The 56006-nt window shown below is 72.1% G+C and carries 56 protein-coding genes and 1 riboswitch (1 of these 57 running past the window's edge); of the genes, 37 read left to right on the top strand and 19 right to left on the bottom strand.

Going from position 1 to position 56006, the window contains the following annotated elements; translation table 11 throughout:
• Positions 1–140: 140 nt before the first annotated feature.
• Positions 141–1184, bottom strand: a complete 1044-nt coding sequence (locus tag AB0K14_RS36420) for a hypothetical protein (RefSeq protein ID WP_360462535.1) — start codon at positions 1182–1184, stop codon at positions 141–143.
• A gap of 183 nt (positions 1185–1367) precedes the next feature.
• Between AB0K14_RS36420 and AB0K14_RS36425 the strand changes: the two genes are divergently transcribed.
• From AB0K14_RS36425 to cobM, 3 genes are read left to right on the top strand one after another with little or no spacing between them, the layout of a single operon-like run.
• Complete coding sequence (locus tag AB0K14_RS36425) at positions 1368–1760, top strand: TIGR03618 family F420-dependent PPOX class oxidoreductase (protein WP_360462538.1); 393 nt, start codon at positions 1368–1370, stop codon at positions 1758–1760.
• Complete coding sequence (cbiE, locus tag AB0K14_RS36430) at positions 1757–2905, top strand: precorrin-6y C5,15-methyltransferase (decarboxylating) subunit CbiE (RefSeq protein ID WP_360462541.1); 1149 nt, start codon at positions 1757–1759, stop codon at positions 2903–2905. Before AB0K14_RS36425 ends, cbiE begins: the two co-directional genes overlap by 4 nt.
• Positions 2902–3645: a precorrin-4 C(11)-methyltransferase gene (gene cobM, locus AB0K14_RS36435; RefSeq protein WP_360462544.1), complete on the top strand. Its 744-nt coding sequence runs from the start codon at positions 2902–2904 to the stop codon at positions 3643–3645. Before cbiE ends, cobM begins: the two co-directional genes overlap by 4 nt.
• A gap of 5 nt (positions 3646–3650) precedes the next feature.
• On the opposite strand, the gene AB0K14_RS36440 is transcribed toward cobM, so the two are convergent.
• On the bottom strand, positions 3651–4709 hold the full coding sequence (locus AB0K14_RS36440; RefSeq protein ID WP_360462548.1) for a cobalt-precorrin-5B (C(1))-methyltransferase: 1059 nt from the start codon (positions 4707–4709) through the stop codon (positions 3651–3653).
• A 20-nt stretch (positions 4710–4729) separates the two neighbouring features.
• Between AB0K14_RS36440 and AB0K14_RS36445 the strand changes: the two genes are divergently transcribed.
• Complete coding sequence (locus tag AB0K14_RS36445; protein WP_360462551.1) at positions 4730–5437, top strand: cobalt-precorrin-6A reductase; 708 nt, start codon at positions 4730–4732, stop codon at positions 5435–5437.
• On the opposite strand, the gene cobJ is transcribed toward AB0K14_RS36445, so the two are convergent.
• The 3 genes from cobJ to AB0K14_RS36460 are packed head-to-tail and all read right to left on the bottom strand — an operon-like array spanning position 5412 to position 8541.
• On the bottom strand, positions 5412–6872 hold the full coding sequence (gene cobJ / locus AB0K14_RS36450) for a precorrin-3B C(17)-methyltransferase (protein ID WP_360462554.1): 1461 nt from the start codon (positions 6870–6872) through the stop codon (positions 5412–5414). The genes AB0K14_RS36445 and cobJ overlap by 26 nt on opposite strands.
• Entirely contained in the window at positions 6869–7495 is a 627-nt protein-coding gene (locus tag AB0K14_RS36455) for a precorrin-8X methylmutase (RefSeq protein WP_360462557.1), read from the bottom strand. Before AB0K14_RS36455 ends, cobJ begins: the two co-directional genes overlap by 4 nt.
• On the bottom strand, positions 7492–8541 hold the full coding sequence (locus tag AB0K14_RS36460) for a hypothetical protein (RefSeq protein WP_360462560.1): 1050 nt from the start codon (positions 8539–8541) through the stop codon (positions 7492–7494). The genes AB0K14_RS36455 and AB0K14_RS36460 overlap by 4 nt, the downstream gene beginning before the upstream one ends.
• A gap of 7 nt (positions 8542–8548) precedes the next feature.
• A riboswitch (cobalamin riboswitch) is annotated at positions 8549–8682 on the top strand.
• Positions 8683–8715: 33 nt separating this feature from the next.
• Here AB0K14_RS36460 and cobN point away from each other — a divergent pair.
• The 7 genes from cobN to AB0K14_RS36495 all read left to right on the top strand — a co-directional run bounded on the left by cobN (position 8716) and on the right by AB0K14_RS36495 (position 21462).
• On the top strand, positions 8716–12282 hold the full coding sequence (cobN, locus tag AB0K14_RS36465) for a cobaltochelatase subunit CobN (protein WP_360462564.1): 3567 nt from the start codon (positions 8716–8718) through the stop codon (positions 12280–12282).
• Between the two features lie 571 nt (positions 12283–12853).
• Entirely contained in the window at positions 12854–14092 is a 1239-nt protein-coding gene (locus AB0K14_RS36470) for an ABC transporter substrate-binding protein (protein ID WP_360462566.1), read from the top strand.
• Positions 14092–15096 (top strand): sugar ABC transporter permease, encoded by a 1005-nt coding sequence (locus tag AB0K14_RS36475; protein ID WP_360462568.1) that lies wholly within the window; start codon positions 14092–14094, stop codon positions 15094–15096. Before AB0K14_RS36470 ends, AB0K14_RS36475 begins: the two co-directional genes overlap by 1 nt.
• Complete coding sequence (locus tag AB0K14_RS36480) at positions 15096–15989, top strand: carbohydrate ABC transporter permease (RefSeq protein ID WP_360462571.1); 894 nt, start codon at positions 15096–15098, stop codon at positions 15987–15989. The genes AB0K14_RS36475 and AB0K14_RS36480 overlap by 1 nt, the downstream gene beginning before the upstream one ends.
• Positions 15990–16000: 11 nt before the next feature.
• On the top strand, positions 16001–17416 hold the full coding sequence (locus tag AB0K14_RS36485) for a GH1 family beta-glucosidase (RefSeq protein WP_360462649.1): 1416 nt from the start codon (positions 16001–16003) through the stop codon (positions 17414–17416).
• Positions 17413–18444 carry a LacI family DNA-binding transcriptional regulator gene (locus AB0K14_RS36490; protein ID WP_360462574.1) on the top strand — a complete coding sequence of 344 codons (1032 nt, stop codon included), beginning with the start codon at positions 17413–17415 and terminating at the stop codon, positions 18442–18444. The genes AB0K14_RS36485 and AB0K14_RS36490 overlap by 4 nt, the downstream gene beginning before the upstream one ends.
• A gap of 300 nt (positions 18445–18744) precedes the next feature.
• Positions 18745–21462 carry a cellulose binding domain-containing protein gene (locus AB0K14_RS36495; protein WP_360462577.1) on the top strand — a complete coding sequence of 906 codons (2718 nt, stop codon included), beginning with the start codon at positions 18745–18747 and terminating at the stop codon, positions 21460–21462.
• A 7-nt stretch (positions 21463–21469) separates the two neighbouring features.
• Here the strand turns inward: AB0K14_RS36495 and AB0K14_RS36500 are convergent, their stop codons facing one another.
• Both AB0K14_RS36500 and AB0K14_RS36505 read right to left on the bottom strand, forming a co-directional pair.
• Positions 21470–21886: a lipopolysaccharide assembly protein LapA domain-containing protein gene (locus AB0K14_RS36500; protein ID WP_360462580.1), complete on the bottom strand. Its 417-nt coding sequence runs from the start codon at positions 21884–21886 to the stop codon at positions 21470–21472.
• 103 nt (positions 21887–21989) lie between these two features.
• The gene (locus tag AB0K14_RS36505; protein ID WP_360462583.1) at positions 21990–24656 is read right to left on the bottom strand and encodes an XRE family transcriptional regulator; all 2667 of its coding nucleotides are present in this window, start codon (positions 24654–24656) and stop codon (positions 21990–21992) included.
• Between the two features lie 282 nt (positions 24657–24938).
• Between AB0K14_RS36505 and AB0K14_RS36510 the strand changes: the two genes are divergently transcribed.
• The gene (locus AB0K14_RS36510) at positions 24939–25475 is read left to right on the top strand and encodes an AAA family ATPase (RefSeq protein WP_360462586.1); all 537 of its coding nucleotides are present in this window, start codon (positions 24939–24941) and stop codon (positions 25473–25475) included.
• Between the two features lie 66 nt (positions 25476–25541).
• Here the strand turns inward: AB0K14_RS36510 and AB0K14_RS36515 are convergent, their stop codons facing one another.
• The gene (locus AB0K14_RS36515) at positions 25542–26714 is read right to left on the bottom strand and encodes an ROK family transcriptional regulator (RefSeq protein ID WP_360462589.1); all 1173 of its coding nucleotides are present in this window, start codon (positions 26712–26714) and stop codon (positions 25542–25544) included.
• 61 nt (positions 26715–26775) lie between these two features.
• On the opposite strand from AB0K14_RS36515, the gene xylA reads away from it, so the two are divergent.
• Positions 26776–27912 carry a xylose isomerase gene (xylA, locus tag AB0K14_RS36520; RefSeq protein ID WP_360462592.1) on the top strand — a complete coding sequence of 379 codons (1137 nt, stop codon included), beginning with the start codon at positions 26776–26778 and terminating at the stop codon, positions 27910–27912.
• Positions 27912–29291 (top strand): FGGY family carbohydrate kinase, encoded by a 1380-nt coding sequence (locus AB0K14_RS36525; protein ID WP_360462595.1) that lies wholly within the window; start codon positions 27912–27914, stop codon positions 29289–29291. The genes xylA and AB0K14_RS36525 overlap by 1 nt, the downstream gene beginning before the upstream one ends.
• Before the next feature lie 47 nt (positions 29292–29338).
• On the opposite strand, the gene AB0K14_RS36530 is transcribed toward AB0K14_RS36525, so the two are convergent.
• Positions 29339–30223: an aminoglycoside phosphotransferase family protein gene (locus AB0K14_RS36530; RefSeq protein WP_360462598.1), complete on the bottom strand. Its 885-nt coding sequence runs from the start codon at positions 30221–30223 to the stop codon at positions 29339–29341.
• A 98-nt stretch (positions 30224–30321) separates the two neighbouring features.
• Between AB0K14_RS36530 and AB0K14_RS36535 the strand changes: the two genes are divergently transcribed.
• Positions 30322–30933 (top strand): flavodoxin family protein, encoded by a 612-nt coding sequence (locus tag AB0K14_RS36535; protein ID WP_360462601.1) that lies wholly within the window; start codon positions 30322–30324, stop codon positions 30931–30933.
• Positions 30934–31011: 78 nt separating this feature from the next.
• On the opposite strand, the gene AB0K14_RS36540 is transcribed toward AB0K14_RS36535, so the two are convergent.
• Complete coding sequence (locus tag AB0K14_RS36540) at positions 31012–31752, bottom strand: ZIP family zinc transporter (RefSeq protein WP_360462604.1); 741 nt, start codon at positions 31750–31752, stop codon at positions 31012–31014.
• A gap of 47 nt (positions 31753–31799) precedes the next feature.
• Here AB0K14_RS36540 and AB0K14_RS36545 point away from each other — a divergent pair, with 47 nt between their 5' ends.
• A complete protein-coding gene (locus AB0K14_RS36545; protein WP_360462607.1) occupies positions 31800–32804 on the top strand; it encodes an NAD-dependent epimerase/dehydratase family protein in 1005 nt (334 codons plus the stop codon).
• Positions 32805–32831: 27 nt separating this feature from the next.
• On the opposite strand, the gene AB0K14_RS36550 is transcribed toward AB0K14_RS36545, so the two are convergent.
• Entirely contained in the window at positions 32832–33761 is a 930-nt protein-coding gene (locus AB0K14_RS36550; RefSeq protein WP_360462610.1) for an LLM class F420-dependent oxidoreductase, read from the bottom strand.
• A gap of 179 nt (positions 33762–33940) precedes the next feature.
• On the bottom strand, positions 33941–35491 hold the full coding sequence (locus tag AB0K14_RS36555; RefSeq protein WP_360462613.1) for a GMC oxidoreductase: 1551 nt from the start codon (positions 35489–35491) through the stop codon (positions 33941–33943).
• A 292-nt stretch (positions 35492–35783) separates the two neighbouring features.
• On the opposite strand from AB0K14_RS36555, the gene AB0K14_RS36560 reads away from it, so the two are divergent.
• The gene (locus AB0K14_RS36560) at positions 35784–36197 is read left to right on the top strand and encodes a hypothetical protein (RefSeq protein WP_360462615.1); all 414 of its coding nucleotides are present in this window, start codon (positions 35784–35786) and stop codon (positions 36195–36197) included.
• 1 nt (position 36198) lies between these two features.
• Positions 36199–36561 (top strand): VOC family protein, encoded by a 363-nt coding sequence (locus AB0K14_RS36565; protein ID WP_360462617.1) that lies wholly within the window; start codon positions 36199–36201, stop codon positions 36559–36561.
• Between the two features lie 34 nt (positions 36562–36595).
• Here AB0K14_RS36565 and AB0K14_RS36570 read toward each other — a convergent pair whose 3' ends face one another.
• Positions 36596–36832 carry a DUF6480 family protein gene (locus tag AB0K14_RS36570; protein ID WP_360462620.1) on the bottom strand — a complete coding sequence of 79 codons (237 nt, stop codon included), beginning with the start codon at positions 36830–36832 and terminating at the stop codon, positions 36596–36598.
• Positions 36833–36908: 76 nt separating this feature from the next.
• Between AB0K14_RS36570 and AB0K14_RS36575 the strand changes: the two genes are divergently transcribed.
• The 4 genes from AB0K14_RS36575 to AB0K14_RS36590 are packed head-to-tail and all read left to right on the top strand — an operon-like array spanning position 36909 to position 38986.
• Positions 36909–37478, top strand: a complete 570-nt coding sequence (locus tag AB0K14_RS36575) for a hypothetical protein (protein WP_360462623.1) — start codon at positions 36909–36911, stop codon at positions 37476–37478.
• A complete protein-coding gene (locus AB0K14_RS36580) occupies positions 37478–37726 on the top strand; it encodes a BON domain-containing protein (RefSeq protein WP_123742686.1) in 249 nt (82 codons plus the stop codon). The genes AB0K14_RS36575 and AB0K14_RS36580 overlap by 1 nt, the downstream gene beginning before the upstream one ends.
• The gene (locus tag AB0K14_RS36585; RefSeq protein WP_360462627.1) at positions 37723–38451 is read left to right on the top strand and encodes a metallophosphoesterase; all 729 of its coding nucleotides are present in this window, start codon (positions 37723–37725) and stop codon (positions 38449–38451) included. Before AB0K14_RS36580 ends, AB0K14_RS36585 begins: the two co-directional genes overlap by 4 nt.
• Positions 38452–38455: 4 nt before the next feature.
• Positions 38456–38986, top strand: coding sequence for a hypothetical protein (locus AB0K14_RS36590; protein WP_360462630.1), 531 nt, complete (start codon positions 38456–38458; stop codon positions 38984–38986).
• A gap of 346 nt (positions 38987–39332) precedes the next feature.
• On the opposite strand, the gene AB0K14_RS36595 is transcribed toward AB0K14_RS36590, so the two are convergent.
• Entirely contained in the window at positions 39333–39851 is a 519-nt protein-coding gene (locus AB0K14_RS36595) for an SRPBCC family protein (RefSeq protein ID WP_360462633.1), read from the bottom strand.
• Between the two features lie 148 nt (positions 39852–39999).
• On the opposite strand from AB0K14_RS36595, the gene AB0K14_RS36600 reads away from it, so the two are divergent.
• The 9 genes from AB0K14_RS36600 to AB0K14_RS36640 all read left to right on the top strand — a co-directional run bounded on the left by AB0K14_RS36600 (position 40000) and on the right by AB0K14_RS36640 (position 48052).
• Positions 40000–40515 carry an HAD-IIIA family hydrolase gene (locus AB0K14_RS36600; protein WP_360462636.1) on the top strand — a complete coding sequence of 172 codons (516 nt, stop codon included), beginning with the start codon at positions 40000–40002 and terminating at the stop codon, positions 40513–40515.
• Positions 40512–41504 carry a glycosyltransferase family 9 protein gene (locus AB0K14_RS36605; RefSeq protein WP_360462637.1) on the top strand — a complete coding sequence of 331 codons (993 nt, stop codon included), beginning with the start codon at positions 40512–40514 and terminating at the stop codon, positions 41502–41504. The genes AB0K14_RS36600 and AB0K14_RS36605 overlap by 4 nt, the downstream gene beginning before the upstream one ends.
• Positions 41501–42376 carry a glycosyltransferase gene (locus AB0K14_RS36610; RefSeq protein ID WP_360462640.1) on the top strand — a complete coding sequence of 292 codons (876 nt, stop codon included), beginning with the start codon at positions 41501–41503 and terminating at the stop codon, positions 42374–42376. Before AB0K14_RS36605 ends, AB0K14_RS36610 begins: the two co-directional genes overlap by 4 nt.
• Positions 42373–43578, top strand: coding sequence for a glycosyltransferase (locus tag AB0K14_RS36615; protein WP_360462643.1), 1206 nt, complete (start codon positions 42373–42375; stop codon positions 43576–43578). Before AB0K14_RS36610 ends, AB0K14_RS36615 begins: the two co-directional genes overlap by 4 nt.
• Positions 43575–44198 carry an SIS domain-containing protein gene (locus AB0K14_RS36620; protein ID WP_360462646.1) on the top strand — a complete coding sequence of 208 codons (624 nt, stop codon included), beginning with the start codon at positions 43575–43577 and terminating at the stop codon, positions 44196–44198. The genes AB0K14_RS36615 and AB0K14_RS36620 overlap by 4 nt, the downstream gene beginning before the upstream one ends.
• Before the next feature lie 175 nt (positions 44199–44373).
• The gene (rfaE2, locus tag AB0K14_RS36625) at positions 44374–45660 is read left to right on the top strand and encodes a D-glycero-beta-D-manno-heptose 1-phosphate adenylyltransferase (RefSeq protein ID WP_360466631.1); all 1287 of its coding nucleotides are present in this window, start codon (positions 44374–44376) and stop codon (positions 45658–45660) included.
• A complete protein-coding gene (locus tag AB0K14_RS36630; protein WP_360466628.1) occupies positions 45660–46340 on the top strand; it encodes an SDR family oxidoreductase in 681 nt (226 codons plus the stop codon). Before rfaE2 ends, AB0K14_RS36630 begins: the two co-directional genes overlap by 1 nt.
• Positions 46331–47506: a cytochrome P450 gene (locus AB0K14_RS36635; protein ID WP_360466625.1), complete on the top strand. Its 1176-nt coding sequence runs from the start codon at positions 46331–46333 to the stop codon at positions 47504–47506. Before AB0K14_RS36630 ends, AB0K14_RS36635 begins: the two co-directional genes overlap by 10 nt.
• A gap of 12 nt (positions 47507–47518) precedes the next feature.
• Positions 47519–48052 carry a DUF6328 family protein gene (locus AB0K14_RS36640; RefSeq protein ID WP_360466634.1) on the top strand — a complete coding sequence of 178 codons (534 nt, stop codon included), beginning with the start codon at positions 47519–47521 and terminating at the stop codon, positions 48050–48052.
• 79 nt (positions 48053–48131) lie between these two features.
• On the opposite strand, the gene AB0K14_RS36645 is transcribed toward AB0K14_RS36640, so the two are convergent.
• From AB0K14_RS36645 to AB0K14_RS36655, 3 genes are all read right to left on the bottom strand, one after another.
• Complete coding sequence (locus AB0K14_RS36645; RefSeq protein ID WP_360466623.1) at positions 48132–48806, bottom strand: DUF6766 family protein; 675 nt, start codon at positions 48804–48806, stop codon at positions 48132–48134.
• An 82-nt stretch (positions 48807–48888) separates the two neighbouring features.
• A complete protein-coding gene (locus tag AB0K14_RS36650; RefSeq protein WP_360466620.1) occupies positions 48889–49257 on the bottom strand; it encodes a hypothetical protein in 369 nt (122 codons plus the stop codon).
• A 17-nt stretch (positions 49258–49274) separates the two neighbouring features.
• Positions 49275–50447 (bottom strand): zinc-dependent alcohol dehydrogenase, encoded by a 1173-nt coding sequence (locus AB0K14_RS36655; protein WP_360466617.1) that lies wholly within the window; start codon positions 50445–50447, stop codon positions 49275–49277.
• Between the two features lie 337 nt (positions 50448–50784).
• Here AB0K14_RS36655 and AB0K14_RS36660 point away from each other — a divergent pair, with 337 nt between their 5' ends.
• Both AB0K14_RS36660 and AB0K14_RS36665 read left to right on the top strand, forming a co-directional pair.
• Positions 50785–51606, top strand: a complete 822-nt coding sequence (locus tag AB0K14_RS36660; RefSeq protein WP_360466794.1) for an SDR family oxidoreductase — start codon at positions 50785–50787, stop codon at positions 51604–51606.
• Positions 51607–51906 (top strand): hypothetical protein, encoded by a 300-nt coding sequence (locus tag AB0K14_RS36665; protein WP_364340127.1) that lies wholly within the window; start codon positions 51607–51609, stop codon positions 51904–51906.
• Between the two features lie 11 nt (positions 51907–51917).
• Here the strand turns inward: AB0K14_RS36665 and AB0K14_RS36670 are convergent, their stop codons facing one another.
• Positions 51918–52391 (bottom strand): anthrone oxygenase family protein, encoded by a 474-nt coding sequence (locus AB0K14_RS36670; RefSeq protein ID WP_360466788.1) that lies wholly within the window; start codon positions 52389–52391, stop codon positions 51918–51920.
• 145 nt (positions 52392–52536) lie between these two features.
• On the opposite strand from AB0K14_RS36670, the gene AB0K14_RS36675 reads away from it, so the two are divergent.
• From AB0K14_RS36675 to AB0K14_RS36685, 3 genes are all read left to right on the top strand, one after another.
• Positions 52537–53010, top strand: coding sequence for a hypothetical protein (locus AB0K14_RS36675; RefSeq protein ID WP_360466791.1), 474 nt, complete (start codon positions 52537–52539; stop codon positions 53008–53010).
• An 89-nt stretch (positions 53011–53099) separates the two neighbouring features.
• A complete protein-coding gene (locus AB0K14_RS36680; RefSeq protein WP_364340131.1) occupies positions 53100–53771 on the top strand; it encodes a response regulator transcription factor in 672 nt (223 codons plus the stop codon).
• Positions 53768–55117: a HAMP domain-containing sensor histidine kinase gene (locus AB0K14_RS36685; protein WP_360464422.1), complete on the top strand. Its 1350-nt coding sequence runs from the start codon at positions 53768–53770 to the stop codon at positions 55115–55117. Before AB0K14_RS36680 ends, AB0K14_RS36685 begins: the two co-directional genes overlap by 4 nt.
• 44 nt (positions 55118–55161) lie before the next feature.
• On the opposite strand, the gene AB0K14_RS36690 is transcribed toward AB0K14_RS36685, so the two are convergent.
• Positions 55162–55557, bottom strand: coding sequence for a ChaB family protein (locus AB0K14_RS36690; RefSeq protein ID WP_360464425.1), 396 nt, complete (start codon positions 55555–55557; stop codon positions 55162–55164).
• 61 nt (positions 55558–55618) lie between these two features.
• Here AB0K14_RS36690 and AB0K14_RS36695 point away from each other — a divergent pair, with 61 nt between their 5' ends.
• On the top strand, positions 55619–56006 hold the start of the coding sequence (locus AB0K14_RS36695; protein ID WP_360464428.1) for an aldehyde dehydrogenase family protein. Its footprint extends 1013 nt past the window's final position; 388 of the gene's 1401 nt are visible here — the first part of the coding sequence; it begins with the start codon at positions 55619–55621; its stop codon lies beyond the right edge, outside the window.

The following is a 56006-nucleotide window of genomic DNA, read 5'->3' on the forward strand; positions in this document are numbered from 1 at the left end:
GGGCAGGCACGGCGGGGAAAAGCGTCCCGCCCTGCCTGCCCGGCTTCGTCCAGCCTAAGGCACCCGAACCCATGTCAAATCGGGCCTCGGTGGGTCGGTGGCGGGTCCGTTGGGGGTGGGTTGGTGGTGGGTGATTGGGGTTAGTTGGTTGGTAGTAGAGGTTGGTTGCCCTCGTGCACGGCGGTGTAGGCGGTGTCGCGGGCGGTGTTGGCTTCTTGGTCGGTGAGGGTTCGGGTGGGGTGGCGGAGGATCAGGCGCAGGAGGACGTTCTTCTGGTGTGGGTGGGCGCCGAGGCGGGTGACGGCGGTTGGTGGTAGGTCGGAGATGGGGGTCTCGCTGAGGACGGCGACTTCCTCTGCGAGGTCGCCGATGGCGGCGCGGACTTGGTCGCCGATGGTTTCCGCGTCGGCGGTCGGGGCTACCGCTACGGAGATGTCGCGGGTGATCGGTGGGTGCTTGGACACCGGTCGGTAGGGCGTGAGGTCGAGCATCTGGGTGGCTACGCGGGGGTCGTCGGAGGACAGCAGGCGGATGTCGGGGATGCCCTTGTGGAGCATCAGCAGGCGGTCGAGGCCGAGGCCCAGGGCCAGACCGTGGACGTCGTCGGGCAGCCACGCCCGGCGCAGGACGTGGCGGGCGGCCAGGCCGCACTCGGCGACCTCCAGCCACTCGCCGTCGACCAGCACGTCCACCTGCCGTCCCTCAGTGGTGTACGGGTGGGTCGCGGGGGTCGTGCGGTACGGCAGGCCAGGTGCGGAGGCGGTGATCACGGCGTCGATCAGCTCGTCCAGATCGGCCCGGTGGTGGGAGATCCGCCACAGGTCGAGCTGGTGCGGCGTGCCCGAGTGCAGCCGGTCCACCGCGTCACGGCGGTACACCATCCCGACGCACGCGAGCACGACGTCGTCCCAGTCGTCCTGGGCGCCGAGCAGCCGCAACGCGGGCGGCACCATGGCGGTCGTGTGGCTGCGCAACATGCGATCACCGCTGGTGTAGCGCGTGTAACGGGCGTCGCGGGTGATGGCGTCCGGTGGGTAGCCCAACGCGGTGTAGTTGTCGTCCACCGACACCTCCGGGTGGTCGCGCAGCACGCGCGGCTCACCCGGGAGGGCGGCGAGGATCCGGTCCAGCAGCAGCTGCATGGCGTGCGGCCCGTACGTGGGGTCGCTGAGGTCGCGAGGCATCGCGGGTGGTCCCTTCGAACGGTGGTGGACGTCGGCTGGGGAGTCCCCCCAGCCGGTCCGCCACCGGGACCGCGTGAACTAGCGCACGCCGCAGGCCCCGGCGACCGGGTCTCCCGGCCGGGGGCGGCTAAATCGGCGCGTCACGTTTTCCACCCTAGCCGGTGCGTGCCGCATGATGCACGCATGTTGTCGAGCAAGGGCGAGGACTTCCGCGCGTTCTGGACCGAGCGCCACCTGTGCACGCTGACCACGATCCGCCCGGACGGCACGCCGCACGTCGTGCCGGTCGGCGTCACGCTGGACGTGGAGACGGCCACCGCCCGGGTGATCACGTCACGGGGTTCGCACAAGGTCCGCCAGATCCTCGCCGCGGGCGAGCAGGGCGCGCCCGCGGCCGTGTGCCAAGTGGACGGACGTCGCTGGTCGACGCTGGAGGGACGCGCCGTGGTCCGCCAGGAGCCGGAGGTGGTCGAGGACGCCGTGCGGCGCTACGCCGACCGCTACCGCACGCCCCGGCCCAACCCGGAACGCGTGGTGATCGAGATCGCCGTCACCCGCGTGCTGGGGACGGTGTGAACGTCACCGTCGTCGGCATCGGCGCCGACGGCTGGGACGGCCTGCCGCCCGCCTCCCGGCACGAGATCGCGGCGTGCGAGGTGCTGATGGGCAGCACCCGGCAGCTCGACCTGGTCCCGGGTGCCTTCGAACGGGTGCCGTGGCCGTCACCGCTGGTACCGGCCCTGCCCGGCCTGCTGGCGCGGTACGAGGGCCGCCGGGTCGGGGTGCTGGCCAGCGGCGACCCCCTGTTCCACGGCATCGGCACCACGTTGGTGAGGCTGCTGGGCGCCGAGCGGGTCCGGGTGGTGCCGCACCCGTCGTCGGCGTCCCTGGCGTGCGCGCGGTTGGGGTGGGCGTTGGACGACGTGGACGTGGTGAGCCTGGTCGGCAAGCCCGCGGCGCTCGTCGTGCCGCACCTGCACCCCGGCCGACGCCTGCTGGTGCTCGGCGGTGACGCCCGTGAGGTCGCCGTGCTGGCTCCGGACGCGCGGCTGACCGTGCTGGAGGAGCTCGGCGGGCCGGGGGAGCGGGTCCACCACTCGCCGCAGGACGCGGGCCCGTTGCACGTGCTCGCGGTCGAGTGCGGTGCGGGCGGCGCGTCGTTGACGCCCGGCCGGCCGGACGAGTCCTACGAGCACGACGGGCAGTTGACCAAGCGGGAGGTGCGCGCGGTGACGTTGGCGCTGCTCGCCCCGCGTCCCGGTGAGCTGCTGTGGGACGTCGGCGCGGGCGCGGGCAGCATCGCCGTCGAGTGGTGCCGCACCCACCCGCGCTGTCGGGCCATCGCCGTCGAGCGGCACCCGGAGCGCGCCGCGCGCATCTCGCGCAACGCGACGGCGCTGGGCGTGCCGGGCATCGAGGTCGTCGTCGGCTCGTCGCCCGGAGCGCTCGACCTGGAGGCGCCCGACGCGGTGTTCATCGGTGGCGGCCTCACCGTCGACGGCGTGGTCGAGCGCTGCTGGCAAGCCCTGAAGCCCGGCGGGCGGCTGGTGGCCAACGCCGTCACGCTGGAGTCGGAGGCCGTGCTGACGCGGTGGCGCGGCCTGCTGGGCGGCGACCTGAGCCGGATCGAGGTGAGCCGGGCGACCGCGATCGGCGGTTTCACCGGCTGGCGTCCGCAGCTGCCCGTGACCACCTGGGCCGTGACCAAGGAGAACGCGTGACCGTCCACTTCATCGGCGCCGGACCCGGCGCGGCCGACCTGCTGACCCTGCGGGCGGCGCGGCTCATCGCCGAGTCACCGGTCTGCCTGTACGCGGGCGCGCTGGTGCCGGTCGAAGTCCTCGAACACTGCCCGCCCGGTGTCCACCTGGTGGACACCGCGAACCTGGACCTGGACGAGATCACGACCGAGCTCGCCACCGCGCACGCGGCCGGCCGGCAGGTGGCGCGGCTGCACTCGGGTGACCCGTCGGTGTTCAGCGCGATGGCCGAGCAGATGCGCCGGCTGGACGCGCTGGGCATCTCGTACGACGTGACGCCGGGTGTGCCCGCCTTCGCCGCCGCGGCGGCCGCGTTGAACCGCGAGCTGACCGTCCCGGGGGTGGGGCAGACCGTCATCCTGACCCGCACGTCGGCCCGCGCGACGCCCATGCCGCCGGGCGAGGACCTGGTGACCCTGGGGCGCTCCGGGGCGACTCTGGTGCTGCACCTGGCCGTGCAGCGGATCGCGGAGGTGGTCGCGGACCTCCTGCCGGGCTACGGCGCGGACTGCCCGGTCGCGGTGGTCGCCCGTGCGAGCCGTGAGGACGAGTTGGTGCTGCGCGGCACGCTCGCCGACATCGCCGACCAGGTGCGGGCGGCGGGCGTGAAACGGACCGCCGTCATCGTCGTGGGCAAGGTGCTGGCGGCCGAGGGCTTCCAGGACAGCCACCTGTACTCGACCACCCGCTGCCGCTCGTGACGGTGTCAGGCCCGGCCGACGATGGTGCCCGCGCGGTCGATCACGATCACGTCCACGGTGACGGGAGCGCCGCGCAGCACGTCGTCGGCGGTCGCCTTGGCGCGGACGGCAACCAGGTCGCCCAGCGGCACGCCGGCCGCCTGGCACACCTGCAAGGCACCCAGCGCGGTGTTGGCCTCCGTGATCGCCGAGGCCGCGGCGGGGTCGTCCACCAGGGACGCCAGGAAACCCAGGTCGACCTGCGAACGCCCGGAGTGCAGGTCGAGGTGCCCGTCGGCCAGCTTGGACAGCTTCCCGATCCCGCCCGCGACGGTCAGCCGGGGCACGGGGTGACGGCGCAGGTACTTCAACACGGCCCCGGCGAAGTCGCCCATGTCCAGCAACGCGTCCTCGGGCAGCGCGTGCACCGCCGCCGCGACCTTCTCCGACGTGCTCCCCGTGCACCCGGCCACGTGCCGGTAGCCCTGGGCGCGCGCCACGTCGATACCGCGCCGGATGCTGTCGATCCACGCCGAGCACGAGTACGGCACCACGATCCCCGTCGTGCCGAGGATCGACAGCCCGCCCAGGATCCCCAACCGGGGGTTCCACGTCTTGCGGGCCAGCTCCTCACCGTGCTCGACCGAGATCGACACGACCACGTCGCCGCTGCCGCCGTGCTCAAGGGCCACCCGCGCGATGTGCTCGCGCATCATCTGCCGCGGCACGGGGTTGATCGCCGGTTCGCCCACCGGCAGCGGCAGACCGGGCTTGGTCACCGTGCCGACGCCGGGACCGGCCTCGAACACCACCCCGCTGCCCGGCGCACCGTGCCGGACGGTGGACCCGACCAGCGCGCCGTGCGTGACGTCCGGGTCGTCGCCCGCGTCCTTCACGATCGCGGCGAACGCCCGGTCGTCGGACAGCGCTTCGCGGGCCAGCGCGAACGACGGCGTCTGCCCCTTCGGCAGCACGATCCGCACCGGGTCGGGGAACTCGCCGGTGAGCAGCGCCGTGTACGCCGCCGTGGTCGCGGCGGTGGCGCAGGCGCCGGTCGTCCAGCCGAAGCGCAGGTTCGTGCTCACGACGACAGGATGCAACAGCCGTGAAGACCGTGCTGGTACTGGGTGGCACGGGTGAGGCGCGCGAACTGGCCGCCGCGCTCACCGACCTCCGGGTGATCTCGTCGCTGGCCGGCCGAGTGGCCGATCCGAAGCTGCCCGAGGGCGAGGTCCGCATCGGCGGGTTCGGCGGCGCCGAGGGGCTCGTGGCCTACCTCAGGGCCGAGCACGTCGACGCCGTCGTGGACGCCACGCACCCGTTCGCCGACCGCATCACCGCGAACGCCCTCGCCGCCACCACCGCGACCGGCACCCCGTTCCTCGTGCTGCGCCGCCCCGGCTGGCCACCCGAGGACAACTGGCGGTACGTGGACACGGTCGCCGAGGCCGCCGAGCTCGTGGCCGGGCGCCGGGCGTTCATCACCACCGGACGCCGGGAGCTGGCCGCGTTCACCGGCGGTGTCGCGCGCACGGTCGACCCGCCCGACCCGCCCAACCCCCGCCTGCACGTGGTGCTCGACCGCGGGCCGTACACAGTGGACGGCGAGCTCGCGCTGCTGCGCGAGCACCGGATCGAGGTGCTGGTCACCAAGGACAGCGGTGGGCCGATGACGGCGGCGAAGCTGGCCGCCGCACGTCACCTCGGCCTCCCGGTCGTGGTCGTGCGCCGACCGCCGCCGCCCGACGCGCCGCTGGTGGAGACGGTGGCCGAGGCGGTCGACTGGCTCACCCGGGGTAGCGGCGCGGGGTGAACACGGTGCCGCGCGCGCTGACGGTGGTCTGGGACGAGCCGACCAGCAGCAGGCACCGCATGTCCACCGTGGACGCGTCCAGGTCGACCAACCGCACCACCCGGACGGACTCCTCCGGCCCGCCGACGTCACGCCCGACGACGACCGGCGTGTCCGGGGAGCGGTGGCGCAGCAGCACGTCACGCGCCTTGTCCACCTGCCACGTGCGGCTGCGCGAGGCCGGGTTGTAGATCGCCAGCACCAGGTCGGCCCCGGCCGCCGCCGCCAGCCGCTCCTCGATCACCTCCCACGGCTTGAGCCGGTCCGACAGCGACACCACGCAGTAGTCGTGCCCCAGCGGCGCGCCGACCCGGCTGGCCACCGCGTGCGCGGCGGTCAACCCCGGCAGCACCCGCACCGGCACGTCCGAGAACTGCTCCTCGGTCGCCACCTCCAGCACCGCGCTGGCCATCGCGAACACGCCCGGGTCGCCGGACGACACCACCGCGACCCGCCGCCCGCGCTTGGCCAGGTCCAGCGCGAACGCGGCCCGTTCGGCCTCGACCTTGTTGTCGGAGGCGTGCCGCCGCTGCCGGGGGTTGACCGGCACCCGGTCCAGGTAGGTCACGTACCCCACCAGGTCGTCCGCCTCCGCCAAGGCGCGACGGGCCTGCGGCGTCAACCACTCCGGCCCGGCCGGACCGAGACCGACCACCACGACCCCGCCGTCGCCGTCCGAACGGGGAGGGGCGGGCCTGCTCGGCAGCAGCGCCAACGAGAAGTACGGCACGCCGTCGGCGTCCACTTCGGACAGCGGCGCGGTCCGCTGCGCCCCGGTCGTGGCCCGCTCCACGTACCAGGCCTCGTCCAACCGCCCCGCCCGCGCCAACGCCTCGCGCACCTGCGGGAACGTCCGGCCCAGCTTCATGATCGCCACCGGGTCGCCGCCGGCCAGGTGCTCCACCAGCGCGTCCGCGGACAACGTGCCCGGCAGCACGGTCAGCACCTCGTCGCGCTCCACCAGCGGCCGCCCGATCACCGCCGCGCCCGCGCTCACCGACGTCACCCCGGGCACGACCTCGGCCTCGTACCGGTGCGCCAACCGCTTGTGCAGGTGCATGTAGGAGCCGTAGAAGAACGGGTCGCCCGCCGCCAGCACCACGACCGTGCGGCCCGCGTCGAGGTGCGCGGCCAAGCGCGCCGCGCACTCCTCGTAGAACGCGTCGATCTCGCCCTGGTAGTCGTCGGAGTCCTCGGTCGTGACCGGGTAGACCAGCTGCTCCTCGACCTGACCGACGCGCAGGTACGGCGCGGCGATCCGGCGCGCCACGCTCCGCCCGTGCCGCGCGCTGTGGAACACGACCACGTCCGCCTCGCCGATCAGCCGCGCCGCCTTGACGGTCACCAGCTCCGGGTCGCCCGGCCCCACCCCGACCCCGTACAGCTTGCCCGTCATTCTTCCTCACTCGCGATCGCGTTGAGCGCCGCCGCGGTCATGGCGCTGCCGCCCCGACGACCGCGCACGACCAGGTACTCCAGTCCCAGAGCGTTGTCCGCCAACGCGTCCTTCGACTCGGCCGCGCCGATGAACCCGACGGGCACGCCGAGCACGGCCGCCGGCCGGGGCGCGCCGGCCGCGACCATGTCCAGCAGGTGGAACAACGCGGTCGGCGCGTTGCCGATGGCCACCACCGCGCCCTCCAGCCGGTCGCGCCACAGCTCCAACGCCGCCGCACTGCGCGTGTTGCCCAGCTCCGCCGCCAACCCCGGCACGCGCGGGTCGCCCAACGTGCACACGACCTCGTTGTCGGCGGGCAGCCGGCGGCGCGTGACGCCCGCCGCGACCATCTGCGCGTCGCAGAGGATCGGCGCACCCGCCAGCAGCGCGGCCCGCGCGTCGCGCACCACGTGTGGCGAGAAGTCGACGTCCGGGACCAGGTCGACCATCCCGCAGGCGTGGATCATGCGCACCACCACCCGGGACACGTCCGACGGGAACCGCGCCAGGTCGGCCTCGGCGCGGATGGTGGCGAAGGAACGGCGGTAGATCTCCGCGCCGTCCTTGACGTAGCTGGTCACCTGATCTCCTCGTACCCGTCGCCGGTCGCGACGAACTCCACCACGTCGCCGGCCGGCCGGCCGCACCGCCGGGCGCAACCGGACCAGTGCACGCGTCCCGGCGCGGTCCGGGTGTCGACCCACCGGGTGGCGTCGGCCCGCACGTCGGCCAGGGACTTCGCGCACCCCGGCCGCCCGGTGCACGCGCTCACCCCGTGCCACCGCGAGTCCGGCGACGTGAACAGGCCACTGGTATCGCTCCCGGCCGGCAGCACCACGCTGCGCCACGGCGTGAGCCGCACCGGCACGCCGGCGAGCAGCCGCGCGTCCCAGCGCCCCAACGGCACGCCGGCCACGACCACCGACCCGTGCACGCCCGGTGCGACGGGCATCACAGTCGGCTCGATCCGCGCGTCGCCCGGAACGCCCAGCGCGTCGGTGATCTTCCGCACACCGCCGTCCACTTCGGACAGCCGCCAGGCGTCGCCGCGGATCTCGCCGAACACGCGTGCGGCGGTCACCACGGCGTCCACTGGATCGGTCACGCGGAGCCCGGAATCCCGTCCTGCCAGGAACAACGCGTCGTCGACGAGCCCGACGTCACCCGACAGGCCGCTCACCGCGCCACCCACCGTGACCAGGAAACGCCCTGGCAGGGACGCCAGCCCGGGCACCGCGCGCAACGCCGCGTCGATCGCGTCGACCAACGCCTGGTTGTCCTCCAACGGCGCGGCGACGATGTTGCGCATCCGCTCGTGGGTCAGCGAGGGCAGCAGGCCGACGTCGCGCAACCGGGCGCCCAGCTCGTGCTCCGCGCCCGGCGCCAAGCCCCTGATCTGCACGTTCGCCCGCGAGGTGAGCTCCAGGAACCCGTCACCGAGTTCGAGGGCGGCGGTCCGCAGCACGTCGACCTGCGCCGCGCTCACCGTGCCGCCGGGTACCCGGACCCGGGCCAACCCGCCGTCGGCGGCCCGGTGCACGTCGACGGCACCGGGGCAGGCGTCCGGGTGGGTGCGGCCTGCCGACGTGGTCGCCTCCGCGGAGGGCGCATGGGGTGCCGTGGGCATGGACTGGATGCTAACTGCCGTTAGGGTGACCTCCGAACGGCGAAGCAGCAGGAGGAAGCCGGTGTGAATCCGGCGCGGTCCCGCCACTGTGACCGGGCGTGCCCCGGGAGTCAGGAACTCCGCTCGCCGTCCCCCACGACCGGGGCGAGGACCCCCGAGGGATGGAGCCCGCACGTGATCCTGCTGTTGTCGACCTCCGACACGGACCTGCTGTCCGCCCGTGCCAGTGGCGCGGACTACCGCCTGGCCAACCCCGCCCGCACCGCCGCGGACGACCTCCCGGCGCTGGTGGAGGGCGTCGACCTGGTGGTCGTGCGCATCCTCGGCGGTCGCCGGATGTGGGAGGAGGGCCTCGACCGGCTGCTCGCCTCGGGTCTGCCGGTGGTGGTGCTGGGCGGTGAGCAGAACCCCGACGCGCCGCTGATGGAGCTGTCGACCGTGCCGGGCGGTGTGTGCGCGGAGGCGCACGCGTACCTGGCGCACGGCGGCGCGGCGAACCTCGCCCAGCTGCACCACTTCCTGTCCGACACCGTGCTGCTCACCGGTCACGGCTTCGCGCCGCCCGAGCCGACGCCCACCTGGGGCCTGCTGGAGCGGGAGCAGGCCGGCGAGGGCCCGACCATCGCGGTCCTGTACTACCGGGCCCACCACGTGGCCGGCAACACGGCGTTCGTGCACGCGCTGTGCGACGCGATCGTGGCCAAGGGCGGCCGGCCGCTGCCGGTCTACTGCGCCTCCCTGCGCGCGGCCGACCCGGAACTGCTGGCCGAACTGGGCCGAGCGGACGCGCTGGTGGTCACCGTGTTGGCGGCGGGCGGCACCAAGCCCGCCGCCGCGGCCGCCGGTGGCGACGACGACGCGTGGGACGTGGGCGCGTTGGCGGCCCTGGACGTCCCGATCCTCCAGGCCCTGTGCTTGACCGGCAGCCGTGCCGCGTGGGACGAGAACGACGACGGACTGTCCCCTTTGGACACCGCGACCCAGGTGGCGATCCCCGAGTTCGACGGCCGGATCATCACCGTGCCGTTCTCGTTCAAGGAGGTCGACGAGGACGGCCTCACCGTCTACGTCGCCGACGAGGAGCGTGCGTCGCGGGTCGCGGGCATCGCCGTCCGCCACGGCAGGCTGCGGCACATCCCGCCGGCCGAACGACGGATCGCGGTCATGCTCTCGGCGTACCCGACCAAGCACTCCCGCATCGGCAACGCGGTCGGGCTGGACACCCCGGCCAGCGTGGTCCGGTTGCTCACCGCGATGAAGGACCACGGCTACGACATCGGCGACGAGCTGCCCGGCGTGGCGGACCTCGACGGCGACGCGTTGATCCACGCCCTCATCGCGGCCGGCGGCCAGGACGCCGACTGGTTGACCGAGGAGCAGCTCCAGGGCAACCCGGTCCGGCTTCCCGCCGCCCGCTACCGGGAGTGGTACACGACCCTTCCGGAGGACACCCGGCAGGAGATGGAGCAGCACTGGGGCGAAGCTCCCGGTGAGCTGTTCGTGGACCGGTCGAAGGACCCCGACGGCGAGATCGTCCTGGCCGCCCTGCGCTCGGGCAACGTCGTGGTCATGGTCCAGCCGCCCCGCGGCTTCGGCGAGAACCCGATCGCCATCTACCACGACCCCGACCTGCCGCCGAGCCACCACTACCTGGCCGCCTACCGCTGGCTGGAGGACGAGTTCGGCGCCGACGCCGTGGTGCACGTCGGCAAGCACGGCAACCTGGAGTGGCTGCCCGGCAAGACCGTCGGCATGTCGGCGGGCTGCGGCCCCGACGCCGCCCTGGGCGACCTGCCGCTGATCTACCCGTTCCTGGTCAACGACCCGGGCGAGGGCACCCAGGCCAAGCGGCGGGCGCACGCCACCCTGGTGGACCACCTCGTGCCGCCGATGGCCAGGGCCGACAGCTACGGCGACATCGCCCGGCTGGAGCAGCTGCTGGACGAGCACGGCAACATCGCCGCCATGGACCCGGCCAAGCTGCCGGCCATCCGGGCGCAGATCTGGACCCTCATCCAGGCCGCGAAGCTCGACCACGACCTCGGCCTGGACGACCGGCCGCACGACGCCGAGTTCGACGAGCTGATCCTGCACGTCGACGGCTGGCTGTGCGAGGTCAAGGACGTGCAGATCCGCGACGGCCTGCACGTCCTCGGCGCGGCGCCCACCGGCGGGACCAGGGTCAACCTCGTGCTGTCGATCCTCCAGGCCAAGCAGATGTGGGCGGGCCAGGTCGCGGCGCTGCCCGGCCTGCGCGAGGCGCTCGGCCTGGCCGAGAGCGCCAACGACCGGACCGCGACCGACCGGGTCGAACAACAGGCCCGCGCGCTCGTCCAAGCCATGGAAGACGCCAATTGGGATGTGAACGCGGCCCGCACCCTCACCGACGTCGAGGACGTCGCGCGGGTCCTGGAGTTCGCCGCGCTGGAGGTCGTGCCCCGGCTGGCGCGCACCACGGACGAGCTGACCAACGTCCTGCACGCCCTCGACGGCGGCTACGTACCGGCCGGTCCGAGCGGCTCGCCGCTGCGCGGCCTGGTCAACGTGCTGCCGACGGGCCGCAACTTCTACTCGGTCGACCCCAAGGCGGTGCCGTCCCGGCTGGCCTGGGAGACCGGCCAGGCCATGGCCGACTCGCTGCTGGAGCGCTACCGGTCCGAGACGGGGGAGTGGCCGCCGTCGGTCGGCCTGTCGGTCTGGGGCACCAGCGCCATGCGCACGGCCGGTGACGACGTCGCCGAGGTGCTCGCCCTGTTGGGCGTCCGGCCGCGGTGGGACGACCAGTCCCGGCGGGTGGTCGGTCTGGAAGTGATCCCGCTCGTCGAGCTGAACCGGCCCCGAATCGACGTCACGGTGCGCATCAGCGGCTTCTTCCGCGACGCATTCCCGCACGTAGTGGCACTGATCGATGACGCGGTGCGACTAGTGGCGAACCTGGACGAGTCGGCCGCGGACAACTACGTCCGGGCACACGCCCAAGCCGATCTCGCGCAGCACAACGACCCGCGAAGGTCGACAATGCGCATCTTCGGTAGCAAACCGGGCGCATACGGCGCCGGCCTGCTCCCGCTCATCGACAGCCGGAACTGGCGCGACGACGCCGATCTTGCCGAGGTGTACGCGGTGTGGGGCGGCTACGCCTACGGCCGCGAACTCGACGGAGTCGAAGCGCGGCCGGCCATGGAGAGCGCCTACAAGCGCATCGCGGTCGCGGCGAAGAACATCGACACCCGCGAACACGACATCGCCGATTCCGACGACTACTTCCAGTACCACGGCGGAATGATCGCCACCGTCCGCGCGCTGACCGGTAAAGCGCCCGCCGCTTATGTCGGCGACAGCACGCGGCCCGACGCGGTGCGGACCAGAACGCTGCACGAGGAGACGAACCGGATCTTCCGCGCCCGGGTGGTGAACCCGCGGTGGTTGGCCGCAATGCGCAAGCACGGTTATAAGGGGGCGTTCGAACTCGCCGCGACGGTGGACTACCTGTTCGGCTACGACGCCACCACCGGCGTGGTCGCGGACTGGATGTACGAGCAGCTCGCGGCCAGCTACGTGCTGGACCCGGTGAACCGCGAGTTCCTGGCGAAGTCGAACCCGTGGGCGCTGCACGGCATCTCCGAACGGCTCTTGGAGGCGGCGAACCGGGGTATGTGGGAGCACCCGGAGCCGGCGACGCTGGAAGCGCTCCAAGCGGCGTACCTGGAATCCGAAGGCGATCTCGAAGACGGCCGTTGAGCCGGGAATAAGGGGTACCCCTAAATTCCGGCGTCCCGTGTCGGCGGATCAGAGCGCCGCCGACAAAGGGTGGCACTTTCCGGTCCTGAATGGACGCCCGGTCGCGTGCCGGCGGGTCGACCGCGTGAGTCGACCCGCCCTCGCGCGCCACCCGGCGGGCCGACTCGCACCGCCCCGACCGCACGACTCGGCGTGCCCCGGCGCGCGACTCGCGCAGCAGTGGTGGGCGACTATCGCGCACATCCGGTGCAGACTGGTGGCGGGTGAGTGGGGGACACGACCGGTGAATTCTTCCGGGCCATCGGCTCGGGGATGAACCGAGCGTGTCCGACCGGTCTACGAACAGTGCCTGAACGGACCACTGAACACACCGCTAGCAGAATCGGTCCAGCAAGGCAAACGTCGCAACGTCGGTAACAGCGCGGACACGGGAGCTTGACACAACTCCGTGGCGCGAACCACACTCCCCCAAAACCTGGGAGCGCTCCCAGAACGTTCACCGCCGATCAACTGAGGAGTTCTCGTGCGCTACCGTCGAGCAGGCTTGGCCAAAGTCCTGGCCTGCACCGCAGTGCTTGCCACAGTCGCCACGGCCTGTGGCTCGGGAGGGTCGGGGACCTCGCCCGACGGCAAGGTCGAGCTGACCATCGCGACCTTCAACGAGTTCGGCTACGAGGAACTCCTCAAGGAGTACGAGGCCGCCAACCCGAACGTCAAGGTCACGCAGCGCAAGACCGGCCAGGGTGCCCCGCACCACCAGAACCTGTTCACCAAGCTGGGCGCCGGCTCCGGTCTGGCCGACGTCGAAGCCGTCGAAGAGGGCTTCCTGAGCCAGGTCATGGCCAAGTCGGGCCAGTTCGAGGACCTCAAGGAGATCGGCCCGAAGGACGTCCGCGAGGACCGCTGGCTGCAGTGGAAGGTCGACGCGGTCACCACCAAGGACAACAAGCTCATCGGCTACGGCACCGACATCGGCCCGCTGGCCATGTGCTACCGCAAGGACATGCTCGCGGCCGCGAACCTGCCGTCCGACGCCGAGGGCGTCAAGGCCCTGTTCGCGACCTGGGACTCGTACTTCGAGGCCGGTGACAAGTACGTCAAGGCGACCGGCAAGCCGTGGTTCGACTCGGCCGCGCAGATCTTCAACCCGATGCACAACCAGGCCGAGACCGGCTACTTCGACCGCGACGACAAGCTCGTGATCGAGACCAACGACGACAAGAAGATCTTCGACCAGGTCACCGCCGCGGTCGCGGGCGGCCAGTCGGCCAAGCTCGCCGCGTGGAGCCCCGAGTGGGAGACCGGCTTCAAGGAGTCGGCGTTCGCCACCAAGACCTGCCCGTCCTGGATGCTGGGTGTCATCGAGGGCAACGCCGGCCCCGACCACAAGGGCAAGTGGGCCGTCACCGCGGCGTTCCCCGGCGGCGGCGGCAACTGGGGCGGCTCGTACCTGACCGTCCCGAAGCAGGGCAAGAACAAGGCCGAGGCCGCCAAGCTGGCCGCGTGGCTGACCGCGCCGGAGCAGCAGATCAAGGCGTTCAAGGCCAAGGGCACGTTCCCGAGCCAGACCCAGGCCCTGATCTCGCCCGAGCTGCTGAACCAGACCAGCGAGTACTTCGGCGGCGAGAAGGTCGGCCTGCTGTTCGCCGAGCAGGCCAACAAGGTCGCGGCCGCCCAGTACAAGGGCCCGCAGGACGGTGAGATCCAGGACAACGTGGTCTCCCCGGCGCTGACCTCGGTCGAGCAGGGCACCTCGCCTGAGGACGCGTGGAAGCAGGTCATCGAGGGAGCCAAGAAGGCTGCCAAGTAATGACGACCGAGCTCACGGTCACGCGCGGGCGGGGCGCCGAGCCCCGCCCGCCGCGGCGCGACGACAACGATGACATCGGTCCGGGCAAGTTGAGCTGGCGTTACCGGCTCACCCGCCTGGACGTGAAGTTCTCGCCGTACGTGTACATCGCCCCGTTCTTCATCCTGTTCGCCGTGGTGGGCCTGTTCCCGCTGCTCTACACCGCCTACATCTCCCTGTTCGAGTGGGAGCTGGGCGCGGACGAGCAGCCGTTCGTCGGCATCGAGAACTACACCGCGCTGTTGGCCGACTCGCAGTTCTGGAACGCGATGGTCAACACGTTCAGCATCTTCGCGATCTCCACGATCCCGCAGCTCATCATCGCGGTGCTGTTGGCCGTGCTGCTCAACACCGCGCTGCGCGGGCGGACCGGCTGGCGGATGGGCGTGCTGCTGCCCTACGTGGCCAGCCTCGTCGCCCTGACCATCATCTTCGGCGACCTGTTCGGCGTGCAGTACGGCACCGTCAACAACATCCTGGAGCTGTTCGGCGTCGACCGGATCGACTGGCAGGCCGACCGCTGGTGGAGCCACGTCGCCATCGCCACCATGGTCAACTGGCGCTGGACGGGCTACAACGCCCTGATCGTGCTGGCCGCCATGCAGGCCATCCCGCGCGACGTCTACGAGGCGGCCTGGGTCGACGGCGCGAGCAAGGTGCGCCAGTTCACCAGCATCACGCTGCCGATGCTGCGCCCCACCCTGATCTTCGTGGTCGTCACCTCGACCATCGGCGGTCTGCAGATCTTCACCGAGCCGTTGCTGTTCTCGCCCTCGGCGGGTGCCAACGGCGGCGCGACCCACCAGTACCAGACGGTCGTGCTCTACATGTACCAAGCCGGCTTCCAGAGCCAGGACCTCGGCTACGCCTCGGCGATGGCCTGGATCCTGTTCATGGTCATCATCGTGATCGCCGGGATCAACTTCCTGCTCACCCGCAGGCTCGCATCCAGTGGGGAGGCGTGATGGCGACCATCACCGACCGGCCGACCGCCACCGGGCCCAAGCCCGCCAGGCGGCGCGGCTCGAAGAGGATCTCGCTCGCCGACCGGCGGCCCGGCTTCGTCGTCTACGGCATCCTGATCGCGTTCATCCTCGGCTCGGCGTTCCCGTTCTACTGGTCGTTCCTGGTGGCCAGCCACGACGACCAGAAGTTCACCGCCGACGCACCCCTGCTGCCCGGCGGGAACTTCTTCCACAACGCGGGCCGCGTGCTCGACACGATCCCGTTCTGGAAGGCGCTGGGCAACAGCATCCTGGTCTCCGGCACGGTCACCGTGTCGGTGGTGGTGCTGTCGACCCTGGCCGGGTTCGCCTTCGCCAAGCTGCGGTTCAAGGGCCGGGGACCGCTGATGGTCTTCGTGGTCGCCACGCTCGCCGTGCCCACGCAGCTCGGCATCATCCCGCTCTACATGGCGATGGCGGAGTACGGCTGGTCAGGCACCCTCGGCGCGGTCATCATCCCCAACCTGGTGACCGCGTTCGGCGTGTTCTGGATGCGCCAGTACATCGCCGACGCGGTGCCGGACGAGCTGATCGAGGCGGCCCGCATGGACGGGTGCAGCATGATCCGCACGTTCTGGCACGTGTGCCTGCCCGCGGTGCGCCCGGCCGCCGCCATGCTCGGCATCTTCACGTTCATGATGTCGTGGAACGACTTCCTCTGGCCGTTGATCGTGCTCAACGCCGACAACCCGACGATGCAGGTCGCCCTGGAGAAGTTGCAGAGCGGCTACTACGTCGACAACTCGCTCGTGCTCGCCGGGACCACCATGGCCACGGTCCCGATTTTGATCGTCTTCCTCGTACTCGGTCGGCAGATCGTCGCCGGGATCATGCAGGGTGCTGTGAAGGGGTAGCTGTGGAGTCGATTTCCTTTCCCGAGGGATTCGTGTGGGGCGCCGCGACAGCGGCGTTCCAGATCGAAGGCGCGACCACCGCGGACGGTCGCACCGCGTCCATCTGGGACACGTTCTGCAAGGTCCCCGGCGCGGTGGTGGGCGGCGACACGGGAGACCCCGCCGCCGACCACTACTACCGCGTCGACGAAGACGTCCAGCTCATGGTCGACCTCGGGCTGCAGGCCTACCGGTTCTCCACGGCGTGGCCGCGCATCCGCCCGGACGGTGGTCCGGTCAACCAGGCCGGCCTGGACTTCTACTCCCGGCTGGTCGACAAGCTGCTGGAGAACAACATCGCCCCGTGGCTGACCCTCTACCACTGGGACCTCCCGCAGACCCTGGAGGACGAGGGCGGCTGGGCCAACCGCGACACCGCGTACCGCTTCGCGGAGTACGCCGAGTCGGTCGTCGGCGCGCTCGGTGACCGGGTGGACAACTGGACCACGCTCAACGAGCCGTGGTGCTCGTCGCTGCTCAGCTACGCCGCCGGCGTGCACGCGCCCGGTCGCCAGGAGCCGGAGGCCGCCGTCGCGGCCGTGCACCACCTGCTGCTGGCCCACGGCCTGGCCACCGCCGCGATCCGGGAGCAGGCGCCGAACGCCAAGGTCGGCATCACGCTCAACATGTACCCGATCATCCCGGCGAACCCGGAGGACCCGGCCGACGTCGACGCCGCCCGCCGGCTCGACGGCCTGCAGAACCGGATCTTCCTGGACCCGCTGTTCAAGGGCGAGTACCCGGCGGACATCGTGGAGGACCTGGAGCCCTACGGCTTCTCGAAGCACATCCGCGAGAACGACCTGGAGATCATCTCCGCGCCGCTGGACCAGCTGGGCGTCAACTACTACGCCGAGCATTTCGTCAGCGGCACGCCGGACCCCGCCGCGGCCGAGGCTGCCGAGCAGGTCCAGACCAACGGGCGTCGCCCGACCGGGTCACCGTGGGTCGGCGCGGAGCACGTCTCGTTCCCCAGCCGCGGGCTGCCCCGCACCGACATGGACTGGGAGGTGCAGCCGGACGGCCTGTACAAGGTGCTCATGCGCGTGCACCAGGACTACCCCAGCATCCCGATGTACGTCACCGAGAACGGCGCGGCCTACCGCGACTCGGTCAGCGACGACGGCTCGATCAACGACCCGGAGCGGCTCGGTTACATCGAGTCGCACCTCCGGGCGGCGCATGAGGCGATCGGGGCTGGTGTGGACCTGCGCGGTTACTTCGCGTGGTCGCTCATGGACAACTTCGAATGGGCCGAGGGTTACGCCAAGCGGTTCGGGATCGTGCATGTCGACTACGAGACCCAGGTGCGGACGCCTAAGATGAGCGCCATGTGGTACTCGCAGGTTGCCCGTGGCAACGCTCTCGCGGCGACGGTCGCTCCGTGACAGATGCCGTTGACCCGCCCAAGGCGCGACGACCCAACACCCGGCTCGAGGAGGTCGCTCGTGCAGCCGGAGTGTCGAAGTCGACCGTCTCCCGGGTGATCAACGGCGAGCCGTACGTCAGTTCGAGGGCCCGCGAGGCCGTGCACCAGGCCATCGGGAAGCTCGGGTACAGCCCCAACCAGGCGGCTCGGACCCTCGCGGGCAGCCGGGCCAACTGCATCGCGATGGTCGTGTCCGAGCAGGGCAGCCGGGTGCTGAACGACCCGTTCTTCGCGGGTGTGCTGCGCGGCGTGCACGCCGAACTCGCGGGCAAGCGGGTCCAGCTCGTGCTCATGATGAGCAAGGAGGGTGACGAGCAGGACCTCGTCAACTACCTCTGCGGCGGCCACGTGGACGGCGTGCTGGTGATCAGCCTGCACGGCCAGGACCCGCTGCCCCGCACGCTCGCCGACGCGGGCCTGCCGACCGTGGTCTGCGGCAGGCCGCTCGGCGCGGGCGGAGTGCCCTATGTGGACTCGGACAACTTCAACGGCGCCATGGAGGCGGCGCGCTACCTGGTCTCGCAGGGCCACAAGCGCATCGCCACGATCGCCGGTCCCCGGGACATGGCGGTCGGCATGGACCGCCTCTCGGGCTGGAAGCGCGGGCTCAGCCAGGCCCGGGCCGACACCGACCTGGTCGCGTACGGGGACTTCACCCCGGAGAGCGGCGCCGCGGCCATGGCCGACCTGCTCAAGCGGGCACCGGACCTGGACGCGGTGTTCGTCGGCGCGGACATCATGGCACTGGGCGCGTTGCAGACCCTGCACGCGCACGGCAAGCGGGTGCCCGAGGACGTGGCCGTGGTCGGGTTCGACGACCTGATGATCGCCTCCACGGCGGTGCCGCCGCTGACCACGATCCGGCAGGACGTGGAGCAGCTGGGGCGCACGATGACGTGGCGGTTGATGGCGGAGCTGGCCGGCGAGGAGAACCTGCCGCCGTTCCTGCTCCTGCCGACCTCGATGGTCACCCGTTCGAGCGCCTGACGCCGAACGTCGGAACACCTGTCGCGACCCGGGCCCAGGCCCGGGTCGCGGCGTTTTCGAATCGATTCGACGTCGACTTCGACCGGTTCGACGCCTGTCGTTGATCACCCAGCGCACTTCACTCGGATGGCCTAAGCGCGCACCCTTGCCGTCGACCGATCCAGCTGGCTACGGTCCAATCCTGCCTATCTGGGAGCGCTCCCAGAATCGGTGCTCCCCCCAGAACCAGGGGGGAGGCGGATCCCTCTCGCCCACCGCCTCCTCCCACCCCACCGCCCCACCGCGCAAAGGAGCGCAGCCATGAGACGGCTACTGGCGTCGACCGCCGCAGCGGTCGCCGCACTGGGTGTGCTGCTGGTGTCGAACGCCGCCAGCCCGGCCGCGCAGCCCTCGGCCGCCGCGGTGCCCCAGCTGACGTACTCCTGGCGCAACGTGCCGATCGAAGGCGGCGGGTTCGTGCCGGGCATCGTGTTCAGCCCGGCCGAGAAGGACCTGATCTACGCGCGCACCGACATCGGCGGCGCGTACCGGTGGAACCAGGACGGCGGCCGCTGGATCCCGCTGCTGGACTGGGCCGGCTGGGACGAGTGGGGCTACAACGGCGTGGCGAGCATCGCGCCGGACCCGACGGACGCCGACAAGGTCTACGCGGCGGTCGGCATGTACACCAACAGCTGGGATCCCCACAACGGCGCGATCCTGCGCTCAGCGGACCGCGGCAAGACGTGGCAGCGCACCGAGTTGCCGTTCAAGCTCGGCGGCAACATGCCCGGCCGCGGCATGGGCGAGCGGTTGTCGGTCGACCCGAACGACGGCCGGGTGCTGTACTTCGGCGCGCCCAGCGGCAAGGGCCTGTGGCGCAGCACCGACAGCGGCGCCACGTGGGCGCAGGTGGCGAGCTTCCCCAACCCGGGCAACTACATCGCCGACCCCAACGACACCAGCGGCTACTCCAGCGACATCCAGGGCGTGGTCTGGGTGACCTACGACCCGCGGTCCTCGACGGCGGGCAGCGCCACCAAGACCATCTACGTCGGCGTCGCCGACAAGGAGAACACCGTCTACCGCAGCACGGACGCGGGCGCGACGTGGACCCGGCTGGCTGGCCAGCCGACCGGCTACATCGCGCACAAGGGCGTGCTGGACACCGCGGGTGGCTTCCTCTACCTGGCCACCAGCGACACCGGCGGCCCGTACGACGGCGGCAAGGGCGACGTGTGGAAGTTCAACACCGCCACCGGCGCGTGGACGCGGATCAGCCCGGTGCCGTCGAGCAGCTCGGACGACTACTTCGGCTACAGCGGTCTGACCATCGACCGGCAGCACCCGAACACGTTGATGGTGGCCACCCAGATCTCCTGGTGGCCGGACATCATCATCTTCCGCAGCACCGACGGCGGCGCGACGTGGACCCGGGCGTGGGACTACACCAGCTACCCCAACCGCAGCTTCCGCTACACCATGGACATCCGGAACTCGCCGTGGCTGAGCTGGGGCGGGAACCCGCAGCCGCCGGAGGTCACGCCCAAGCTGGGGTGGATGGTGGAGTCGCTGGAGATCGACCCGTTCGACTCCAACCGGATGATGTACGGCACCGGCGCGACCGTCTACGGCACCACGGACCTGCTCAAGTGGGACAACGGCGGTCAGATCACGATCCAGCCGACCGCGAAGGGCCTGGAGGAGACCGCGGTGCTGGACCTGATCAGCCCGCCCGCGGGCGTGCCGCTGATCAGCGCGCTCGGTGACATCGGCGGGTTCCGGCACGCGAGCCTGTCGACGGTGCCGTCGATGATGTTCCAGCAACCGAACTTCACCTCGACCACCAGCCTCGACTACGCCGAGGGGAACCCGTCGGTCGTCGTGCGCTCCGGCAACGTCGACGGCGCGGCGCACGTGGCGTTCTCCACCGACGGCGGCGGGAACTGGTTCGCGGGCAGCGAGCCCGGCGGGGTGACCGGCGGCGGCACGGTCGCGGCGGCGGCCGACGGCAGCCGGTTCGTGTGGAGCCCGGCCGGTGCGGCGGTGCACTACTCGGTGGGCTTCGGCAGCTCGTGGGCGCCGTCGGCCGGCATCCCGGTGGGCGCCGTGGTCGAGTCCGACCGGGTCGACCCGAAGAAGTTCTACGGCCTGGCCAACGACACCGTCTACACCAGCACCGACGGCGGCGCGACGTTCACCGCCGGCGCGACCGCCGACGTGAGCAAGCTGCACGCGGTGCCCTCGCGCGGCGGCCACCTCTGGCTGGTCGGTGAGGGCGGGCTGTTCCGCTCGACCGACTCCGGCCGGACGGTGACCGCCGTCGGCGGGGTGACCTCGGGGGTCAACATCGGCTTCGGCAAGCCCGCGCCGAACAAGACCTACCCCGCGCTCTACGCCGTGCTGACCATCGACGGGAAGACCGGCGTCTACCGGTCCGACGACGAGCTCGGCGCGGGTTGGGTGCGCATCAACGACGACGCGCACCAGTACGGGAACATGGGCGAGGCCATCACCGGCGACCCGAACGTCTACGGCCGGGTCTACCTGGGCACCAACGGCCGGGGCATCCTCGTCGCCGACCCGAGCGGCGACTCGACCAACACCACCCACCCCACGGACTCGTGGTCCAGCACCACGACGACGACCACCACCACGACCACCACCACGACTACCACTGGGACGACCACGAGGACCACCGTCACCGACGAGCCGCCACCCGGCTGCTCGGTGCGGTACCAGGTCGTCAGCCAGTGGGGAGGTGGCTTCACCGGCTCGGTGAGGATCACCAACACGGGTACCAGCCCGCTCAACGGCTGGAACCTGCGCTGGTCGTTCGCGAACGGCCAGCGGATCACCAACAGTTGGAACGGCAAGGCGTCGCAGAGCGGCGCCGCCGTCTCGGTGACCAACGAGGGCTGGAACGGGACCATCGCGGCGCGTGGCTCGGTGGAATTCGGATTCCAGGCGAGCTGGCAGGGCAGCAACGTCGCACCCACCGGCTTCACGCTGAACGGTAGGTCCTGTTCCTCGGTCTGAGGACGATTTATCGCAGCCCTCGTTTGGCCTGGCGGCGCAGCTGCATTATCCGGGCTGCGCCGACCAGGGCCACCAGGATCGCGCCGGCGATCGCGGCGAACAGCAGCGCCACGCCCAGCGGCAGCGTGCCCGCCACGCCGAGGAAGTGGATCGTGGCGTCGGTCAGGTTCTGCAGGATGAACACCAGCAGCACGATCAGCACGACGATCGATGCCAGCACGGCGACCCACGTGCCGCTGATCCTGGTCGGACGCAGCTTCGCCGGCTGCCCGGTGGTGCGGTCCCGCGTGCCGGGTGGTGCGACCGGAGGCGCCGGCTCGACGGTGCCGGGCCCGTTCCCGCGCCCACCCACCGCCGGCGGGTCGTCCGGGATCGGGCTCGTGGGTAGAGCTTCCGTGCGGTCGTCGTCCCGCGGCGTCGTCACGGCGTGATTATCGGCCCGCCGGCGCCCGCCCGCCAATCAACTGCGCCAATCGGCCGCGCCGCCAACCGGGCCTGATCACCTGTGCCCGATCACCTGCGCCTGATCAACCGCACGGGCGGTTGTACTCCAGCGCGCCGACGTACTGCTGCCACTCCTCGCGGGTGATGTGGGTCTCGACGTCGTCGCACATCTCGCGCACCGCCCTGTCGAAGTCGAACTCCCAGGACCGCGTCGTGCCGTTCGACCTGGTCGTGACCACCTCGGTCGGGTTGTCGCCGAACCCCACCGCGTAGACGCCCTCGGTGAGCCCGTTGATCCGGCCGCGCTCGACCGGCTGCCGCAGGTCGGACACGTCCCACAGCGCCACCTTGTCCTGGACGCCGACGCTGGCCAGCGCGGTGCGGTCGCGGTGGAAGCCCAGCGCCTGGACCGCTCCCCGGTGCGCCTTCGTGGACGAGAGCTCGGCCGGCGCCGACGGGTCGGTCAGGTCGTACAGCCGCACCTCGCCCTTCGCGGTGCCCAGCGCCAGCAGGCGCTCGTCCTGCGACAGGGCGACGGCGGTGACGTCCAACGCGGTGTCCAACGCGGTGATCCGCTCCGGGCGCTCCGGGTCGGACACGTCCCACAGCCGGACCACGCCCAGCACGTCGTAGGTCGCGACGAGCTGCCCGTCCGGGCTGTAGACGATCCCGACGAGCGGCCGCGAGTGGCCGGGCAGGATCGAGGCCTGGACCGGGTTGGCCGGGTTCGACCAGTTCCAGACCGCGACCGCCTCGGAGTCGGACGCGGTGACCAGGGTGCGGGCTCGGGCCGGGTCGAACGCCAGCCGCGCCACCGGGAAGTCGAAGGTGTGCACGACCTCGGCGGTCACGTCCGTGACGTCCCAGACCTTGCCCAGCCTCTCGACCACCGTGGTGGCGAACGCCTGGCCGGCACCGTTCACCGCGACCGATGTCACGGTCTCGACCGCCGGTCCGATCACCCGGGTGTTCGTCGGCGGCACGCCGTCCGGGCTGCGGGCCTGGGAGGACGCGAACGCCGCCCGGACGGCCGTGTCCCGCTCGTCCGACGCGTTCGCGCTGAGCACGCCGTTGCGCGTCTCGTCGTTCGGGTTGAGCTCGTGGACGACGATGGCGAGCTGGTCGGCGAGCCGCGGGTCGCTGCTGCGCAGGCCTTGCGACTGGTTGGCCACGTACCAGGCCGCGGATGACTTCCACCCCGCCGCGGCCTCCTTCTCCGCGTTGATCGCGAGCACCACGGCGGTGCCGGCGAGCACCAGCAGCACGGCCAGCAGCGCCACGAGTTGGCGCAACCTGCGGGTGCGCCGGTGCGCGAGCAGCCGTTCCCGGTCGCGGGACTGGAGGCTCTCGGCCAGGAAGTCTCGCTCCTGGGCGCTGGTGCGCACGCCGTCGCGCTGCGTCCACTCGACCGCGGTGTCCAGCCGCGTCCCCCGGTACAGCGCGTCGGGGTCGCGGCCGAGCGAGTTCCAGGTCGCCGCGGCCTCGGTGAGCTGCCGCATGGTGCGCAACCCGTCGCGGTCCTCGGCGAGCCAGCCGCGCAGCCGCGGCCAGGAGCGGATCAGCGCCTCGTGCGCGATCTCCACGCTGTCGCGGTCCAGGGTGAGCAGCCGGGCGTGCGCCAGCCGGTCGAGCACCACGTCCACGTCCACGTCGTGGTCGAGCTCGGCGCGCGGCAGCCGTCGCTTGGTGTCCTCGGTGCCGTCACCGAGCGCGGTCAGCCGCAGGAACACCTGCCGCGCCAACACCCGCTGGTGCCGTTCCAGCGACGTGTAGGTGCGTTCGGCGGTCTGCGCGATGGCGTGCTGGATGCCGCCCGCGGCCTCGTAGCCGGCCAGCGTCAACGTGGTGCCGCGCCGCCGCCGCCAGGTCTCCAGCAGCGCGTGCGACACCAGTGGCAGCACACCCGGCTGACCGGTGGCGTCCGCGACGAGCCGGGACACCAGCGCCGTCTCGACCGTGCACGACGCCTTCACCGCGGGCTGCATGATCACTTGGCGCAGCTCCTCGGGACCCATCGGCCCGAGCAGCAGCTGCCCGTCGGTGAGCGCCTCCACCAGTGCCGGGTGCTGCGCGCAGTGCCCGTAGAAGTCGGCACGCACACCGATCACGACCCGGCAGCGGGCGGTCAGCAGCGCGTCGACGTAGGCCGTGCGCTGGTCGACGTCCTGCCAGAGCGTGAAGACCTCTTCGAACTGGTCGACGATCAGCAGGTCCGCGTCCAGGTCCGGCTCGGCGGTCTCGCTGGGCGAGGTGACCACGGCCCGCCCGGTCACCCGCGGCACCAGGCCCGCGCGCAGCAGCGACGACTTGCCCGCGCCGGACGCGCCGAACACCGCGACGAACCGGCGGTGCGCGATGCGCTGCTCCAGGTCGTCCAGCAGGTGGTCACGGCCGAAGAACCACTCGGCGTCCTCGGTGCCGTAGGCGGCCAGGCCCGCGTACGGCGGGTGGCGGCCCTCGTCGGAGTCGGGGTCGGGGCTGGGCAGCACCTCGGCGGCGACCTGCCGCCACCGGTCCTCCCACTCGGCCACGTCGCCCTCGCAGGCGCGCACGTAGGCCAGCGTCACCGCGAGCGTGGGCAGCTTGCGCCCGCCCGCCGCGTCGGACAACGTCGTCGCCGAGTAGTGGGCGCGCGCGCCCAACTGCCGGTAGCTGTAGCCGCCCGCTCTGTCCCGCAACGACCGCAGGTCGGCGGCGAACTTGAGCAGCAGGCTGTCACCGACGTCCAACGGGCGCTCTCCACGCGGCACCGGTTCACCCCCTGGCAGGTCTCTCGACGATTGTCCGCAGTGACAAACGTGCCGTCCAGGCTGTCAGACGAGGGCTCGCGGCGTGCCCGCTTCCGGCGCGTGCATTCGGGTGAACAGGGTCTGGTGCACTTCGCCAGTGTGTTCGCGCGTGCGCCGGTTCGAGGTGGCCGGGCAGGTGGGGCGTGTGCGCTCCGCCTGCCGGGTGCCTTGTGCTCCGGTGCAGGTCGAGGGCTCGATGGCGGTGACCAGGGGGCGCCGTCGCCCGCCGCTAGGCTGGGCGGGGTGCCACAGCTGATCGCGTTGAACGGCCCTCCCGGGTGCGGCAAGTCGACCATCGCGCGCCGGTACGCGGAGGACCACCCGCCGACGTTGGCGCTGGACGTCGACCGCGTGCGCGACCTGATCGCCGGTGACCTCGGTGAGGCCGGCCGCCTGGCGCGTGACATCGCCATCGCCGCCGCCCGCGTGCACCTGACCTCGGGTCACGACGTGGTCGTGCCCCAGTTCCTCGGCCGCCCGGAGTTCCTGGACCGCCTGTCCGACCTGGCCGCCGAACTGGGTGCGACCTACCACGAGGTCGTGCTGATCGACTCGAGGGAGAACGCGATCCGCCGCTTCACCGAGCGCGACACCATCCAGGCCACCCCGGCGGAGCTCTCGACCATGTACGACAACCTGCAAACGATCATCGCCACCCGTTCGCCCCACCTGGTCACCTCGGTGGAGGGTGACCCGGCTCACACCTACCGCGCCCTCCTGGCCGTCCTGAACGGAGAACTCGGGGGTCCTGAACGTACGACTCGCGGGACCTGGACGTAGGACTCGCGCGCGTGTCCTACGTTCGGAACGCGCGTGTCCTACGTTCACGACCCCCGAGCTGAACGTTCAGGTCAGGGCGGTGGTCACGTACGGGTCGGGGTCGGCGAGGATCGCGCGGACGGCGGTGGTCGCGGCGCCACGGACGGCGGCCTCGGCCCCCAGCGACGACGCCACCACTCGAACGGGCGACCACTCGGCGCTGACCACGCGGCGGTCCAACTCGGCGTGCAGGGGCTCCTGGAGCCACGGTTCCAGGCGTGCGTAGGTGCCGCCGAGGACGACCGTCGGCAGGTCCAGCAGGTTGACCGCGCCGGACAGCGCGACGCCCAGCCACCGGGCCGCCGAACGCACCGCCGCGGTGGCCGTGCGGTCGCCCGCGGCCAGCCCGGCCAGCAGCTCGTCCACTCCCGAGACCCCCGCCGCGCGCACGATCTCGTCCTGCCCGGCCAACCGCTCCAGGCACCCCCGCGACCCGCAGGCGCACTGCGGCCCGCGCGGGTCGACCGACAGGTGGCCGATCTCGCCGCCGAACCCGGACACGCCCTCGAACAGCGCGCCACCGACCACGATGCCCGCGCCGATGCCGATCTCACCGGAGATGTGCAGGAAGTCCGCCGCCACGTCCCCGTGCCACAGCTCGGCCAACGCGGCCAGGTTCGCCTCGTTGCCCACCAGCACCGGCACGTCCAACGTCATCCGCCGGGTCAGCTCGCCCCGCACGTCCACCTCGCGCCAGCCCAGGTTCGGCGCGACCCGCAGCGACCCGCCCGCCACCTCCACCAGGCCCGGCACGGCCACGCCGACCCCGCCGATCGGCACGTCCTGCTTCGCCGCCGTCCGCACCGCCGTCGCGACCTTGGCCAGCACGCGGGCGGGGGAGGAGGATCGGTTGTCGCTGGGCCGCAGCCACCGCGCCCGCACCCGACCGGTGAGGTCGACCAGGCACGTGGCCAGGTAGTCGACCCCGATCTCCACGCCGAGCCCGTGCGGCCCGGTCGGTGACAGGTGCAGCGCCGTGCCCCGCCGCCCTGGTCCGGACCGGGCCTGCGCCTCGCCCTCGGCGACGAGGTCGGCGCCGATCATCCGGTCGACCAGGCTGGACACGGTCGCCTTGGTCAGCCCCGTGCGCGCGGCCACGGCGGCCCGGGACGAACCCGGGGCCTCGGCGATGGCGTCGAGCACCAGGGCGGAGTTGTGCCGTCGCACGGTGTGCTGGCTCGCGGGCTGCGGTCTGGACACCACTGGATCCTAGCGGCTGAGTGCGATAAGTTCAGGCATCAAACTTATTGGAGGTGCCCTCGTGGACAATTTCAGCTTCGGCCTGTGGACGGTCGGCTGGCCGGGACGCGACCCGTTCGGCGACGCGACCCGTCCCGCGCTGGACGCGCCGCTGGCGGTGCGCAAGCTCTCCGAGCTCGGTGCCTGGGGCATCACGTTCCACGACGACGACCTGTTCCCCTTCGGCGCGAGCACCGCCGAGGTCGACAAGCGGGTCGCCGCGTTCCGCGCGGCGCTGGACGAGACCGGCATGGTCGTGCCGATGGTGACCACCAACCTGTTCACCCACCCGGTGTTCAAGGACGGCGGCTTCACCAGCAACGACCGCTCGGTGCGCCGGTTCGCCCTGCGGAAGGTGCTGCGCAACCTGGAGCTCGCGGCCGAGCTCGGCGCGGAGACCATCGTGATGTGGGGTGGCCGCGAAGGCTCCGAGGTCGACGCGGGCAAGCCCGTGCACGCCGCCCTGGACCGCTACCGCGAGGCCGTCGACACGGTCGCGCAGTACTCGATCGACCAGGGCTACGGCTTCCGCTTCGCCCTGGAGCCCAAGCCGAACGAGCCGCGCGGCGACATCCTGCTGCCCACCATCGGCCACGCCCTGGCGTTCATCTCGACCCTTGAGCACCACGAGCTGGTCGGCGTGAACCCCGAGGTCGGCCACGAGCAGATGGCGGGCCTCAACTTCGTGCACGGCATCGGCCAGGCGCTGTGGCAGGGCAAGCTCTTCCACATCGACCTCAACGGCCAGAAGGGTCCGCGCTACGACCAGGACTTCGTGTTCGGCCAGGGCGACCTGCTGTCCGCGTTCTTCCTGGTCGACCTGCTGGAGCACGGCGGCTACGAGGGCCCGCGGCACTTCGACTACAAGCCGTTGCGCACCGAGGACCTCGACGGCGTGTGGGAGAGCGCGGCGGCCAACATGCGCACCTACAAGCTGCTGCGCGAGCGGGCGGCGGCGTTCCGCGCCGACCCCGAGGTGCAGGAGGCGATGAAGTACAGCGGCGTGTACGAGCTGGCCGAGCCGACGCTGGCCGAGGGCGAGTCGATCGCGGACTTCCTGAAGGGCGAGGACTTCGACCCGTCCACGGCCGCCGAGCGCGGCTTCGGGTTCGTGCGCCTGGCGCAGCTGGCGACCGAGCACCTGTTGGGCGCGCGCTGATGGCGCTCGTCGCGGGCGTCGACTCGTCCACCCAGTCCTGCAAGGTGGTGGTGCGCGACGCGGACACCGGCGCCCTTGTGCGGCAAGGGCGTGCGGCGCACCCGACGGGCACCGAGGTGCATCCCGCCGCGTGGTGGGACGCCCTCCAGACGGCCATCGCGGACGCGGGCGGCCTGGACGACGTGGCCGCCGTGTCGGTGGCCGCGCAGCAGCACGGCATGGTGACGCTGGACTCCGCCGGCGAGGTGGTGCGGCCGGCGCTGCTGTGGAACGACACCCGTTCCGCGGCCGCGGCGGCCGACCTCACCACGGAGTTCGGCGGTCCGGACCGGTGGGCCGAAGCGATCGGCAGCGTCCCGGTCGCCTCGCTCACCGTGACCAAGCTGCGGTGGCTGGCGGCCAACGAGCCGGAGTCGGCGGCTCGCACGGCGGCCGTGTGCCTGCCGCACGACTGGCTGACGTGGAAGCTGTCGGGCAGCACGTCGTTGGACGCGCTGACCACCGACCGCAGCGACGCCAGCGGCACGGGCTACTGGTCGCCGTCCACCGAGGACTACCGGCCGGACCTGCTGGAACTGGCGCTGGGCAAGGTCGTCGCGGTGCCGCGGGTGCTCGGTCCGGCGGAACTGGCCGCGGGCCGGTTCGGCGCGGGCGCGGGCGACAACGCGGCGGCGGCGCTGGGCGTGCAGGCGCAGCCCGGTGACGTGGTCGTGTCCATCGGCACGTCCGGCACGGCGTTCGCGCGGTGGCCGAACCCGGTCGCCGACGGCACCGGCATCGTCAACGGCTTCGCCGACGCGGAGGGCGGCCACCTGCCGCTCGTGTGCACCCTCAACGCGTCACGGGTGCTCAGCTCGACGTCGTCCGTGCTCGGGGTCGACCTGGCCGACCTGTCGGACCTGGCCCTGACCGCTCCCGCGGGCGCCGACGGGCTGGTGTTCGTGCCGTACCTGGAGGGCGAGCGCACGCCGAACAAGCCCGACTCCACCGGCGCGCTGCACGGCCTGCGGCTGGACACCATGACCCCGGCGCACCTGGCGCGCGCCGCGGTCGAGGGCCTGCTGTGCAGCCTGGCCGACGCGATCGACGCGTTGGCCGCGCTGGGCATGCCGGTGTCGCGGGTGCTGCTGATCGGCGGCGGGGCGCGGATGCCCGCCGTGCAGCGGCTCGCCCCCGCGGTGTTCGGCTGCCCGGTGGTCGTGCCGTCGCCGAGCGAGTACGTGGCCGACGGCGCCGCCAGGCAGGCGGCGTGGGCGGTCGGCGGTGCGGACGCGCCGCCGCACTGGTCGGAGCTGGCGTCGACCTCGGTCGACGCCGACCCGACCCCGTGGGTCCGTGAGCGCTACGCCTCCGCGCGTGAGCTGACGGTCAACCGCTAGCGAAGACCGAAAGGGGGTGCCTCCGGCCGCGGGGGCACCCCCTTTCGCTACGCCGCGTCTCCGAGCACTTCGTCGATCACGTGCCGTGCCCCGTCGTTGCCATCGGCGAGCACGATCAGGGCCTTCCACAGCGCCCACCCGCGCGCCCGCGTCCACGTGGCCTCGTCCAGCTCGACCGCCTCGCGGAAAGCCCGCCTGCTCGCACCGGAGAACATCGTCCACGCGATCACGAGGTCGCACGCCGGGTCGCCGACCCCGGACGTGCCGAAGTCGATCACCGCGGTCAACTTCCCGCCGTCGACCAGCAGGTTCCCGTGCGCGATGTCACCGTGGAACCACACCGGCGGCCCGGACCAGCCCGGTGCGCGCAGCGCGTCCTCCCACACGGCCGCCGCTCGACCGGTGTCGACGCGCCCTTCCAACGCGGCGAGCGCGCGCCGCGTCCCGTCGTCGTAGTGGCCCGGTGACGCGCCCCGGTAGAAGCTGTGCGCACCTGCCCGCGGTCCGTCCGACGCGTCGACGCGGTGCAGCGCGCGGATGAACTCGGCGATCGACACCGCGAACGCCGCCATGTCCTCGATGCGGTCCGGTGACGCGGTACTGCCGTCCAGCCAGCGCCGGACCGACCAGTGGAACGGGTAGCCCTCGCCCGGCACGCCCAGGGCCAGCGGCACGGGCACCGGGACCGGCAACGACCGCGCCAGCACCGGCAGCCACCGGTGCTCCTTGGTGACGGCGGGCGCGTAGCCCTCGGCGGTCGGCAGCCGCACCGTCAGGTCGTCACCGAGGCGGTACGTGCGGTTGTCCCACCCGTCGACCTCGACCGGCGTCACCGGCAGGTCGGCCCAGCGCGGGAACTGGCTCGCGAGCAGCCGCCTCACCAACCCGGCGTCGATGCCGGCGCGACCGTCGCGGTGCGGGATGTCGACCATGACCCGAGCCTGGCGACCTCCCCACGCCGGCGGCAACGCATTTTCGCCCGGGCCCGAGGTACCCCGGCGGTTGGCGACCGGATGCGGAGGTGCCCGCGATGAGGGCCGTGGTGCTCAACTGCACGTTGAAGAAGTCGCCCGACCCGTCCAACACGCAGATGTTGGCCGACGTCGTCGCGCGGGCGCTGGAGGAGCGCGACGTGGAGGTGCGGACGTTCCGGGTGGTGGACCACGACGTGCCGCCGGGTGTCGTCACCGACCTCGGCGAGGGCGACGAGTGGCCCATGATCCACGACGAGCTGCTGGACGCCGAGATCCTCGTGATCGCCACGCCGACGTGGGTGGGGCACCCGTCGTCCATCGCGCAGCGGGTGATCGAGCGGATGGACGCGATGATCTCCGAGCAGGACGATGAGGGTCGTCCGGTCGCGTACAACCGCGTGGCGGGCGTCGTGGTGACCGGCAACGAGGACGGCGCGCACCACGTGATCAGCGAGGTGGCCGGCGGGCTGGGGGACATCGGCTACACGATCCCCGGCCAGGCGTGGACCTACTGGAACATGGGCCCCGGCCCCGGCCCGGACTACCCGGACACCACCCACGGCCACGACTGGTCGAAGAGCACGGGCGAGGCGATGGCCGCCAACCTGCACGCGGTCGCCCTGGCCCTGGCGAAGTCCCCGATCCCGGCGCCGCCGTCGAGCGGCTGAGCCGTCCGGGCACCACGTCGCAGCCAGCCCGGTGGCGCGATCGGCCGCGTGGGCGCTGCGACGTGGTCCGGCCGCGGCTCAGGCGTGCGACAGCGCGAACGCGCTCAGGAAACCCGCCACCGTCACCAGGCCCACCAGCAGGTGGGCGTCGTCGAACGCCTCGGGGATCATGGTGTCGGCCACCATCGACAGGATCGCGCCACCGGCGAACGCGGTGATCGCGGCCAACCACTGGGGTGGCGCGTCGGCCAGCAGGCCGTACCCGGCCATCGCCGCCAGGCCGCTGATCGCCGCGATCCCGGTCCACAGGCCGAACACGTACCGCCGCGACCGGCCGGCCCGGCGCATCCCGGCGGCCGACGACAGGCCCTCCGGCACGTTGCTGACGAACACCGCCGCGACGGTCACCGCGCTCACTCCGCCACCGCCGAGCAGGCTCGCCCCGATCACCACCGACTCGGGGATGCCGTCCAGCAGGGCGCCGACCGCGATCGCCGAGCCCGACCCGCTCTGCTCGGACTCCGACGGCTGCAACCCGCCCGACCGCTTGCGGTGCCGCGCGCCGCGCTTGGCCAACGCCACGTTCGCCGCCGTGTAGACCACCGCGCCGAGCGCGGCACCGACCGCCGTCGGCAGCAGGCCGCCCGACTCGTGCGCCTCCTCGATCAGGTCGAACGACACCGCCGACATCAGCACGCCGCTGCCGAACCCCATCACCGCGGCCACCACACCGCGCGGCACCCGCGCCAGGTAACCGGCGAGCGCGCCCACCAGCAGCGCTGACCCGGCCAGCAGGCCCCACCCGGCCGCTTGCCACACATCGACCTCCCCGTGTCGCACCCGGCCCGCGCGGGTACCCGACCGCCATGAGGATCGTCGTCACCGGCGCCACCGGCAATCTGGGCACCGCATTGCTGCGCCGTCTCGCCGACGAGCCCGGCATGACCGCGCACGGCGTCTCGCGCCGCCCGCCCCGGGCCGAACCGCCCTACGACATCCCGTGGAGCACGGTCGACCTCAGCCGCGAGGGCGCGGAGGAACCGCTCACCGAGGTCTTCCGGGACGCGGACGCGGTCGTGCACCTGGCGTGGCGCATCCAGCCGGGCCACGACGAGCGCGTCCTCTACCGGACCAACGTCGGCGGCAGCGACCGGGTGTTCACGGCCGCGGTCGCCGCCGGTGTCCCGCACCTGGTGCACATGTCGTCGGTCGGCGCGTACTCGCCGGCGGCGAAGGACCACACCGTGGACGAGAGCTGGCCCACCGACGGCCTGTCCACCTCGTACTACAGCCGGCACAAGGCGGCCGTCGAGCACCTGCTGGACCAGGTCGAACGCGATCACCCGAGCCTCGCGGTCACCCGCGTGCGCCCCGGCCTGGTCCTGCAGCCGGACGCCGCCGCCGAGATCAAGCGGTACTTCCTCGGCCCGCTGGTGCCGCACGCGTTGTTCAAGGTGAAGCTGCCGGTCCTGCCGCTGCCGCGCACGATGGTGCTGCAGTTCGTGCACGCCGACGACGTGGCCGACGCCCTGGCGAAGATCCTCACCACCAGGGCCGAGGGCCCGTTCAACCTGGTCTCGGACCCCGTCGTGACGCCGCAGGTGCTGGCCGAGGTGATGGGCGCGCGGCACGTGCCGATCCCGCCGGCGGCCCTGCGCACCGCCGCCCGGATCAGCTGGCACCTGCGCCTGCAACCCACCTCGCACGGCTGGGTCGACCTGGCCCTCACCGCGCCGCTGCTGGACGCGACGAAGGCGTTCACGCGGCTGGGCTGGGCGCCGCGGCACAACGCCCGCGACACCCTGAAGCTGCTCTTGGACGGGCTCGGCCGCAAGGAGGGCCTCCAGCCGAGCCCGCCGCTCAAACCCTGACGCCGGTCGAGGTGGGCGACCGCGTGGTCAGTCGAGCAGCCCGGCGGCCCGGACCGCCTCGTACAGCTCCTCGGCCCGGTCGGTGAACGCGGTCGCGCCCTCCGGGCCCCGGTCCAGCGAGAGGGTCACCTCGTGGGCGCCCGCCTTCGCGGCCTGCGCCAGGTCGTCCAGCACCTGGTCGAGGCTGCCCTGGAAGGGCATCCGGTCCGGTCCGGCCGGGGTGGGGGAGAGGTAGACGATCGCGGCCAGGACGAGGCGGAGTTCGGCCGGGTCGCGGCCCTCGGCCTCGGTCAGCTCGGTGACGCGGCGCCACCCGGCGGCGAGCACCTCCCCGGTGACGCCCACCGGGATCCAGCCGTCACCCTTGCGGGCCACCCGGCGGAAGGCGGCCTCCGAGGCGCCGCCGAACATGACCGGGATCCGGTCGACGGGCTTCGGGTTCACCGCGGCGTCGGTGATCGTGATGGTGCTGTTCTGGTAGTTGACCGGGTTCGGCCCCCACAGGGCGCGCAGCGAGTCGGTCAGCTCGTCCAGGGTCCGACCCCGGGTGGTGAAGTCGACGCCGGCGGCCCGGTACTCGTCGCTCGACCAGCCGGCGCCGAGACCGGCCACCACCCGTCCGCCGCCGGTGGCGACGTCGAGCGTGGCCAGCGCGCGGGCCAGGTGCAGCCCGCCGCGCAGCGGTCCGACCAGCAGACCCGTGCCCAGGCTGACGCGGTCGGTGTGCGCGGCGGCCAGGGTCAGCACGGTCAACGGATCCGCGCAGTACTCGTAGTAGGGATCCCACGGCAGGCCCGGCAGGCCGTACATGCCGTCGGCGGGCTCCTGCGGGAACAGCACGCGCTCGTAGGCCCACAGGCTGTGGTAACCGATCTCCTCGGCACGTCGTGCCTGTGCGGCGACGTCGCGGGCGTGCCCGGTGTCGGCCCGCTGGGTGAGTTGCAACCCGAGTTTCATGAGGCTCCGTGTTCGTCGCGCGGTCTGGGGGAAGGAGCGATGCCGCACGGCGCCCGGCCGCGATGACCCGCGGCCCTGGCGCCCGGTTCGGATGGCCCTGCGGCCCCACTGTGGTGGTGGCCGGTCGGTGGCGCTTCTTCCGGATTGCCGTGCGACCCCGCTCCGGGTCGACGCCTGCGTCAGGCGTGGCGGAGGAGGTCGGCCGCCCGCTCGCCGATCATGATCGAGGTCAGGTTCGTGTTCGCCCGCACGTGCGACGGCATGATCGACGCGTCGGCCACGTACAGCCCGTCGACCCCGTGCACCGCGCCGTACTGGTCCACGACGGTGGTCGGGTCGGTGCTCGGCCCCATCTTGGCGGTGCCCACCGGGTGGTACGTGCTGTCCACGGTCTGCCGCGCGTACTCGCGCAACGAGTCCTCCGAGTCCAGGGTGGAGTCGTCGATCAGCACGAACTTGTCGCCGAGCGCGCGGATCGCGGGCGAGTTCGCCAGCTCCCACGCCGTGCGCACGCCGTCGACGAACGTGCGGTAGTCGCGTTCGTCGGACAGGTAGTTGAGGTCGATCAGCGGCGCCTCGTGCGGGTCGACCGAGGTCAGGGTCAGCCTGCCCCGCGCGTGCGGTCGCTGGTCGACCACCATCACGCCGAAGATGCGGTCGCCGCCCGCGATCTGCCGCAGGTCGGGGAACTGCTGGGTGAGGTCGAAGCCGTTGACCATGTAGTAGTGCATGTCGTTGGGCTCGTCGGAGCCCTTGGCGGTGGCGCGCAGCACGGTCTGCCCCACGGGCTCGCCGAAGTTCTCCGCGCCCGGCTTCGGCGTCATGAACACGCCCGTGCGCGGGTGGTCGTTGAGGCCCGCACCGACGCCGGGCAGGTCCGACACCACCGGCAGGCCGAGCCGCCGCAGGTCTTCGGCCGGTCCGATGCCCGAGCGCAGCAGCACGGTGGGCGTGCCGATGGTGCCGGCGGCGAGGATGACGCGGCGCCCGGTCACCTGGCGGCTGGTCCCGTCCTCCACCAGTTCCACGCCGTACGTCAGGCCGTCGCGGATGAGCACCCGCTTGACCAGCGTGGTCGGGATGATCGTCAGGTTGTCCCGGCCCCGCGTGGCGGGCAGGTAGCCCATCGTCGTGGAGACCCGGACCGTCGGGTCGCGCCGGTTGGACGGCATCGCGCCCACACCCGTGGCGTTCGGGTGATTCTGGTCGTCCACCCAGGGGAATCCGTGTTCCAGGCAGGCGTCGATGAAATAGCGCTGTGCCGGTGTCATCTCGTCGATCGGGAAGCGCCTGATCGGGATCGGGCCGCCCTTGCCGTGGAACTCGTCGGTGAAGTCCAGATCATCTTCCATGATGCGGTAAAAGGGCAGGACTTTCTCCCAGGACCACTCCGGGTTGCCGAGTTCGGCCCACTCGTCGAAATCGGCTGGAATACCGCGCAACGCCACCGTGCCGCCCACCGCGGACGACCCGCCGACCACGCGCCCGCGGGGGAACCGGATGTCCCTCCCGTCGACGGCCCGCGCGGAGAACTGCCAGTCGTGCCTGGACATCGACATGAAGTTGCCGGCCAGCAGGTCGGCGGGCATGTCGGACACGGTGGGGTAGTAGGGACCCGCCTCGATGAGCGCCACCCGTCGGGCCGGGTCCTCGGTGAGCCGGGCGGCGAGCGGCACACCTGCCGCGCCGGCCCCGACGATGATGTCATCGAAATCTAACAATCGGGACATCGGAGAATCGCCTCCAAATGAGATGGAATCTTGGCGTGGCGGCCTGGCGGAAACGGTCTTCGTGGCCGCTCACGGATTCTTGCCCGGGCAACCGAAAGCTAACGCGAGCGATGGTCACGTCGTTTCTTTTGGATTGCCCTATTTGTCAACACGAACTATTCGCGGCGATAAGAGAATAGTCGTGGTGAGGGGGAATGGTCAGGCGGGTGATCTTGCCCTAGGCTGCCGGTTGCATGGTGCAATCCAGTAGGGTCGGCGGCACGGTGCCGGGCGGCGGAACCGGGGGTGGGTGGTGGTCGGTGTCGGCGAACTGCTGACCGAGGAGCGCGGCCGGACGGTGAGCCGTCGGGTGGTGTCCATCGAGGGTGGCGCGGTGAAGGTGGAGGTCACCTTCGAGGCGCGCGGCGTCTATGGCGGCATCGCGTACGCCAACATCGGCACGTACTGGTCGGTTGCCCAGCCCGGCGGCGCGCTCTACAGCGAGTGGCTCGGCGGCATGAAGACCGACCGCGGTGCGGGCCTGGCGACGTGGCGCGGCTTCGGCGCGGGCCGGCTCGGCGAGCAGGACGCGCGTGCCTACCGCGGTTCCTCCATCACCGAGAACGCCACCGGTGAGCTGGCCGGCCTCGCCGGTGTACTGGCAGTTTTCGAATTCTCCATCGATGACAACGGCGACGTGGTGCGCCGAACTTGGGAGTTGAGCTGACGTGGAATTGTCGAGCGGAGCAGGGCTGAGCGGTCTGGTGCTGGGCAGCACCGACCCGAAGCGACTGGGCGCGTGGTACCAGGCCGCTTTCGCCCCTGAGGCGGACCTCGCCGACTCGGTGCTGTGGCTGGAGCAGGGTGTCCTGGTCTTCGAGGAGCGCGACGACGTCGCCGAGCGATCCGCCGAACCGGGCCGGGTGATCATCAACATCCAGGTGTCCGACCTGGCCGCCCTGGTGACGCACCTGAACGGCCTGGGCGACGTGACCTGGATCCGTCCGGTCGAGGAGATCCAGATCGGCCTCATCGCCACGGTCAAGGACGTCGACGGCAACTTCGTGAACGTCTGGCAGCCCAAGGGCTAGCCCGGCGGCCGGCTCGGCGTGGGCGAGCGCCGGGCTAGAAGAGGTTCGTCCACCCCATCACCTGCGCCACGACGAACGCCAGGGTCAGCAGGGTGATGATCAGCACCGCCACCAGCGTGATGATCGGGCCGCGCCGCGACGGCATGGGCTGCGGGTGGGACAGGCCGGAGGTCTGGCCGGAGTCGGGCGGCGTCTCGCCGGGCGCGACGCCGCCACCTGGCTCCAGACCGGGCGTGCGGTCCGGGTCCGGGTCGGGCGGTGTGGCAGTCATGCCGACAGGACTACCCCGTGCCGACGACGCTATCCGCGTCCGTGTGAACACCCAGCCGTACGGGTAGTCACCACGCATGAGCGGTGTCCAAGACGACTTGCTGCGCACGTTGACCAAGGTGGCCAAGGCCCTGCGCGCGCAGGACATCCCGTTCGCTCTCGCGGGCGGGTGCGCGGTGTACGCCAGAGGTGGGCCCGCGACCGAACACGACGTGGACATCCTGGTGCGTGAGGAGGACGCGGGCGCCGCGGTGAGCGCGCTCGTCGCGGCCGGCATGCGCGCCGCCACACCACCCGAGGACTGGCTGCTGAAGGTCTACGACGGCGATTCGCTGGTCGACCTGCTGTTCCGGCCCAACGAGGTCCCGGTGACCGACGAGACGCTGGCGCGCGCCGAGGAGTTGCAGGTCGGCTCCGTGGTGCTGCCGGTGATGCCCGCGACCGAGGTGATGATCGGCAAGCTGCTGGTGTTGGACGGGCACCGTTGCGACTTCAGCGAGCTGCTGCCGTTCGCCCGCGCGCTGCGCGAGCAGATCCACTGGGACAAGGTGAGGGAAGCCACCAAGCAGTCGCCGTACGCCGAGGCGTTCCTGGTGCTCGTCGAACGCCTCGACCTCCTGCCCACCCCACTGACCAGGAGCGTGTGATGACCGCAGAGCAATACCTCTCCGCCCGGCTGCGCCAGGCGTTGGCCGAGGACCCGCGGACCACCGAACTGGGCGTCCGGGTCACCGTGCGCGGTGACCACGTGCTCCTGTCCGGTGACGTGGCCAGTCCCGAGCGCCGCGCCGAGCTGGAAGCGGTGATCCACGACGTGGCGCCGGAGTTGACCGTGCTCGACGACGTGAAGGTGGTGCCGTCCGACGCCCCGGTCGGCCGAGAGGAGATTCGATGATCCGCATCGCCGCGGTAGGTGACGTGCACCTGGGCGAGGACGCGCGCGGGCGGATGCGGCCCGCGTTGGACCAGCTCGGGGACTGCGCCGACGTGTTGCTCCTGGCGGGCGACCTGACCCGCCACGGCACGGTGTCCGAGGCGCGGGTGGTGGCCGACGAGTTCGGCGGGCTGCCCGTGCCGGTGATCGTCGTGCTGGGCAACCACGACCACCACGACGACAAACCGGACGAGGTCACCGCCGTGCTGCGCGACGCGGGCCTCACCGTGCTGGAGGGCGAGGCCACCACGATCGACGTGAACGGCCACACGTTGGGCGTCGCGGGCGTGAAGGGCTTCGGCGGCGGGTTCGCGGGCAAGTGCGGCAGCGCGTTCGGTGAACCGGAGATGAAGGCGTTCATCCGGCACACCACGGTGATCGCCGACTCCCTCGGCGCCGCCCTGGGCAGCCTGGACACCGACGTGAAGGTGGCGTTGACGCACTACGCGCCGGTGCCGGACACGTTGCGCGGCGAGCCGCCGGAGATCTACCCGTTCCTGGGCTCCTACCTGCTCGGCGAGGCCATCGACGCCAACCGCACGACCCTGGCCGTGCACGGGCACGCGCACTTCGGCAACGAGCACGGCATGACACCCGGTGGGGTACGGGTGCGCAACGTCGCACAACCGGTCATCCGATCGGCATACACCGTCTACTGCGTGGAACCCGCCGTAGTGGAGGTGTAGCGGCATGGAGGAACCCAGGACCGGAGGCCCGTCCGTGGTGTGGGCGGGGCCGCCCGACGCGCCGGCCGTCGTGGTGCTCGACCCGGCCGGTGTCGGCAGGCACGGCGACCTGCCCGGCACGTGGCGCCCGTTGACCGAGTACCTGCAGGTCATGTGGTGCCGGTTGCCGGCCGCGGACGAGCCGTGGCACGAGGTCGACGAGGTGCTGTCCGAGTTCGCCGACCGGGCCGTGCCGGTGCACCTGGTGGCGGGCGCGGCGGCCGGGGCGGAGGTGGGCGAGCTGATCCGGCGGCACCAGGACCTGATCAACTCGGCTCAGACCTTCGCCGCGCCCGTGCCGCTCGGGCACCCGGAGGTGGTGCTGGAGGTGTTGCGCGAGCTGCTGGACCGGGACGTCGACCCGCGGACCGACCCGGCTGGCGCCGAACCCGCGAACGGCGGGGGCGAGGCCGGTTCGCTGCTCGGCGACGGCGACGCCGCCTCGGCGCTGCGGCAGTCGGTGAACCGGTTGTTCGACCGTTTGAAGGACGGCTAGCGGCGGGAAGAACGAGCGAGAGGCCCGTGGACCACTCGGTCCACGGGCCTCTCGTTGCTCCGACACCCTTGCCGGTCCGGCTCGCTCCTCCGCAACGGACAGCGCCCGGCACTGACTCTCCTGGCACTGCGGTGGCGAAAGGCCCCGACCGCGGCAGGCCCGCACCCGGACAGCGGAAGGCTCGTATCGGGACACAGCGGAAGGCCCGCACCGGGACAGCGGAAGGCCCCGCGAGCCGGAGCTCGCGGGGCCTTCTCGTGTCAACTGCCTTCGACCGGCGGTCGGGGCCGGGGAATCAGAGGTTGTGACGCACTCCGCCTCCCCGGTTCCCGCACCGCCCGTGCGCTCATCGCAGCGGGTCACCCGGGCGTCCGGCGTCGGGCAGGTCGTGGCGCGTCTCGCCGGCCTGCGGCGGACGGCTCACGTCACCGCGCCACGCGCCGGTCTCCGCGCCGCGACCCTCGATGAACTCCTTGAACCGCTCCAGGTCACCCGACACGCGGTGGCCGACCACGCCCGTCGCGGCGCCGGCCTTCTCGACCAGCGTCTGCGGGTCGAACTCCATCTGCACGTGGACCCGCGTCCGGTGGTCGTCGAGGCGGTGGAACGTCACCACGCCGCCCTGCGGCGGACCGTCGACGGTGTGCCACGCCACCCGCTCGTCCGGGTGCTGCTCGGTGATCTCGGCGTCGAACTCCCTGGTCACTCCGGCGATCTTGGTAACCCAGTGGGTCCGGGTGGGAGTCACCTGGGTGATGCGCTCGACACCCTCCATGAACTGCGGGAACGACTCGAACTGCGTCCACTGGTTGTACGCGGTCGTGACCGGGACCTCGACGTCCACGGACTTCTCGATCGTCGTCACTGCAACAACCTCTCCTCGGGAATCGAGTTCGACACCTGGTTACCCACCAACACGGGTATCACACACATGCCCACCCACTCCGGAGTGACGGCGAGTAGCGCTTTGCCGAGAAGTGTTTGCTTCGCTTCCCACCGGCTAACTCTCCTCTGTGGACCAGCCCCCCGACGCGGTTCTCTTCGACCGCGACGGCACGCTCATCAAGGACGTGCCCTACAACGGCGACCCTGACCGGGTGGAGCCGATGCCCGGCGCGCACGACGTCCTGCGCGTCCTGCGCGCCAACGGAGTGCCCACGGGCGTCGTCAGCAACCAGTCCGGCATCGGCCGCGGTCTGCTCACGCGTGCCCAGGTGGACGCGGTGAACGCACGGGTGGAAGAACTGCTCGGCCCGTTCGGCACGTGGCAGGTCTGCCCGCACGGCCCCGATGACGGCTGCGCGTGCCGCAAACCCGCGCCCGCCATGATCTTCGCGGCCTGTGAAGCGCTTCAGGCCCGTCCCGAGCGCACCTTCTTCATCGGCGACATCGAGGCGGACGTGGCAGCGGCGCTCGCCGCCGGCGCCGTCCCCATCCTCGTGCCCACCCCGCAGACGCTACCCGACGAGGTGGACCGCGCGCCCCGCACCGCGCCCGACCTCCGGTCCGCATTGGCGATGGTCCTATGAGGACACTCGTGGCCAGGCTAGACAACGACGGTGACGTGCTGCTCGCCGGCCCGGCGATCCGCGCCGCCGCGCACGCGGGCGAAGTCGTGCTGCTGTGCGGTCATTCCGGCGCGCAGGCGGCGGCGCTGCTGCCCGGCGTGCAACGGGTCGTGCGGTGGGACTGCCCGTGGATCGCCCACCCGGCGCCCGAGGTGCGCACCCCGGACATCGAGGGGGTGGTCGCCCTGCTCAAGGGCGTCCGCGCCGACGTGGCGCTGGTGCTGACCTCGTTCCACCAGAGCCCGCTGCCGCTGGCGCTGCTGCTGAAGCTGGCCGGTGTGCCGAAGGTCGTCGCCCGCTCCACGGACTACCCCGGTTCGCTGCTGGACGTCCGGCTGCGTGACGACCCGGACATCCCGGAGGCGGAACGCGCGCTGGAGGTCGCCCGGGCCGCCGGGTTCGAGCTGCCGCCGGGTGACGACGGCCGGCTGGCGATCACCGCGCCCCCCGAACCGGCCGAGATCGGGCCGTACGTGGTCGTGCACCCGGGCGCCTCGGTGCCCGCACGAGCGTGGTCGCCGGACCGGTGCGCCGAGGCCGTGGTCGCGCTCACCGAGGCCGGGCACCGCGTCCTGGTCACGGGCGGGCCGAACGAGGCCGAGCTGACCAGGCACGTGGCGGGCGCGCACGGCGTCGACCTGGGTGGCCGCACGACGTTCGCCGAACTGGCCGGGCTGCTGGCCCGCGCGGACGCGGTCGTGGTCGGCAACACGGGTCCGGCGCACCTCGCCGCCGCGGTCGGCACGCCGGTCGTGTCCTTGTTCTCTCCCGTCGTGCCCGCCCGCCGGTGGGCGCCGTACGGGCCGCACGTGGTGCTGGGCGACCAGAACGCGCCGTGCCGTGACTCGCGCGCCCGCGAGTGCCCGGTGCCCGGCCACCCGTGCCTTGACCGGGTGACGCCCGACCAGGTCGTCGCCGCCGTGGCCGAACTCGTGGGGGTGAGGACGTGAAGATCCTGCTGTGGCACGTGCACGGGTCGTGGACGAACGCGTTCGTCCGGGGAGGGCACGAGTACCTGATCCCCGGCCCCCCGCACGGGATAGGGCTCTCCGGGCGCGACTGGCCCGCCCGCGAGGTCGCCATGTCCGAAGTGGACGCCGACATCGCGGTGCTGCAACGGCCCGAAGAGGTCGGCCTGGTGCCCGCCGGGATCCCGCTGGTGTACCTGGAGCACAACACGCCGAAGTTCCCGAACCAGGCGCACCCGCTCAAGGACTGGCCGGGCACGGTCGTGCACGTCACCCACTTCAACGACCTGATGTGGGACTGCGGGACCACGCGCACCGTCGTCATCGAACACGGCGTCGTGGACCCGGGTCCCCTGTACACGGGCGAGCTGCCGCGCGCGGCCGTCGTCGTCAACGACCCGGTGCGCCGCGGCCGGGCGGTGGGCACCGACCTGCTGCCGAGGTTCGCCGAGGCCGCTCCGCTGGACGTGTACGGGATGAAGACCACCAAGCTGGGCGAGATGGGGCGCGGTGACCACGACCTGGTCTCGCTGCACCGGGAACTGGCCCAGCGGCGGCTCTACCTGCACACCGTGCGGTGGACGTCGCTGGGGCTGTCGCTGATCGAGGCGATGCACCTGGGGATGCCCGTGGTGGCGTTGGCGTGCACGGAGGTCGTGCGCGCGGTGCCGCCGGAGGCGGGCGTGGTGTCCACCGACGTGGACGAACTGGTGCGGGCCGTGGCCGAGTTGGTCGCGGACCCCGCGCTGGCCAAGCAGAAGGGGAAGCAGGCCAGGGAGTTCGCCCTGGCCAGGTACGGGCTCGACGCCTTCCTGCGGAGTTGGGACCGGTTGCTGACAGGAGTGAGCGGATGAGGATCGCGATGGTGTCCGAGCACGCCAGTCCGTTGGCTGCCTTGGGCGGTGTCGACGCGGGCGGACAGAACGTGCACGTCGCCGCCTTGTCGGCGGCGCTCGCCGCGCACGGGCACGACGTGACGGTCTACACCCGTCGCGACGACCCGGACCTGCCCGAGCGGGTGCGCACCGAGCAGGGCTACGACGTCGTGCACGTGACCGCCGGTCCGGCTCGTGCCGTGCCGAAGGACGACCTGCTGCCGCACATGGGCGAGTTCGCCCAGTTCCTGGAGCAGCAGTGGTACGACGAACGGCCCGATGTCGTGCACGCCCACTTCTGGATGTCCGGCCTGGCCTCGGTGCTCGCCGCGCGCAAGGTGGGCGTGCCCGTGGTGCAGACCTACCACGCCCTCGGCACGGTGAAGCGCCGCCACCAGGGCGCGGAGGACACCAGCCCGGCCGAGCGGATCGCGATCGAGCGGATGATCGGACGTGAGGCCGACCGGATCGCCGCGACCTGTGACGACGAGGTGACCGAGCTGATGCGCATGGGCGTGCAGCGGTCGCGGATCTCCGTCGTGCCGTGCGGGGTGGACCCGGCGCGGTTCCAGCCCGACGGTCCGGCCGAGCACCGCCGCTACCCGCACCGCATCGTCTCGGTCGGCAGGCTGGTGCCGCGCAAGGGTTTCCAGGACCTGATCACGGCGCTGCGGTCGATGCCGGAGACCGAGCTGGTCATCGCGGGCGGCCCGGTGGACGTCGAGTCGGACCCGGAGGCCCGGCGGCTGGCCGCGCACGCGGCACGCGTCGGCGTGCGGGACCGGCTGTGGCTGGCCGGGCAGGTGTCGCGGGACGCGATGCCCGCGTTGCTGCGATCGGCCGACGTGGTGGCGTGCGTGCCCTGGTACGAGCCGTTCGGCATCGTGCCGCTGGAGGCCATGGCCTGCGGGGTGCCGGTGGTGGCCAGCGCGGTCGGCGGCTTGACCGACACCGTGGTCGACGGCGTCACCGGCGTGCTCGTGCCGCCGCGGGACCCGGCCGCGCTGGCCCGCGCGCTGCACTCGCTGCTGGCCGACGGGGCCAGGCGGGAGGCCTGCGGTCTGGCGGGCCTGGACCGGGTGAGCGTCCGCTACACCTGGGACCGGATCGCCGAGGACACCCAACGCGTCTACGAGCGGGTCACGGTCGGGCAGGCCGCGGCCGTGGGAGGTACCCGATGAGCGTCGAGACGCACCTGAACGGGCTCGCCCAGTCGCTGGCCGGGCTGCGCGCCCAGGCGCCGCGGCTGACCCGCTGGGGCGGTGTGCTGGCCCGCAGGCTCTCCGACGGCGGCCGGCTGCTGGCGGCGGGCAACGGCGGTTCGGCCGCCGAGGCGCAGCACCTGACCGCCGAGCTGGTCGGCCGGTTCCGCGACGACCGGCGGCCGTTCTCCGCGATCGCGCTGTGCGCGGAGTCGTCCAGCGTCACCGCGATCGGTAACGACTACGGCTACGAGCAGGTGTTCGCCCGCCAGGTGACCGCGCATGCCCGACCGCAGGACGTGGTGCTGCTGCTGTCCACGAGCGGGCGCAGCCCGAACCTGATCGAGGCGGCGAAGGCGGCCCGCCAGGCGGGCGCGCACGTGTGGGCCATGACCGGCCCGACCCCGAACCCGCTGGCGGAGGCGGTGGACGAGGTGCTGGCGCTGCCGGGTGAACCCGCGAACGTGCAAGAAGCCCAGTTGGTGGCGGTCCACGCGCTGTGCGCCGCCTTCGAAGCTGTGTTGGATGGCGCTGTGTTGGATGGCGCCGCCTCCGGCGTCGCGGGCTCGGTCGCCTTGAAGTCGGCCGCTCGCGCCTGATTTCCGACGATCGAAAAGCGTGATCGCCGGAAATCAGGCGCGAACGACCGACGCGACCTCGCGTGGTGGTCCGGTGTCAGGGCGAGCGTCAGGAGTGGACCGGCGAGGGTCAGGAGTGGAACGGCGAGGGTCAGCAGTGGACCGGCGAGTGCCAGTGGTGGAACAGGAGGAAGCCGTGAAGTTGGTCGTCGTGGGCGACTCGTTGCTCGACGTGGACGTGCTGGGCACCGCCGAACGACTGTGCCCGGACGCGCCCGCACCGGTCTTGGACGTGGAGGAAGAACGAGCCAGACCCGGTGGCGCGGGCTTGGCCGCCGCACTGGCCGCCGCCGACGGTGTCGACGTCACGCTGGTCAGCGCCGTCGCCGACGACGAGGACGGGCAGCGGCTGCGGGACGAGTTGGCGCGGGTGCCGTCCGTGCTGGGACCGTCGCCCACGCCGACACCGGTCAAGACCCGGTTGCGCAGCGGCGGCCAGTCGATCGCCCGGCTCGACCGCGGCGGCGGGCCCGGCACGCCGGAGGCGACCGACGAGATGCTCGACGCGGTGCTGGCGGCCGACTGCGTCCTGGTCTCCGACTATGGGCGCGGGCTGGTGCGCGACGAACGACTGCGTGGCGTCCTCGCCCGCCGCCCGGTGGTGTGGGACCCGCACCCACGCGGCCCGGACCCGGTGCCCGGCGCACGCCTGGTCACGCCGAACGCGGCCGAGGCCAGGACGTTCAGCGGGCGCGACGACCCGCTGGAAGCGCTGGAAGCGCTGCGCGCCCGGTGGCGCGCCCGGGCGGTTGTGGTGACGCTCGGCGCCGACGGCGCGCTGCTGCACGGTGGCGGCACGCCGGTCGCCGTGCCCGCGCCCCGCGTGCCCGTGGTCGACCCGTGCGGGGCGGGGGACCGGTTCGCCACGACCGTCGCGGTCCGGCTGATGAGCGGCGCGGCGATGGACGACGCGGTCGCCGACGGCGTCACCTCGGCGGCCGAGTTCCTCCGGTGCGGCGGCGCGTCCGGGTTCCGGCCCGTCGACCAGCTGTCCACTGTGGACGCGGTGCGGGCGCGTGGCGGCGTGGTCGTCGCCACCGGGGGCTGCTTCGACCTGCTGCACGCGGGCCACGTCCGCACCCTGCGCGCCGCCCGGGCGCTCGGCGACTGCCTGGTGGTGTGCCTGAACTCCGACGCGTCGGTGCGCCGGCTCAAGGGCCCGGACCGGCCGGTCACCCGGGAGCAGGACCGGGTCGAGGTGCTCCGCGCGCTGGGCTGCGTGGACGACGTGGTGGTGTTCGAGGACGACACGCCGGAACGCGCGCTGGCCGCCCTGCGCCCGGACGTGTGGGTCAAGGGCGGTGACTACACCGTGGATTCGTTGCCGGAGGCGGACCTCGTGCGGGGCTGGGGCGGGCGGACCGTCGTCGTGCCCTACCACCGGGGCCGTTCGACCACCGAGATGTTGTCGAGGAGGGGCTGATGCTCGGTCAGGTGTTGGTGACCGGAGGGGCGTCCGGACTGGGCGCGGCCGTGGTCAAGGCGGTGCACGACCTGGGCGGGCGACCGCTGGTGCTGGACAAGGCCGCCCCGGCGGCACCCGAGGTGGCCGACTTCGAGTCGGTCGACCTGTCCGACACCAGGGCGGCCGAACGCGCGGTGCGGACCATCGCCGAGCGCAACGGCGGCCTGCGGGCGGTCGTGACGGCGGCCGGCACGGACGCGTGCGGCCGGCTGGACGAGGTGTCCGGCGCGGACTGGGACCGGGTGGTGATGGTGAACCTGCTCGGCACCGCGGCGGTGGTGCGGGCGGCGTTGCCCATGCTGGACGGCGGCCGGGTGGTGACCATCGCGTCGACCCTCGGGCTGCGCGCGGTCAGCGACGCCACCGCGTACTGCGCCTCGAAGTTCGGCGTGGTCGGCTTCACCAGGGCGTTGGCGGCCGAGACCGCCGGGCGGGTCGGCGTGACGCTGGTGATCCCCGGCGGCATGCGCACCCACTTCTTCGACGACCGGGCCGAGCAGTACCGGCCGCCGGACGACAGCAAGCTGAACCCGCCCGAGCGGGTCGCCGACGCGATCGTGTTCGCGTTGCGCCAACCCGAGGGGTGTGAGGTGCGCGAACTCGTGGTCGCGCACGCCGAGGAGGGGTCGTGGCCGTAGCTTCGCGGTCGGACACCGGCCAGGCGTTCGCCAAGGTGCTGTTGCCGACGCTGGCGAAGGGCGTGATCGTGCGCCGGGCCAGGGTGACGGCGATGGCGGAGAAGGTCCAAGCGGACGCCGTGGCCGTGGCCACCGTGAAGCGGTTCCGCGAGCGGTACGGTCCCGAACCGCTGCGGCTGAGGGTCACCGGGCGCAGCATCGCCCTGCTGCTCGACCCGGTCGACGTGTCGCGGCTGCTGGCCGAGTCGCCGACGCCGTTCGCCCTGGCCACCCGGGAGAAGAAGGCCGCGCTGCGGCACTTCCAGCCGCACGGCGTGCTGATCTCGACCGGCCGGGCCAGGGCGCGGCGGCGCGCGGTGAACGACGACGTGCTGCGGCCGGAGAAGATCGACGTGCCCGCCGTCGTGGCCGACGAGGCCGATCTGCTGCTCCGGCACGTCCGCAGCGCCGGTGTGCTGACGTGGGACGCGTTCGCGCAGGCGTGGTGGCGCGTGGCGCGGCGGATCGTACTCGGGTCGTTCGCCCGCGAGGACGTCGAGCTGACCGACATGCTCCAGCGGCTGCGGGGCAGCGCGAACTGGGCCTACCTGGCGCCGCGCCGGGTGGCGTTGCGCAAGCGGTTCGAGGAGCGGTTGCGCGGGCACCTGGAGCGCGGCGAGCCGGGCAGCCTGGCGAACCTCGCTCCCGCCGACGAACTCCAGGGCCAGGTGCCGCACTGGCTGTTCGCGTTCGACGCGGCGGGCATCGCGACCATGCGTGCGCTGGCGATCGGCGGTGCGGGACAGGCCGGGATCTGGGAGTCGGCGCGGCTGTGGCCGACGACGCCGGTGATCCTGCGCGAGAGCACCGAACCGACCCGCTGGCACGGCACGTGGCTGCCCGCCGGCACCACGTTCGTCGTGTTCGTGCCGTACTTCCACCGCGACCCCGACCTGCTGCCCTACGCCGACGCGTACACGCCGGAGAACTGGCCGACGCCCAGCGACCCCGGTCTGGTGCCGTTCAGCGGCGGTCCGGGCACCTGCCCCGGGCAGGACCTCGTGCTGGTCGCCGGCGCCACCATGCTGGACGCGCTGCGCGACCACCTGGAGGTGCCGACCCTGCGTGCGCCGCTGCCCGTGACGCTGAACCACTTCGGGCTGTCGTACGTCACCCGAAATCCATGATTGGGCAGGGCGATGGCTGGGTATGTGGTGGCGGTGAGTCAGGCTGAGGAGTCACACCACCGGAGGTTGGCCCGCAACCTCAACGAACTGCTGCAGGAATTGCGCGTGGCGCAGGCAGGCGTCCAGATCCTGTTCGGCTTCCTGCTGTCGATAACCTTCACCGAGCGCTACGCCGCGGCCAGCATGTACGTCCGGGGCACGCACCTGATCACAATCCTCTTCGCCGCGTGCGCGGTGGCGCTGCTGACCGCGCCCGCCGCCTGGCACCGGCTGCTCTTCCGCCGCGGCAGGCGGGAGGACGTGATCGAGGTGGCGAACCGCTTCGCGATCGCCGGGCTGGCGTTCCTGGCCGTGGCCATGATCGGCACCGTCCTGCTGCTCGGCGAGGTCATCATCGGCGGCTGGGTGGCGTTCGCGCTCGGCGGCTTCGCGACCCTGTTGTTCGGCATCCTGTGGTTCGCGTGGCCATTGCGGGAACGCCACCGCGACACCGTCGGCGAGGATGACGACGACGAGGACGGGGACGACGAAGACCGCCTGGAATGACCCGGGGCGGCCCGACCGGTGAGCCGGACCCGGGTCAGCCGGACTCGGGTCAGCCGAACTCGGACCAGCCGGACTCGGGTCAGCCGGACTCGTCGGTCGAGTCGTGCGGGGTGCCCACCGGCTTGGACTGCGACGAGCCCCGCTGGCGCAGGTACACGCTCAACACCACCATCGAACCGATGGCCAGGAACTCCGACTGCCAGTTCTGCAGCGACCGGTTCCAGAAGTCGGCCGAGAGCACGTAGTCCCACCAGCTCACCGGGTCCTGGAAGGTGTTCAACTGGTCGTTGTTGTACGTGCTGCGGCCGGCGATCGACTGGGTCAGCCACGAGCCGAGGAACAACCCGAGCATCACCAGCCCGAGCGAGTTCGAGTACAGCGCCGTGCGCCAACCGCCGGCCTTCGCCCACGGCGGCGACTGCTCCTTCGCGTGCGCACCGAGCAGCTGGTCCCGGTCCGACTCGGAGCCGATCCGGTCCGGGGTCTTGGACTCCGTCGACCCCTTCTGCACCAGCCAAACCGTGGCGAAGATGAACAGGAAGAACTGGAGGTACTCCGACTGCCAGTTCTCGGCCACGTCCACCGCGAAGTCCGACGACGTCACGTGCTGCCAGAAGCCGATCGGGTCGCCGCCGTCGGCGAGCCGCCGGTTGTTGAGGTCGGCGTTGCCCGCGAAGGCCTGGCCCACCAGCGTGGCCAGGAACAGCAGGCCGAACGCGAGCCCCAACCCGTTGTCCCGCAGGAACCTCTTCACAGCCCCACCAGCCCGATGACGCTGAAGAAGACCAGCAGCCCCACCACGCCCACCAGGTAGGCGTAGAACATCCCGCGTTGCGTCACGGCCCACCCACCTCGCACGCGTAGGGCCGATCACCCCGGGCCGTGCAGCCGGCAGCGGCCACCCGCCACCCCGAGGACAGCTCCCGCAGGAACAGCACGTCCTCGGAGGTGCGCACCTGGGCCGCGTCGCCCCAGACCTCGACCGACTCGACGGACCCGCCGGGCAGGTCGAGCGACGAGCACTCCACGTCCTCGCGCGCGCGTTCGGTCAGCAGCTCGCACGCCCGGTCGCCCGCACCCGAGCCGACCGCCGCGGTGAACTCCTCCGCCGTGCGCGTGACCAGGTCACCGGAGCCGGAACCACACCCGCCGAGCGCCAACACCGCCGGCAACACCGCGGCCGTCAACCACCGGAAGCGGATCATGGCTGGACCCTAACCGCTCACGGGCGCAGCAGCACCTTGACCGCGTTGTCCTGCTTGCGCTGGAAGATCTCGTACGCGTGCGGTGCCTGGTCAAGGGGCATGTGGTGGGTGGCGAACGAGTCCACGCCGAGCGGGTCGTCGTCGGTCAGCAGCGGCAGGATCTCGGGCACCCAGCGCCACACGTTGGCCTGGCCCATGCGCAGCTGGACCTGCTTGTCGAACAAGGTCAGCATCGGCATCGGGTCGGCCATGCCGCCGTACACACCGGACACCGAGATGGTGCCACCGCGCCGCACGATGTCGATCGCCAGCCGCAGGGCGTGCAGCCGGTCCACGCCCGCGGTCTGCATGAACCGGGCCGCGATGGCGTCCGGCAGCAGACCGACGGCCTGGTGGGCGAGCTTCGCGACCGGCGCGCCGTGCGCCTCCATGCCGACTGCGTCGATCACGGCCTCCGGTCCGCGCCCACCGGTGAGCTCGCGGATGTGGTCGACCAGGTGGCTGTCCCGCACGTTCAGCACGGTCACGCCGTGGCCGCGGGCCCGCGCCATGCGCTCGGGCACCAGGTCGACCCCGATGACCGTCTCGACGCCTCGGTGCTGCGCGATGCGGGTCGCCATGTCGCCGATCGGGCCGAGCCCGAGCACGACCAGGCTGTCCCGCGTGCCCGCGTACTCCACCGCCTGCCACGCCGTGGGCAGCACGTCGGACAGGTACACGAACCGGTCGTCCGGCGGCCCGTCCGGCACCTTGATCGGCATCGTGTTGCCGAACGGCACCCGCAGGTACTCCGCCTGCCCGCCGGGCACCTGCCCGTACAGCTTGGTGTAGCCGAACAGCGCCGCGCCCGATCCGTGCTCGCGCACCTGGGTCGTCTCGCACTGCGACTGCAGGCCGCGCTCGCACATGAAGCACGTGCCGCAGGAGACGTTGAACGGCACCACGACCCGGTCACCCGGCTTGACCTCGGTGACCTCGGCGCCGACCTCCTCGACCACGCCCATCGGCTCGTGCCCGAGGATGTCGCCCTCGTCGATGAACGGCCCCATCACCTCGTACAGGTGCAGGTCGGAGCCGCACAGGCCGGTGGACGTGATGCGGACGACGATGTCGGTCGGCTCCTTGAGGATCGGGTCCGGCACGGTGTCCACGCGCACGTCCCGCTTGCCGTGCCAGGTGACGGCCTTCATCCCGTTCTCCTGTGTTTGATTGCCCCTGCTTCGCAGATGGCGGCTCGGTCGCCGGGAAGTCGACCGTTCCCGCCTGATTTCCCGACGATCGAAGAGCGTGATCGCCGGGAAATGAGGCGCGAACGGTCGACGCGACCTCGCGTGGTGGCTGGTGGTCGCGGGTCGGGTTCCCGGCGGAGTGGGTGGCAAACCCGGTGGGGTCGGTGGCGAACCGGAGGAGTCGGTGGCAGACCCGGTCGGGTAGGTGGCAGACCCGGTGGAGTCGGTGGCGGACGCGGTGGAGTCAGAGGCGACCCGGCGGAGTGTGTGGCGAACGTGTGCGGGTAGCCACAGGGGCATGAATGCACCATTGCCGCAGGAGCGGGTAGGGGCGCCGGTGCGCGCCGTGGTGACCGGGTCGGATTCCGGCATCGGCAGGGCGGTGGCGGTTGCCCTGGCGGGTGGTGGGGTGGATGTCGGGATCACGTTCCACTCCGATGCCGACGGGGCGGAGGAGACCGCCCGGGAGGTCCGCGGCCAGGGTGTCCAGGCGGCCGTGCGGCGGCTGGACCTGACCGACCTGCCCACGGCGGCCGCCGTGGTCGACGAGCTGGCCGACGAGCTGGGCGGCATCGACGTGCTGGTGAACTGCGCGGGCACCGGCACCGCGCAGAAGGCCATGGACATGGACTTCGACACCTGGCGCGGTGTGCTGTCGGTCGACCTCGACGGCGCGTTCCTGTGCTCGCAGCGCGCCGCCAAGCACATGATCGAGGCGGGGCGCGGCGGTCGGATCATCAACATCACGTCGGTGCACGAGCACCAGCCGCGGGTGGGCGCGGCGCCGTACTGCGCGGCCAAGGCCGGGTTGGGTGCGTTGACGAAGGTGTTGGCGCTGGAGCTGGCCGAGCACGCGATCACGGTCAACTCGGTCGCGCCGGGCGAGATCTCCACCCCGATGACGGGCCAGGAGGACGTCGACCCGCGCACGGAACCGCGGCCCGGCGTGCCGCTGGGACGTCCCGGCCACGCGAGCGAGGTCGCCGCGGTGGTGGCGTTCCTGGCCACCCCGGCGGCCGGGTACGTGACCGGCGCGTCGTTCGTCGTGGACGGTGGCATGACGTTGATGGGCCCGCAGGCGAGCCAGCTGCTCACCGACCGGAAGTGGCTGGAGACCTAGGTGGACCGGCGCTGGGTGGACCGGCGCTGGGTGGACCGGCGCTGGGTGGACCGGCGCTGGGTGGACCGGCGCTGGGTGGACCGGCGCTGGGTGGGCCGGCGCTGGGTGGGCCGGCGCTGGGTGGGCCGGCGCTGGGTGGGCCGGCGCTGGGTGGGCCGGCGCTGGGTGGGCCGGCGCTGGGTGGACCGGCGCTGGGTGGGCCGGCGCTGGGTGGACCGGCGCTGGGTGGACCGGCGCTGGGTGGACCGGCGCTGGGTGGGCCGGCGCTGGGTGGACCGGCGCTGGGTGGGCCGGCCCTAAGCGGACCGGCGTTAGGTGGATCGGCTTTGCGTGGACCGGGTGGCCCGTCGCGTCGCGGCCGCGGTCACCGCGAGTGCCACCAGCCGGAGCAGGTTGCCGCGGTGCCAGGTGCGCATCAGCCGTCGCCGCTCGTCGTCGCCCAAGGGCTCGTCGTCGCGCAACAACCGCAGGTTCACCGCCTTGACCAGGTAACCCGTGAGGCCCGCGGCGACCAGCGTGCCCACCGCCGACGTGGCGACCGCACGACGGTCACCGCCGTTGCGCCAGCTCTCGACCAGCGTCACGCCGGTGGCGACCACGGTCACGGGCGCCGCCGGCGCGTAGTAGCGCAACGGGCTGCCCGGACCGAGCAGCCGAGGTTCGCGGTGCGGTCGGGCGTCCGCGAGGAGCCCGGGCACGTCCACCACGGCCTCGTAGAGGTTGCCGGAGAACCAGTGAGCGTGGCCGAGTCGGGCCAGCGCGGCCCACGGCAACCGGAGTCCCATGTGTCGATCTTAGGGATCCCGGGACGTGCGCCGGCGGTTTCCTGAGGTGATTCCAAGGTTCGCTGAAAGTTGCCCTGAACCGGGCTTGGTCTGCTGGTCCCAGCGCGCCGGACCGACCGGCGCACCGGACTGAACGAGGATGCCCATGCGGATCCGGACCAGGCTCATCGCCGCTGTCGTGGCGGCGGGAACGCTGACGGCGCTGACGGCGAGCACGTCGCCCGCGCTGGCGAACCCGACCATGTCGGTGGCCGAGGACAAGGCGAACAACGAGAAGCCCGCCGAGGTGCGGCCGGACGCGGGGAAGCCCGGCAACGGGGAGCCCGCCAAGGTGCGGCCGGACGCGGGGAAGCCCGGCCAGGAGAAGCCGGGCAAGGGGGAGGGGGTGCCCGAGGAGGCGGTCGAGCTGTTGGCGGCCCGGCTCGGCATCACCGTCGACCGCTCCCGGCAGGTGTTCCGCGACCTGGGGAAGGTCAAGGCACGGGGTGAGGACATCGTGCGGGACCGCGCGTTCGTCGCCATCGCCGAAGGACTCGGCCTGACGCCCGAACGGCTCCTGGACGTCCTGCGCGAGGTCAAGCGGACCCTCGCCGAGCAGCAGCCCAAGCCCACGAAGTGACAGGTTCTCCCGAGCGGCCCGGACCGGGTGTCACCCGGTCCGGGCCGCGGCCCGCGAGTGGACCGGACGCCGTCACCCATACTGGTGGCGTGCGGGTCCTGGTGGTCGACGACGACGAAGCTGTCCGCCTCTCCCTGGCCCACGCGCTGCGCCGGGACGGCTACCAGGTCTCGGTCGCCGCGGACGGCCCGCAGGCCCTCGACGAGCTCGGCCGGGTCCGGCCCGAGGTGATCGTGCTCGACGTGCTGCTGCCCGAGCCGAACGGCCTGGAGATCTGCCGCAGGCTGCGCCGCCGGGGCGACCGCACGCCGATCCTCATGCTGACCGCGCGCGACCTGGTGGAGGACCGCGTCGCCGGGCTCGACGCGGGTGCCGACGACTACCTGGTCAAGCCGTTCGCGCTGGACGAGCTGCGCGCCCGGCTGCGTGCCCTGCTGCGGCGCACCGGTGTGGACAACGAGGTGTTGCGGTTCGCCGACGTGGAGATGGACACGACCACCTACCGCGTGCACCGGGGTGGGCGGGCGATCGAGCTCACCCGCACCGAGCACGCGCTGCTGGAGCTGTTCCTGCGCAACCCGGACCGCGTGCTGAGCCGCGTGCTGATCTTCGAGTCGGTCTGGGGCTACGACTTCGGGCCCGCGTCCAACGCGCTGTGGGTCTACATCAGCTACCTGCGCGGGAAGCTGGAGGCGGCCGGTGAACCGCGGCTGATCCAGACCGTGCGCGGACTGGGGTACGTGTTGCGGGAGCGGCCATGACGCTGCGCACCAGGGTGGGGCTCGCGGGCGGCGCGGTGGTGCTGGTGGCCCTGGCCATCGCCTCGGTGGTGGTCTACTCGTCCGTGCGGCCGGACCTTCACCGGCAGCTGGACGACTCGCTGCTGAAGGCCGTCGAGAACAGCCCGACCGTCGCGACCCAGCTCAAGCAGAAGGTCGAGGCCTCCGGGCAGGCCACGCTCGCCGACACCCCGGTCGACCTGGGCAGCACGCTGGTCCAGTTCATCCCCGCGCCGGTGCGCCCCGGTCGGAACCGGGCCTTCATCGACGTGACCAAGCGGGACGCGAACGTCGCCACGGGGCAGGAACCGGCCTACTTCCAGGACGTCACCCATGACGGCGTCGCCTACCGGGTCTACACCGCGTCGATGCCGGGGGCGCGCGGCGGCGGCGCCACGCTGGTCCGGGCCGCCCGGCCGCTGGCCGACGCGGCCGGCCTGCTGACCGGGCTGGCGGCGCTGCTGGCCGCCCTCACCGTGGTCGGCGGGCTGGTGGCCGCGCTGGCCGCCCGGCTGGTCGCGCGCCGGGTGCTGCGGCCGGTGCGCGTGCTGACCGACGCCGTCGAGCACGTGACCGCCACGAAGGACCTGAGCGCGCGCGTCGACCTGACCGGACGCGACGAGATCGGCCGCCTGGGCCGGTCGTTCGCCGCCATGATGACCGCGCTGGACGCCTCCGTGCACGCCCAGCGCCGGCTGGTCGCCGACGCGTCGCACGAGCTGCGCACCCCGCTGACCAGCCTGACCACGAACCTCGAACTGCTCGCCGAGGACGACGGCCTGCGCGACCCGGAGGCGCCGGCGCTGGTGCGCGCGGCGATCGGGCAGGCGGGCGAGCTGCGGTCGCTGGTCAACGACCTGATCGACCTCGCCCGGTACGGCGAGGGCACCGCGCGGGCCGAGGACACCCGGCTGGACCTGGTCGCCGAACGGGTGGTCGCCAAGGCCGCCGCGCGGGCCACCGCGCCGCGGTTCGAGTCGGCGTTGTCACCCTGCCTGGTGCACGTCGACCCGGACGCCATCGAGCGGGCCGTCGCCAACCTGGTGGACAACGCGGTGAAGTGGAGCCCACCGGGCGGCCGGGTGCTGGTCGTCGTGGCCGACGGGGAGCTGTCGATCACCGACGAGGGCCCCGGTATCCCGCCGGCCGACGTGCCCTTCGTGTTCGACCGCTTCTACCGGTCGGCGCAGGCGCGGTCGATGCCCGGCTCTGGGCTCGGCCTGGCCATCGTGCGCCGGGTGGTGGAGACGTACGGCGGCGAGGTGGCCGCCGAACCCCTCGCCCGCGGCGTCCGGTTGCGGTTGCGGCTGCCGGTGGCCAGGGACTGACCGCGCGGTCGCCGCCGGGGGACCGCGCGGTCAGGGCCGTGCCGCTAGGACCGGGCCTTGGCGGTCTTGCGGTTGTTCGCCTTGTCGATCGCCTGCACCAGTTCCTGCTTGGTCATGGTCGACCGACCGGGCACGTCCAGCCTCTTGGCCAGGTCGTAGAGGTGCTGCTTGCTCGCGTTGGCGTCCACGCCGCCCGCCGTCTTGCCGCGCTTGGGCGTGCTGCGCGCGGCCTGCTTGTCGGACGGGCCCTTCTGCTGCTTGGGCTCCCAGTGGTCGCCGACCTTCTCGAACGAGTGCTTCAACGCGCTGTACGCGGTCCGGTGCGAGCGCTCACCCTCGCCGTAGGTCTTCACGGCCGAGTCGTGCGCCTCGATCCACGTCCGCTGCGCCTTCTTGGACGAGCGCGCGATCGTGCTGGGCAACTCCTCGCGTCCGGGCATGGTCGTCCTCCTCGGGGCTTCGCCTCGGGTTTCACCTCGGCGACCGGGGTACCCGTTGCCCATGACGGACATGCGTGTCGAAGCACTCGACGTCCACAGCCCGGTGGACGGTCAACTGATCGGCTGGCTGCCCACCGCCACGGACGAGGACGTGGCCGGCGCGGTGCTCACCGCGCGTGAGGCGCAGCCCGGTTGGGCGACGACACCCGCCGCCGAACGGGGAGCCGCGCTCAAGGCCGCGGCCGAGGCGATCCGCGCGCACGCGACGGACCTGGCGACCGTGCTGCACTCGGAGACCGGCCGACCGCTCGCATCCGCGCGGGACGGTGTGCTGGCCGGTGCGTCCACCTTGGACCAGTACGCCGAGCTGGGCCCGGTCCACCGCGGCCGGTCGCTGCTCGGTTCGCACGACGCGGCCGACTTCATGGTCCCCGAACCGCGCGGCGTGG

The organism is Actinosynnema sp. NPDC050801, from assembly GCF_040673975.1.
Lineage (GTDB): Bacteria > Actinomycetota > Actinomycetes > Mycobacteriales > Pseudonocardiaceae > Actinosynnema.

What these genes read in the sequence shown, in the direction of transcription:
- AB0K14_RS36650 (WP_360466620.1), bottom strand. Translation starts at nt 49,257, where the DNA reads ATGATCCGCTTCCGGTGGTTGACGGCCGCGGTGTTGCCGGCGGTGTTG.
- AB0K14_RS36690 (WP_360464425.1), bottom strand. Translation starts at nt 55,557, where the DNA reads ATGCCCGGACGCGAGGAGTTGCCCAGCACGATCGCGCGCTCGTCCAAG.
- AB0K14_RS36545 (WP_360462607.1), top strand. Translation starts at nt 31,800, where the DNA reads ATGAGGATCGTCGTCACCGGCGCCACCGGCAATCTGGGCACCGCATTG.
- AB0K14_RS36550 (WP_360462610.1), bottom strand. Translation starts at nt 33,761, where the DNA reads ATGAAACTCGGGTTGCAACTCACCCAGCGGGCCGACACCGGGCACGCC.
- AB0K14_RS36525 (WP_360462595.1), top strand. Translation starts at nt 27,912, where the DNA reads ATGGCGCTCGTCGCGGGCGTCGACTCGTCCACCCAGTCCTGCAAGGTG.
- AB0K14_RS36420 (WP_360462535.1), bottom strand. Translation starts at nt 1,184, where the DNA reads ATGCCTCGCGACCTCAGCGACCCCACGTACGGGCCGCACGCCATGCAG.
- cobJ (WP_360462554.1), bottom strand. Translation starts at nt 6,872, where the DNA reads ATGACGGGCAAGCTGTACGGGGTCGGGGTGGGGCCGGGCGACCCGGAG.
- AB0K14_RS36530 (WP_360462598.1), bottom strand. Translation starts at nt 30,223, where the DNA reads ATGGTCGACATCCCGCACCGCGACGGTCGCGCCGGCATCGACGCCGGG.
- AB0K14_RS36585 (WP_360462627.1), top strand. Translation starts at nt 37,723, where the DNA reads ATGATCCGCATCGCCGCGGTAGGTGACGTGCACCTGGGCGAGGACGCG.
- AB0K14_RS36575 (WP_360462623.1), top strand. Translation starts at nt 36,909, where the DNA reads ATGAGCGGTGTCCAAGACGACTTGCTGCGCACGTTGACCAAGGTGGCC.
- AB0K14_RS36605 (WP_360462637.1), top strand. Translation starts at nt 40,512, where the DNA reads ATGAGGACACTCGTGGCCAGGCTAGACAACGACGGTGACGTGCTGCTC.
- AB0K14_RS36590 (WP_360462630.1), top strand. Translation starts at nt 38,456, where the DNA reads ATGGAGGAACCCAGGACCGGAGGCCCGTCCGTGGTGTGGGCGGGGCCG.
- AB0K14_RS36640 (WP_360466634.1), top strand. Translation starts at nt 47,519, where the DNA reads ATGGCTGGGTATGTGGTGGCGGTGAGTCAGGCTGAGGAGTCACACCAC.
- AB0K14_RS36615 (WP_360462643.1), top strand. Translation starts at nt 42,373, where the DNA reads ATGAGGATCGCGATGGTGTCCGAGCACGCCAGTCCGTTGGCTGCCTTG.
- AB0K14_RS36425 (WP_360462538.1), top strand. Translation starts at nt 1,368, where the DNA reads ATGTTGTCGAGCAAGGGCGAGGACTTCCGCGCGTTCTGGACCGAGCGC.
- AB0K14_RS36670 (WP_360466788.1), bottom strand. Translation starts at nt 52,391, where the DNA reads ATGGGACTCCGGTTGCCGTGGGCCGCGCTGGCCCGACTCGGCCACGCT.
- AB0K14_RS36660 (WP_360466794.1), top strand. Translation starts at nt 50,785, where the DNA reads ATGAATGCACCATTGCCGCAGGAGCGGGTAGGGGCGCCGGTGCGCGCC.
- AB0K14_RS36630 (WP_360466628.1), top strand. Translation starts at nt 45,660, where the DNA reads ATGCTCGGTCAGGTGTTGGTGACCGGAGGGGCGTCCGGACTGGGCGCG.
- AB0K14_RS36475 (WP_360462568.1), top strand. Translation starts at nt 14,092, where the DNA reads ATGACGACCGAGCTCACGGTCACGCGCGGGCGGGGCGCCGAGCCCCGC.
- AB0K14_RS36580 (WP_123742686.1), top strand. Translation starts at nt 37,478, where the DNA reads ATGACCGCAGAGCAATACCTCTCCGCCCGGCTGCGCCAGGCGTTGGCC.
- AB0K14_RS36685 (WP_360464422.1), top strand. Translation starts at nt 53,768, where the DNA reads ATGACGCTGCGCACCAGGGTGGGGCTCGCGGGCGGCGCGGTGGTGCTG.
- AB0K14_RS36480 (WP_360462571.1), top strand. Translation starts at nt 15,096, where the DNA reads ATGGCGACCATCACCGACCGGCCGACCGCCACCGGGCCCAAGCCCGCC.
- AB0K14_RS36620 (WP_360462646.1), top strand. Translation starts at nt 43,575, where the DNA reads ATGAGCGTCGAGACGCACCTGAACGGGCTCGCCCAGTCGCTGGCCGGG.
- AB0K14_RS36535 (WP_360462601.1), top strand. Translation starts at nt 30,322, where the DNA reads ATGAGGGCCGTGGTGCTCAACTGCACGTTGAAGAAGTCGCCCGACCCG.
- AB0K14_RS36460 (WP_360462560.1), bottom strand. Translation starts at nt 8,541, where the DNA reads ATGCCCACGGCACCCCATGCGCCCTCCGCGGAGGCGACCACGTCGGCA.
- AB0K14_RS36570 (WP_360462620.1), bottom strand. Translation starts at nt 36,832, where the DNA reads ATGACTGCCACACCGCCCGACCCGGACCCGGACCGCACGCCCGGTCTG.
- AB0K14_RS36675 (WP_360466791.1), top strand. Translation starts at nt 52,537, where the DNA reads ATGCGGATCCGGACCAGGCTCATCGCCGCTGTCGTGGCGGCGGGAACG.
- AB0K14_RS36655 (WP_360466617.1), bottom strand. Translation starts at nt 50,447, where the DNA reads ATGAAGGCCGTCACCTGGCACGGCAAGCGGGACGTGCGCGTGGACACC.
- AB0K14_RS36495 (WP_360462577.1), top strand. Translation starts at nt 18,745, where the DNA reads ATGAGACGGCTACTGGCGTCGACCGCCGCAGCGGTCGCCGCACTGGGT.
- AB0K14_RS36555 (WP_360462613.1), bottom strand. Translation starts at nt 35,491, where the DNA reads ATGTCCCGATTGTTAGATTTCGATGACATCATCGTCGGGGCCGGCGCG.